We start from the raw sequence: 57671 nt of genomic DNA, 5'->3' as shown, positions 1-57671 counted from the left end.
TGGCGCCATAGGGATTGGTCAGCACACCGGGGGTGTAGCGCATGGCCTGGGACACGGTTTGCGAGCCCTGGTCGTCCATTTGCTCACGAGTGACCACGGACACGCTTTGCGAAGTTTCCAGCAGCGCGGTACTGGTTTTGGTGGCGATCTGACTGTGCGTCGCGTTATAGCCGTCCATGCTGCCCAGCGCGTTGCCGAGGGCGAAACCTTTGATATCGGTGGTTGGCAGGGCCAGTGCTTCGGATTCCGCGATGGAGCGCAAAACGTAGCTGCTGCCGTCCTGGCTGACCGCCTCCAGACCCGAGCCGCCGAGCAGATGACTCAACGCCTGATCGGTCGAATACTCGCCTTGCACGCCGGGTGATTGTTGGCCTTGAGTCTGCTGCGGGGTCATCGACAGGGTAATGCCGGCCTTGCGCGCAAACTGATTCAGCGCCTCGCCCAATGGCCCGGCGGCGATGTTGTAGCGGTGGCTGCTGACCTCACTGCCGCTCGCCGCGACGCTCAGGTTCGGCAGCAGGCCGACGCCCAGTGCCGTGGAGAACAACGCGGCCTGAATGGCGTGGCGCAGAAGTCCCGGTTCGGCAGTGAAATTCAGAGGGTTCTTACAGGTAACGCGCGCAGTCATTGTAGGTTTCCGTAGGAAGTCGCGAAGGCTGATTTGGAAGTGCTTACTGACTAAGCCGGACTTGCCACGAAAACCCGCCAAAAAAATTCAGACGGCTCGTTCCAGTGTTACCCACCAGCGGGTGCGATAGCGCAATTGCACCGGCAGCGTCTGCGGCAGGATCGCCAGCAATTTGTCGGTGTCATCGAGGCGGAACACGCCGGACAAACGCAGATCGGCGACTTGTGGAGCGCAACCCAAGAAGCCAGGACGATAGCGACCAACCTCTTTGAGGAAGTCACCCAGGCGCATGTTGCGCGTCACGATAAGTCCGTCGATCCAGGCGCCGGCATCCATATCCAGTGGCGGAGCGGGGCGTGCCTGATGGTGGTCGATCAAGTAACTCTGACCGGCAAGCACCTCGGTGGAAGCGCCATCACCAGACCGTGGAGAATGAATCGCGACCCTGCCACTGGTGACGCTCATGCGCGTGCAATCGGCTTCCTGACGCAGGATGAACCGCGCGCTGAAGGGCTCAAAAATGCCATGACGGCTTTGTACCCGCAGCGGTCGATCATTTGACGAACCTTCATCGACCCCGCCGCAGGTCACGATGATCTCGCCCCGAGTCAGTTTGATCAGTCGCTGTTGCGCCGTGTAATCGAGGTCCACGGCGCTGGCCGTGTTCAGTTCGATCCGCGTACCGTCGGGCAACTGGAATCCGCGGCGCTCGCCGGTGGCGGTAGCGTAATCGGCGTTCCACTGCTGCCAGGCTGACGTGTCTTTGGCCAGCCACGCGGCGGAGCCCATCAACAACGCGCCGGACAGCAGCTTCAACGCCTGACGGCGACCCAGGCTCTGCGCACTGTTTTCCAGTGTGTTGAATGCCACTTGCGCACCCGGAACGGCGCGCAGATTTTGGGTCAGCTCACTTTGCAACGACTGCACCCGCTGCCAGGCCAGTTCGTGATCGTGGTGTTCGGCGCGCCACTGTTCGCATTGGTGGTTCAGGCGCGGATTACCGTGGTTATTGCGCAGGCGCAGCAGCCAATGGATCGCCTGTTTGACCACTTTCTGTTGTGGCTCGGCGCTGCGGGCGATTGACAGGTTATCCACCGGCATCAGCTTTCGTACCGCAGCACGTAGCAGTGATACAGCGCATCGGCGACGTAGCGTTCCACCGAGCGCAAGGACAGGCCCATCTGCTCGGCGATCTGCTTGTGAGTCAAACCTTCGCACTGCGCCAGCAGAAATGCCTGACGCACTTTGGGCTTCAGTCCTTCAAGCATGCGGGCGATGCTTTCCAGCAGCTCAATCACCAGCGCGCGGGCTTCAGCGCTGGGTGTCTCGGCTTCGGGCAAATGGGCGATGGTTTCGAGATACGCGCGTTCGATTTCTTCGCGACGCCAATGGTCGATGACCAGACCGCGAGCTATGGTGCGCAGAAACGCGCGGGGTGCCTTGAGTTCGAGACGTTCGGTGCGTTGCAGCAGGCGCACGAAAGTGTCCTGCGCCAGATCCGCCGCATCGGCCGCATTGCCCAGTCGCGCGCGCAACCAGCTGTTGAGCCAGCCGTGATGACGACTGTAAAGCGCCTGTACTGCAAACTCAGGTGAGGACATGAACGCGACAGCCCGAACGTCACAAATGATAATTAGTCGCATTGTCATCAAGGGTTACAGAATTTGCAACCTGCGCTGCAAAACAGTCATCAAAAAATGACAGGCGAGCGCTCTGGCACGCCGTTCGGCGGGAAGCTGGCAGAAATGCCGTCCATTTCCTACAAAACGCTAAGTTTTCTCCGAGTCGTGCCGACAGACTGGTGAGACATGCGTGCACCAAAGTAGAGCAGCCATCAGAACGCTGCCTGCGCTGTACATGGAATGTTGCATCCGGAACGCATCCCCACTTTTGGCATAAGAAGTCCCATGAAATGAATCTCAAGTTCAGCCATAAAATCCTGTTGGCCGCCTCGGGCGTCGTGGTCCTGGCGTTCGCGCTGTTCACTTTGTACAACGACTATCTGCAGCGAAACACCATTCGCCAGAACCTGCAGTCCTCCGTCCAGCAGGCCGGCGACCTGACCGCCAGCAGTGTGCAGAACTGGATGAGCGGGCGGATTCTGGTGCTGGAAAACCTCGCGCAGAACGTCGCTCATCAGGGCAAGAACGCCGATTTCCCGGGGCTGGTCGATCAACCGGCCTTCACCTCGAACTTCCAGTTCACCTACGTCGGCCAGGCTAATGGCGTGTTCACCCAGCGCCCTGACGCGAAGATGCCGGACGGCTACGACCCGCGTCAGCGCCCGTGGTACAAGCAGGCCGTGGCCGCTGACCAGACCATGCTGACTCCGCCATACATGGCCGCCGTTGGCGGTCTGGTGGTGACCATCGCCATGCCGGTGAAAAAGAACGGCGAGCTGCTTGGTGTGGTGGGCGGTGACCTGAGCCTGGAAACCCTGGTGAAGATCATCAACTCGGTGGATTTCGGTGGCCTGGGCCACGCATTCCTGGTCAGCGGTGACGGTCAGGTGATCGTCAGCCCGGACAAAGACCAGGTGATGAAGAACCTCAAGGACATCTACCCGAACGCCGATGTGCGCATCCAGAAGGGCAACCAGAACGTGGTGCTCAACGGCCAGGAACGCATCCTGTCGTTCACCCCGGTCACCGGTCTGCCGAATGCCGAGTGGTACATCGGTTTGTCGATCGATCGCGATAAGGCCTACGCTGCACTCAGCCAATTCCGTACTTCGGCACTGATCGCGATGTTCGTCGCAGTGGGTGCGATTGCAGTATTCCTGAGCCTGTTGATCACCGTGCTGATGCGTCCGCTGATCACCATGGGCCGCGCGATGCAGGACATCGCCCAGGGCGAAGGTGACCTGACCCGTCGTCTGGTAGTGGAAAGCAAGGATGAGTTCGGTGAGCTGGGCAGTTCGTTCAACCAGTTCGTGGAACGGATTCACGCGTCCATTTCCGAAGTGTCTTCGGCGACTCGCCACGTACACGACCTGTCGCAACGGGTGATGGCATCGTCCAACGCCTCGATCATTGGCTCCGACGAGCAAAGCGCACGCACCAACAGCGTGGCTGCCGCGATCAATCAACTGGGCGCCGCCACTCAGGAAATCGCCCGCAACGCCGCCGACGCTTCGCAACACGCCAGCGGCGCGAGCGAGCAGGCCGATGACGGTCGTCAGGTGGTCGAGCAGACGATTCAGGCGATGACCGAGCTGTCGCAGAAGATCAGCCTGTCGTGCACCCAGATCGAAACCCTGAATGCGAGCACCGACAACATCGGCCACATTCTCGATGTGATCAAAGGCATCTCCCAGCAGACCAACCTGCTGGCGCTCAACGCGGCCATCGAAGCGGCCCGTGCCGGTGAAGCAGGACGTGGTTTTGCGGTGGTGGCGGACGAGGTGCGCAACCTCGCTCACCGCACCCAAGAGTCGGCGGAAGAAATCCACAAGATGATCACCTCGCTGCAGGTCGGTTCCCGTGAAGCGGTGACCACCATGAACGCCAGTCAGGCGTCCAGCGAAGAGAGCGTTGAAGTGGCGAACCAGGCGGGTTTGCGTCTGGTCAGCGTGACCCAGCGTATCGGCGAAATCGACGGCATGAACCAGTCGGTGGCCGCGGCTACCGAAGAGCAGACCGCCGTGGTGGAAACCCTCAACGTCGACGTCAACCAGATCAACCTGCTGAACCAGCAGAGCGTGGCCAACCTCAATGAAACGTTGAAGGATTGCGATGCGTTGTCACAGCAGGCCAACCGTTTGAAACAACTGGTCGACAGCTTCAAGATCTGATCGCTTGCGATAAAAAAAAGCCCGCTGCGGAGTGATCCGCAGCGGGCTTTTTCATGCCTTACACAAACAGCTTCAGCACATTGCCCATCGCATCATCGGCAAACCCCTGGACGAAGTCCTTGAACCCCGGCAGCGCCTCGGGGCCGCCGGAAGCCGGCTCGGCAATGATCGTCCAGGTCGCCCGCGACTTGCCCGCGCCCAGCGATTCCACATTCATCGCCGCCCACAGGTTGGCCACGCCCAGGGTGTTGTAGATCGTGGTCCAGGTCATGCTCAGCGCCTGGTCGTCCCGGGAGTTGAGTTGCTCGACCACCACGTTGCCATCCTTGAAGAATTTCTTGCGCAGCGAAGACACGCCTTCGCCGGTCATTTCGATGTGCGACAGCGCCGGAATGAAACGATCGAAGCCGTCGAATTGGCCGACCACCGCCCACACCTGTCTGGCGTCCACCGGCACTTCCACCGAAGATACGACGTGGCAGCCGTGAGGGTTCTTGATCAGGGTGTCGGGTTGTAGATTGCTCATGATGTTGCTCCTTGGTTGATGAGTCAGATGAAGTTGATTTCTTTCAGGTAGTCGCAGCCGCGACGCAGCAGCGCCGGGGATTTTTCCGGGTAATGCGCGCCCATCTGCTGCACGCCGGCCTGGGCGTTGGCGTGGCCGATCAGGGAGATATCGCCGATGTCTTCCTCAAAGCCGTTGAGGTAGAAACCGAGCACGCCGAACAGCGCGTTGTCGGCATCGACCCGGCCCAGTTGCTGTTGCCAGTCGGCGACGCTGACCAGCGCAAACTCGCTGCCGGTTTCACGGAACGAAGCGACGTAGGCATCCCAGCTCAGGGGCTCCGGGTTGTGCAGGTTGAACACCGCCCGTTCGGCCGAATAACGGCTGGCGTGGAAGGCGATGAAACGGGCGAGAAAATCCACCGGCATCAGGTCGAAATTCAGCGCGAAGGCCGGCACCTGCCCGAGCTGGATCGAGCCCTTGAGCATTAGCATCAAGCGGTTCTTGTGCGGTTGGCAGACACCGCTGAGGCTGTTGAAACTGATGTTGCCGGGCCGATACAGATTGACCCGCACCCCACGTTCCCGAGCCCGTTCGAGGATGCGTTCGCCGACCCACTTCGACAGGTTGTAGCCGTTGCGGATGTAGATCGGCGGTGTCGGGGCGGCGGGCAGTTCCAGCACCCGGCCTGCGTCGTCCACGGTGCTGGACGCCGACAGCGTCGAGACAAAATTGAACACCTTCTTGCTGCGCCCTTCACACAGACGCAGCAGTTCGAAAATCGGCTCGACGTTGTCCGCCGCCAGCGACTCGTAATCGAGAACGTGATTGACGTTCGCCGCGTTGTGCACCAGAGCGCCGAACTCGCGATCCAGTCGCTCGAAATCTTCATCGGCCAGGCCCAGTTGCGGCCGGGTGATGTCCGCCGAATAGACCCGCACCCGACTCAGATCCAGATGCTCCAGCCGGTTCTCTCGCAACGATTGGGCAAAACGCTGCGCCGCCGTTTGCCCGCCGCCATCGCGCACCAGACACGCCACCTCGCTGGCGCCCCATCCCAGCAACGCCTCGACGATGTGCACGCCGACAAAACTGTTGGCGCCGGTGACGATCACCTTGTGTACATCGCCCATGCGGCTGATCGGTAACGGCTCGATGTCCAGCGGTCGCTCGGCGTCGGCCATGGCCTGGGCGCTGAGCACCGCGCTGTCATCGTTGCCGCGCACCAGCGTGGCGAGCTTGGCGATGGTCGGCAGTTCGATGAAGCGGTTGATCGAGATGCTGCGACCGAACTCCTCCCGCAGACGCAGGAGCATGCGCGACAGCAGAATCGAGTGACCGCCGAGATTGAAGAAGCTTTCGTCGGTGGAAATGTCGCTGGTCGGCAGTTCCAGCAACTCGCCCCAGATCTCCAGCAGCAGCGCTTCATCGGCGTTGGCCGGCAGGCATTTGAGGCCGCTGTCCTGCACGCTGACCGGCAGCTCCAGCAAGGCCTTGCGGTCGACTTTGCCGTTGGCGGCGAACGGCATGTTCGGCAATTCCGTCCACGCTACCGGTTGCATGTAGTCGGGCAAGAACTGTTGCGCGTGAGCTCTTAAAGCCTCGCGGGCGGTGTCCGATTGCGGCTGGGCGAGGAACGCCAGAATCCGCCGCTGACTGTCGATCACCACGGCGATCTGCCGATACAGCTGGCTCTCGCGCAGGCACCGTTCGATTTCTTCCGGCTCGACCCGGAAGCCGCGGATTTTCACCTGATTGTCGCGGCGTCCGCACAGCTCGATGCCGTCCTCGCCCCACTTGGCCATGTCGCCGCTGCGGTAGGCGCGCAGACGCTGCCCGTCCGGCAGCGCCAGGTCCAGATAGCGCTCGGCGGTCTGCTGCGGATTGTTCAGGTAACCCAGGCACACACCGGGGCCGACGATGAACAGCTCGCCGACGGTTTGCTCCGGCACCGGTTGCAGATCGTCATCGAGGATCAGCACCTGACTGTTGGCAATCGGCCCGCCGAGGGTGCGATTGCTGTCGCCCGGTTGCAGTTGCCGCGCGGTAATCAGCACCGTGGCTTCGGTGGGGCCGTAGAGGTTGTGCAGCTTGCCCTGGCGCGTCAGTTGCTCGATCACGAACGGCTCGCAGACATCGCCGCCGGTCATGATCTGCCCGACGCTTTGCAGTTGCTCCAGCGGCAGGATGCTCAGCAGTGCTGGCGGCAGGAACGCGTGAGTCAACTGTCGGCGGCGGATCAACGCCACCAGTTGCAGCGGATCGCGGCGCTGGTTGTCATCGGGCACCACCAGTTCCGCGCCTTCGAGCAGGGTCGGGAAGATGTCGATCAGCGACGAGTCAAAACTCAGCGACGAGAACTGCAGCACCCGGCTCTCGGCGTGCAACTGCACGTAATCGGCGTACCAGGCTGTGAAGTGCGCGAGGTTCGCCTGACTCAGCAGCACACCCTTTGGATGCCCGGTAGTGCCGGAGGTGTAGAGCGCCATGCACGGTGCATCGAGCTCGGGCCGGTGAAGCATCAGCGGTAGCGCCGGATCGACTTCAGTGCGGTCGATGCGGCAGACATCCAGCCCCGGCATCGAACCGCTCAGCGGATGTTCGCCGTCGTGCAGCAGCAACACCGCTCCGGCGTTTTCCAGAATGTACTGCTGGCGCTGAAGCGGATGGCTTGGCTCCAGCGGCAGATACACCGCGCCGCTGCCGAGAATCGCCAGGATCGAAGCAAACAGCGCATCGCATTTCGGCAGGCAAATCCCCACCACCCACGGTTGCGGATGCGCCTCCAGCATTGCCAGCAACTGCTGCTGGATCGCCCGGCTGTGATCATGCAACTGGCGATAGCTGATCGACTGCTCGGCGAGGTGCAGCGCCGGGCGTTCGGCATGCTCGATCAGGCTTTCTTGCAGGCGCTCGATCACCGGAATCTGCGCCTGTTGCAGCAAGGCCGGACTGGCCGTGGCGTTGAAGCGATGCACATAGGCCAGGCTGTCGAGAAACAGCAGGTTTTCCACTTGCTCGAAGTCCGGCGCCCAGGCTGTCTCCGCGTGCTGAAAATATTCGGCATCACGGGAAAAACGGCTGACCAGCAGCGCCACTTCGTCCACCACCAGCGCGAGTGTTCGCTGGCGCAGGGCCTGACCGTTGCCGGAGGGTTCGTCGGCGATGGGCACGCGGCTCAGCAGTGTCGAGTCGCAGAGGCACAGCAGATCGAGCACCGGCAGTCCGCTGGCGCCCGTTGCACCGATGCCCAGACGCAAGGTCAGGTTCGGTGTCGTGCCGTAGTTTTGTGGCGCGAGACTGCCGTCGTCGATCACCAGATCCATCGACGGAGCCGCTTCCGACAGCAATGAATGACCGTGTTGTTCGAGCTCCAGCGCCAGGTCGGTCAAGGCCTGGCTGCGGCCCTTCAGCAAAATGTCGAGACGTCTCATGTCAGCCTCCGTGTCAAACCAGGTAGTCGCGCAGGGCGTGCTGTACGCACGGTGTGTCGAGCAGTGAGCTGCTGTGGAAAAAGCGCACGATGTTGCCCACCAGCGGGTGGTGGCGATTGATCGGGAAGGCCAGCCCGGCCATCTCGTCCTTCAGTGCGCGGCGGGTGGCATCGTTGACCGGCAAGGCATCGATCAGGCGCAGGTCGAACGACTTCTGGATGTCGTTGGTCAGGTAGTGGCCGATGAACACCGGCAGGATCTGCGCGATGCATTCGCGATCCGCATCGCTCGCGGTGTGCCAGTAGATGCGCACCATCCGCGCCCAGAAACTCGAATGGCGACCCTCGTCGAGCAAGTGATCGGCCATCAGGCCCTTGATCGATGGCTTGACCGTGTCGTCCCGGGCGAACGCCGCGACATCGCCAGTCACGGTGTTTTCGGCGATGGCCACGCAGATCAGCTCCACGGCGCTGCGCAGGTGTTCCGGGGCCAGTTCGACGGCGGCCGGAATCGCCCGGCTCAGTTCGATTTCATTCGGCAGCTCGATGGGCTCGATGCCGGTCATGGCCACGGTCTGCTGCATGAAATCCATCGCCACCAGCGCGTGGTAATCCTCGTCCACGACCACGGTCATGGCGTCGTAGCGACAGGCGAACGGAAACGCCACGGCGAAGCGATTCTTGGCGATGCTGCGGGCGGTCTTGTCGACGATCTCGGTCTCGAAAATCACCACGTCGTTGATGAACTTGTACAGCGTCTGCACCAGGGCAAAATCACGCTGATCCGGGCATTCGCGCAGGAAGGTTTCACTGAGCACCATGGGTTGGCGGCTGAGCGGATAGATCAGCCGCGTGTCGTCCTCCAGCACGCGGCGCGGCCGGGTGCGGATGGTGGCGCGGCTTTCCCAGGCGTCGGCGAAGGATTGGTAGTCGGCGGCGTTCATTCGGCCACCTCCGCCAGCGGCTCGCGCATGCTCAGGCGCAGGCCGTCCCACAGGGCGATGCGGCTTTCCACGGCGGCGATGGCGCTGGCATAGACCTCGGCCTCACGCTGCGGATCGCCATCGACCAGGCGCTCCAGCAGTTGCTCGGCAGCCGGGCCGTGGTCTTCGGAGTCGACTTCGATGTGTCGCTCCAGGTAGTAACGGAAGGTCGGCGCCTGTTCGACACCGATACCCCAGGCATCGAGCATGCGCTGGAACATGGTCGGGATCACGCTCTCGCGGCCATGCAGAAAGGCGGCGGCGACACTGTGCCCCGGTGCATGCAGCGCGGTGTGCAAGGTGTCGCGGACGAACTGCGCGGCGGCCGGGTCGACCTCGACACTTTGCAGCGCGACGTCATAGCTCACGCCCTCTTGTTGCAACGCAACAAAGCGCTCCACCGCCGTGGTGCTCGCACCGACTTCGCGCATCGCATCCAGGTACAACTCGAAATGACTGTAATGCCCGTGAGACAGCCGATCGTCCGACTCTTCGCCAAGCACGATTTCATTGATCAATCGTGCGGCATGGGGATCGCGCGGCGGCAGCCACGGCAGTCGGGTGCAGGTCAGTTCCTGTTGCAGCCGTTTGGTCAGCGACATGAAATCCCATACGGCAAATACATGGGATTCCATGAAGCGCCGCAACACCGACAGCGAATCGATTTCGGAGAAGATCGGGTGAACGCTGAGTTCGGCTTTCTTTTGGGCGAGTTGTTCTTTAGTTGGCATGATGCGAGCCTCTGGCTTATAGGGATATAGGGACTGCTCAATCAATGGCTAACAACGTTGGATATAGTTTCCAGGCGAGCGATAGCCTCATTCGTTTCGATGAAAGTTGAAGTTGTATGGAGAGGCCTGGTACATCGGAACGCCAGAAAAGACTGACGTGCAGCAGGCCATGTTGTTGGAGCTTGTCGGTTTTCGGTTCGGTACAAAACCCGGCGTAGAAAAACTAATACATCGCAAAACAACTTAACAAGTATATTTTTAATTAATTTAAGTTTGCTGTTTTTCAAGTATGAGCGAGGCTGATAAAACTTTTAATTTAAGTTTTATTTGGGCGTAGTTGCTCCTTTCGGCATTTAAAGGCCAAAATTGAATAACAAGAGTGAATGCCTCACTCAAAGCAACTTTTGAAGTAAGTAATTGAAATGATCTGAGGGGATGAAGTTGGCCTGATACGGCGGCGAATCTTCCTTTTCCCGTGACAAGGCTCCTTCCGTAGGTTCCTGTTGCGGAGACTGCTGCCGGGGCGGCGCGTCCCCGTTCTATTTGGGTTGGCGATTCAAGGGTGCGCGTAAATCGGCGCCGCGGCTATCGTCGAAAATGACTTCCTTGCGGTGCAATTTCCGGGCTGTCCAAAGCAGGGGGGAGGTTAGAGCGAAGGCGCCGAAGTGCCACGGCAATTGAGCGTGACTGGCGTGGGGATTTGTAAGCGGGTTATTCGCCGGGTGAGCGGGAGCTCACCCGGAAGGGGGGAATCAGCGGGCTGTCTTGCGGTTTTGTGCGGCGGGGCTGGCGAGGTAACGGGTGATGACCTCGACACCGCGGTTGAGGTGCTGCTCCAGCAACGCCACTGCGAGCGGGGTGTCCCGTTGCTGCACGGCTTGCAGCAGAGCGCGGTGATCGTCCTGGGAGATCTTGCCCAGGCCCATGGCCTCAAGGTTGAAGCGCAGGAAGCGTTCCTCTTCGTTCAAACCGTCCTCGACCAGCCGCAGCAATCGGCCGTTCGGGGATTTGCTGTAAAGCGTCATGTGGAACAGGCGGTTGAGCCGGCCGATTTCGGTGTAGTCGTGCTCGGTTTCCAGCTCTTCGATGTAGCCGGCGGCGCGCTCGTGATCGGCGCTGGTCAGCAGCGGGATCGATTGGCGCAGGGCTTCGGATTCCAGCAGGATGCGCAGCTCATAGGTTTCGGTCGCGTCGCCCTGGATCAGTGGCGCTACCACGGCGCCTTTGTGGGCAACCACGCTCAACAGGCCCTGGGCTTCGAGCTGACGCAATGCTTCGCGTACCGGCATGCGGCTGACGCCGAACAGGTCCGCCAGGTCTTGCTGGCGCACGGCGGTACCGCACGGCAGGCGCCCGTCGAGAATCGCCGAGCGCAGGGTTTCTTCAATGACCGAGCGCGCCAGATGCGCCGGAATCGGCCCTTCGACTTTGATGCTGTGGAGTGGCTTGGGCTTTTGGGTCACAACTGCACACCCTGTTGACTGCGGAATTTGGATCCAAAGGACACTAGTGATTGCTCTACAGGTTGTCAAACCGTGTAGAAGAACCCTGTCACATCTGAAGTTTAGCGCGCGGGCGATGATCTCAGGGTGCCATTGTTTTTTGCTCGGCTAACCTTCACCATCAAACGCCTTTCCTCCTGCCCTGGATGCCTTGCATTGGCGGTACGTTTCGCGATTCCCCGGATTGCGCGCTGGCTTGCCTGCGCGCTGCTGCTGGCCGGCGTCATGCTGGGCGGTCTGCATGCCGATTGGGATTTTTCCGCGATCAGCCGCAAGGCCACGGCATTGTACGGACCGCTGGGCGCCGGGCAACAACGGATCGATGCCTGGCAGAATCTGCTGGCCACCCAGAAGCAGGTCAGTGAAATGGAAAAGCTCAAAGTGGTGAACCTGTTTTTCAACAAACAGATGCGCTACGTCGAGGACATCGACCTGTGGGGCCAGGTCGATTATTGGGAGACCCCCATCGAAGCCTTGTGGAAAGGCGCCGGTGACTGCGAAGACTACGCGATCGCCAAGTATTTCAGCCTGCGCCACCTCGGCGTGGCCAGTGACAAGTTGCGCATCACCTACGTCAAGGCCCTGCGCCAGAACCGCGCGCACATGGTGTTGACCTACTATTCCAGTCCCGACGCCATGCCGCTGGTACTCGACAGCCTGATCGACCCGATCAAGCCGGCGTCCGAGCGAACCGATTTGCTGCCGGTCTACTCTTTCAATGCCGAAGGTCTGTACCTGCCGGGGGCCAAGGGCAACAAAAAGGTCGGCGACACCAAACGCCTGTCACGCTGGCAGGATGTGTTGAAAAAAATGCAGGCCGAAGGATTCCCGGTCGAGACGACTAACTAGGAGCACGCGCTCAGATGTCCTTGTTCAAACAGCTGTTGATCGCTATCTGTCTGTTCCTCGTGGTTGCTTTCACCGGCAGCTTCATGGTCAGCCTGGAGAGCTCGCGCACCCAGTACGTCAACCAGTTGCGCTCCCACGCCCAGGACGCCGCCACGGCGCTGGCGTTGTCGCTGACGCCGAATATCGACGACCCGGCGATGGTCGAGCTGCTGGTCAGTTCGATCTTCGACAGCGGTTATTACTCGAGCATCCGCGTGGTCGATCTGAAGACCGACCAGACCATCGTCGAGCGCAGTGGCATTCCCGCCGTCACCAACGTGCCGGACTGGTTCGTCAAACTGATCGGCCTGGAGCCGGCCGGCGGCGATGCACTGGTCAGCCGTGGCTGGGAACAGGCGGCGCGGGTCGAGGTGGTCAGCCACCCGATGTTCGCCCTGGCCAAACTCTGGCAGAGCGCACTCGGCAGCCTGGGCTGGTTGCTGGTCTGCGGTGCGGTGAGTGCGGTGCTGGGCGCGCTGCTGCTGCGTCGGCAACTGAGGCCGCTGGACTACATGGTCAAGCAATCCCACGCCATCGCCCGTCGCGAATTCCTCAGCCTGCCGGACCTGCCGCGCACGCCTGAACTGCGTCGCGTAGTGCTGGCCATGAACCAGATGGTCGAGAAGCTCAAGGCGCTGTTCCAGGAGCAGGCCGAGCGCAGTGAAAAACTGCGCACCGAGTCCTATCAGGACAACCTCACCGGGCTGGCCAACCGGCGCTACTTCGAGATGCAACTGAACGCCCGGGTGAGCAACCCGGAGCAGGCCAGCTCAGGTTACTTGCTGTTGCTTCGGGTCAAGGATCTGGCCGGGCTGAATCAGCGTCTCGGCGGTCAGCGCACCGATGAATTGTTGAAAGCGGTCGGCCAGCAACTCTCTCGCGAGTGCGCCAAATACCCGGAAACCCAGAACCTCGTGACCCGTATCCGTGGCGGTGAATTCGCCGTGCTGGCGCCGGGACTGACTCGCGAAGAAGCGCTGCAACTGGCGCAGAACCTCGACAGCGCCCTGGGCAGCCTGCATGCGACGGGCGCCACCGACGTGGCCGCCGTGGCCTCCATCGGCGTGGCACCGTTCGCCCACGGCGATTCCCCACAAGCGGTACTCAGCCTCGGCGATCAGGCCCTGGCTCAGGCCGAAGGTCAGGGCGAGCAGAACTGGGCGTGCCTCGACCAAAGCCTGGTGGCGGACGTTGGCGACGATCACCACGCCTGGCACCGCCTGCTCGATCAGGCGCTGAATCAGCGGCGTTTCGAGTTGTTCTTCCAGCCGGTAGTCGCAGCGCAGGACACGCAACTGGTGCTGCATTACAAAGTGCTGTCGCGCCTGCTCGACGAACAGGGCCAGACCATTCCCGCCGGGCGCTTCCTGCCGTGGCTGGAGCGCTTTGGCTGGACCGCACGGCTGGACCGGCTGATGCTCGAGCGGGTGCTGGAGCAAATGGCCGGCCATGAAGAATCCCTGGCGCTGAACCTGTCTTCGGCGACCCTGGCCGATCCGCAGGCGCTGAACAAAGTCTTCGAAATTCTGCGCTCGCATTCCAATCTGGGGCCGCGCCTGACCCTGGAAATCGGCGAGGAGCAACTGCCGGAACAAGCGGTGCTGGAACAGTTGACCCGACGTTTGCGCGAACTCGGTTTCTCCCTGAGCCTGCAACGCTTCGGTGGCCGTTTCAGCATGATCGGCAACCTGGCGCGGCTGGGGCTGGCGTACCTGAAGATCGATGGCAGCTACATCCGCGCGATCGACCAGGAGAGCGACAAGCGTCTGTTCATCGAGGCCATCCAGCGGGCCGCGCACAGCATCGATCTGCCGCTGATTGCCGAGCGGGTCGAAACGGAAGGGGAGTTGTCGGTGATTCGCGAGATGGGGTTGTATGGGGTTCAGGGGCAGCTGTTCGGCGAGCCGAAACCCTGGTGATGAATTGCCCGTTCGCACGCGCAGCGCGGGAACGGGCAAGACAAAAAGATCAGATCAACCCTGTCTCTTCATCATCGATCAACTGGCTCAAACCGCCCAACGCTTCCCGGACCTGGGTCCGGTCCATCAACTTGGCCTGGGCCGCCGGCGGCAGGTCGGTGACGCGGATCACGCCTTTCTGGGTCAGGACCTGAATCAGGTCGTCGAGTACCCGGATCATCTCCAGGTCGCTCTGCTTGAGCTGCTTGAGGCTGTTTTCCACGGCCGCGTTGGCAAACCAGGCCTGGATTTCATGGTGGTCGGCGGGCAGCGTTTCCGTGGCCTCGGCCCAGGCCGCAGCTTCCACGCGAACCAACTGACCCTGTGCATCGCGTTGCACGTAAAACATTGAGCATCCCTCGGAAATGGACCGGCGTCATGCTGTCAGCAGCATAGCCAACTGCACGGGAGTATGCGGTGCGGCGACGCAATCGTCACCGGGAAGAAAGACGCAAACGTGACGGCCGCCCCATTGGGGCGGCCGTTTTGTTCACGCATCAGCTGTTGTTGTGGTCGACCTTGATGGTCGGATCGCTGCCGGCAATCAGGTTGTGAATGTTGGCAGTGGACCAGTTGTTGCCTTCCAGCTTGATCGTCACGTCCGGTGTCGCGGCAGCCGCATCGGCGGAGTTGAACTTGCCCGCCGAGCTGACCTGCAGCGACGACACGCCGTCGACCGTGGTGATCTTCAGGAAGTTGTCGATGGTGCTGCCGGACTCGCCCTGCAGCAGGTCGCGCAGGTCGATGCGGTCACCTTCGCTGGCGTTGAAGTCCTTGATCACATCGTTGCCGGTGTCGCCTGCTTTCCAGACGAAGGTGTCGGCACCGGAACCGCCGATCAGGATGTCGTTGCCCGGGCCGCCGATCAGCGTGTCGTTGCCGGAGCCGCCGAGCAGGATGTCATTGCCCTTGCCGCCATCGAGCACGTCATTGCCGCCGCCACCGAACAGGATGTCATTGCCTGCGCCACCCAGCAGCGTGTCGTTGCCGTCATGGGCACCGGACACATCGAACGCCTGATAGTGCTCGGTGATGTACTGGTGCACGTTGCTGGTGGTGACTTTGCTGACATCCACGCCGGTCTGCTGCGCGACAAACGCCTGCATCGCCTGGTAACCCTCGCCGGCAATGCCGTTGAAGCTCACCAGATCACCGAACAGGATGTCGTTGCCGTCGCCACCGTTGACGGTGTCGTTGCCCGGCATCGTCGCTTCGGTGTGGCCGATGATCGAGTTGGCCAGGTCCTTCGGATCGATGTTGGTCTGCGGGTTGTGATCGGTGTCGTACGGTTTCAGGTCGTTGAGGCTGACACCGCTGTTGATCCCGATGGCTTCCACATTGGACAGGTTGCCCAGCAGTGCGAAGGCGCTGTTGGCGTTGTCGGTGGTGGTCTGGCTGGTGCTGCTGCCGGAGCCTGCCAGGCTCGACAGCTCGTAGGTGCCGTCGCCCTGGGCGTGGATGGTGCCCACGTTGCTCCAGTTCCAGCTGCCGTTCTTGTACGTCTGCAGGACCACGGCACCCGCCGTGCTGATGGTCAGATAGTGCGTGCTGTCGATGTAGGTGCTGAAACTGTCGCCCAGTTTGTAGTTGCTGGTCTTCACCACGTCGTCGAGCTTCACGTTGCCGTACAGCGTCGGGTTGGTCTGTTCGCCGCTCTGGTAGTAGGTCGGCTGGCCGTCGGTGATGAAGTACGTGAGGTTCTTCGCCCCGGTGTTGGCCACGGCTTCGGCGCTCTGGAAGAAGTTGGCCGTAGCCTTGAACACGTCTTCGTAGTTGGTGCCGCCGCCGGAGGTCATCGAGTCCAGCACTGCCTTGAGCTTGGTCAGCGCGTTCGGGTCGTTGAGGTTTACCGATACCGACTTGTTGACCTGGGTATCGAAGTCCACCAGGAAGATGTTCACCGTACCCGAGTTGTTGCCCATGCTCTGCTTGAGGGTGTTGAACACCGACGTCAGCGAGTCTTTGGCAGCGTTGATCGACGCGGTGCTCATGCTGCCCGAGCTGTCGACCATGAACGCGATGTTGTAGTTGGTGCCCGGCACCACGGTCAGGCCACCGATGTCAGCGACGATGATGTCGTTGCCGTCGGTGCCGGTGACGGTGTCGTCGGCCGAAGTGGCGACAATCGAGTTGTAGACCGCCGGCACCACGGTGACCGGAATGGTCGCGGTGGTGCTGGCCGAGCCGCCCAGAGCCTCGGTGGAGGTCGAGGTCACGGTCAGGTTGAACTGGCCGTTGTAGTAGGCCGGCGGGGTCACGGTCAGGCTGCCTAGGTTCCAGCCGGTGACGTTGGCGTCGCCGCTGGTGGCGGTCACGGTGAAGCTGTGGCCCGCGCCGTCGCTGAGCACCGAGCCGACCGGTGCGCCGCTGATCTTGATGCTCAGGGTTTCCGAACCGTCGGTGTCGGTCAGCGCGGTGCTGATCGACGACAGTTTCACGGTGGTGCCTTCGGCGCCGGTGTTGAGCTTGTAGCCGTCGTAATAGCCTTCGCCGTTGGTGCCGTGCAGGTCGGAGACGGTTACACCGGAGTTCACCAGGTCCTGTACGCCGGTGTAGATCGGCACGCCGGCACTGCTCAGGTCGATCGCCGTGCCGCCGTTGACCGACAGGTTGACGTCGTAGCTGCCCGGGCCGCTCTGGTTGTGGTGGTAGATCTCCAGGGTGTAGTAACCGCTGGTGGTCGGGGTGAACGAACCGTTGAGGTTGCCGCCCGCGCCCCAGGTCGTGGAGGCCACGTTCTTGCCGCCGATGTTCACCAGCAGGCTGTCATCGCCGGTGCCGGTGAAGGTGTAGGTCTTGCCGGCTTCGAGGTAGATCAGGCCGGACGTCTTCGACGCGGTGCCGGCGGCTACGCTGCCGTCGGACTGCACATTGGTCACGGTGCCGCTGGTGTTCGGTTTGCCTGCGCCGTCGATCACGTTTTTCAGGGTGGTCGAGTTGGCGCCGCTGCCGTCGGTGCCCAGGCCCGACAGACCGGTCCATACGTCCTTGACCAGCCCGGTGGACTTCACGCTGTTGTCGGCCACCGACAGGGTCGGCGCATCCGCCACCGGCGTGATGTCGATCTTGATCGTGCCGGTGTTGCCCAGCAGTTGGCCGTCGGTTGGCTGGAACTTGATCTGCGCGTAGTCAGCCTGGTTGTTGCCCAGACCGGTGCCGCCATAACCGTTCACACCCGATTCGTTGGCATCCGGCAGGAAGCGCAGCTTGCCGGCGTCGATGTCGGCCTTGCTGAAGGTCTGGTTGGTGGCGACGTCTTTCCAGGTCGAACCGTCCAGGTACTGCAGTTTGCCTTCGCCCGGCAGCTGGGTGATTTTCACGCCCAGGCTCGATGCCGGGCTGTCCACGTCGCTGACGCCGAAGGTCGACCAGCCGAGGATCAGCGGGGTGTCTTCGGTGCCGGTGACGTTGACCGGTGCTGCGACCGGCGCGTCGTTGACCGCCACCACGTTGACCGTGGTGGTGGCGACGTTGGAGTAGTTGCCGCCATCGGTCACCGTCACGGTGATGATCCGTGGCACGGTGCTCGGGTCTTCACTGCTGTTGGTGAAGGTGATGTTCTTGATCGCCTGCATGTAGTCGGCGAGCGTCGCGTTGCCCGACAGCGTCAGCGTAATGGTGCCGTTGGTGCTGTTGGCATTGATGGTGATGCCGTTGACGCTGTTGCCCAGGTTCAGCGCATCGCCGTCCTGACGGTTGGTCAGCACGATGGTCGCGCCGGTCAGCATGGTGCTGTCCGGGTCGGTGATCTTGATATCGGTGTCGGCGATCGACACACCCGCGCCCGGGGTGTTCTCGGTGAAGGTCACTTTGTAGTCGGCCCCGGTGGCGCCGCTGGAGTTGTTGGCGTCGAGGTCGATGACCGGTGGCGCATCGTTGTCGATGATCGAGGTGCTGACGCTGCCGTTGGTGCTGCTGACCGCCAGGTTCTCGAAGTTGCCGCCGGTGGCCGAGTCGATCTTGACCACGAAGTTCTCGGTGCCCTCGGTGATCTTGTCGTCGATGGTCGCAACGTTGAACTGCGCGCTGCTGGCGCCCGCCGGGATCTTCACGGTGTAGACGCCGGTGAAGTCCGAACCGTCGGCGGCGGTGCCGCTGTAGACGATTTTCAGGGTCACTTCGGTTTGCGCCGGGTGGGTCAGGCTGACGGTGTAGGTCGCGGTCTGGCCTTCGGTCACCGAGGTGCTGCCGGTGATGCTGACGGTGGTGGTGTCGATGGTGTCGGTGACGTTGGTCACCGCTGGCGTGTTGCTGGTCACCAGGTTTTCGAAGTTGCCACCGGTGGCGTTGGTGATGGTTGCCTGCACGGTGCCGGCGTCTTTGTAGACGTCGTCGGCCGGTGCCGGAACGGTCACGGTGCCAGTGGTTTTGCCGGCCTCGATGGTGATCACCGAGCCGTTGCTCAGGGTCACGGTCACCGGGGTGCCTGCCGCGTTGGTCAGGGTCGCGGTGTAGGTGATCGAGCCACCTTCGGCCACGGTACCGGTCGCGGTCAGCGACAGGTTGGTGGTGTCGATGGTGTCGGTCACGGTGGTGCTGACCGGGGTCTTGTCGGCGACCAGGTTCTCGTAGTTGCCGCCGCTTACGTTGGTGATCGAGTTGGTCAGTGGAGCATGACCATTCAACACGTCGTTCGGTGCAGTCGTGGTGACGGTGCCGGTGGTCTTGCCGATGTCGATCGTGATGGTCTGGCCGTTGGACAGGGTCACGGTCACTGGCGAACCGGTCACCGGTGCGCCGACAGTTGCGGTGTAGACCACGTTGCCACCCTCGGCCGCTGTCGCGGTCGCGGTCAGCTTCACGGTGGTGGTGTCGATGGTGTCGGTGACGTTGGTCACCGCTGGCGTGTTGCTGGTCACCAGGTTTTCGAAGTTGCCACCGGTGGCCGACTTGATCGTGGCCTGAACGGTGCCGGCGTCTTTGTAAACGTCATCGGCTGGCGCAGGAACAGTCACGGTGCCGGTGGTTTTGCCGGCATCGATGGTGATCACGGCGCCGTTGCTCAGAGTCACGGTCACCGGAGTGCCCGCAGCGTTGGTCAACGTTGCGGTGTAGACGATCGAACCGCCTTCAGCCACGGTGCCGGTCGCGGTCAGCGACAGGTTGGTGGTGTCGATGGTGTCGGTGACGGTGGTGCTGACCGGAGTCTTGTCGGCCACGAGGTTTTCGTAGTTGCCGCCGCTGACATTGGTGATGGCGTTGGTCAGCGGTGCGTGGCCGTTCAACGCATCGTTCGGCGCGGTGGTGGTCACGGTGCCGGTGGTCTTGCCGACTTCGATGGTGATGGTCTGGCCGTTGGACAGGGTCACGGTCACTGGCGAACCGGTCACTGGCGCGCCGACAGTCGCGGTGTAGACAACATTGCCGCCCTCGGCCGCTGTTGCGGTCGCGGTCAGCTTCACGGTGGTGGTGTCGATGGTGTCGGTGACGTTGGTCACGGCCGGTGTGTTGCTGGTCACCAGATTTTCGAAGTTGCCACCGGTGGCGTTGGTGATCGTTGCCTGAACAGTGCCGGCATCCTTGTAGACGTCATCGGCCGGCGCAGGAACGGTCACGGTGCCAGTGGTTTTACCAGCGTCGATGGTGATCACGGCGCCGTTGCTCAAGGTCACGGTCACCGGGGTGCCCGCAGCGTTGGTCAGTGTGGCGGTGTAGATGATCGAACCGCCCTCGGCGACCGAATTGGTGGCGCTCAAGGACAGGTTGGTGGTGTCGATGGTGTCGGTGACGGTGGTGCTGACCGGAGTCTTGTCGGCGACCAGATTCTCATAGTTGCCGCCGCTTACACCGGTGATTGCGTTAGTCAGTGGCGCATGACCATTCAACACGTCGTTCGGCGCGGTGGTGGTGACGGTGCCGGTGGTCTTGCCGACTTCGATGGTGATCGACTGACCGTTCGACAGGGTCACGGTCACTGGCGAGCCGGTGACAGGTGCACCCACGGTGGCGGTGTAGGTGACGGTGCCACCCTCGGCTGCCGTCGCGGTCGCGGTCAGCTTCACGGTGGTGGTGTCGATGGTATCGGTGACGCTGGTCACCGCTGGCGTGGTGCTGGTCACCAGGTTTTCGAAGTTGCCACCGGTGGCGGACTTGATCGTGGCCTGTACGTTGCCGGCGTCCTTGTAGACGTCATCGGCCGGCGCAGGAACGGTCACGGTGCCGGTGGTCTTGCCGGCGTCGATGGTGATGACAGCACCGTTCGACAAGGTCACGGTGACTGGCGAGCCAGCGGCGTTGGTCAGGGTTGCGGTGTAGGTGATCTGGCCACCTTCGGCCACGGTGCCGGTTGCGGTCAGCGACAGGTTGGTGGTGTCGATGGTGTCGGTCACAGTGGTGCTGACCGGTGTTTTGTCGGCGACCAGGTTTTCGTAGTTGCCGCCGGAAACGTTGGTGATGGCATTGGTCAACGGCGCGTGGCCGGTCAGCACATCGTTTGGCGCCGTCGTGGTGACGGTGCCGGTGGTTTTACCGACTTCGATGGTGATGGTCTGGCCGTTCGACAGTGTCACGGTCACTGGCGAGCCGGTCACTGGTGCACCCACGGTCGCGGTGTAGGTGACGGTGCCACCTTCGGCAGCGGTTTCGGTCGCGGTCAGTTTGACCGTGGTGGTGTCGATGGTGTCGGTGACGCTGGTCACCGCTGGCGTGGTGCTGGTCACCAGATTTTCGAAGTTACCACCGGTGGCGGATTTGATCGTGGCCTGTACGGTGCCGGCGTCCTTGTAGACGTCATCAGCTGGAGCCGGAACAGTGACGGTGCCAGAGGTTTTGCCGGCGTCGATGGTGATCACCGCGCCGTTCGACAACGTCACGGTCACTGGCGAGCCAGCGGCGTTGGTCAGGGTCGCGGTGTAGGTGATCTGGCCACCCTCGGCCACGGTGCCGGTCGCGGTCAGCGACAGGTTGGTGGTGTCGATGGTGTCGGTCACAGTGGTGCTGACTGGAGTCTTGTCGGCGACCAGATTTTCGTAGTTGCCACCGCTCACGTTGGTGATGGCGTTGGTCAGCGGCGCGTGGCCAGTCAGCGCATCGTTCGGCGCGGTGGTGGTCACGGTGCCGGTGGTTTTGCCCACTTCGATGGTGATGGTCTGGCCGTTGGACAGGGTCACGGTCACTGGCGAGCCGGTGACAGGTGCACCCACGGTCGCGGTGTACGTAACGGTCCCGCCTTCAGCCGCCGACTCGGTCGCGGTGAGTTTCACCGTGGTGGTGTCGATGGTGTCAGTGACCTGGGTCACCGCAGGAACCGTGCTGGTCACCAGATTTTCGAAGTTGCCACCCGTGGCGGACTTGATCGTCGCTTCCACGGTGCCGGCGTCCTTGTAGACGTCATCGGCCGGTGCCGGAACCGTCACGGTGCCCGTAGTTTTACCGGCCTCGATGGTGATCACCGCGCCGTTGCTCAAGGTCACGGTTACCGGAGTGCCCGCAGCGTTGGTCAGTGTGGCGGTGTAGATGATCGAACCGCCCTCGGCGACCGAATTGGTGGCGCTGAGGGTCAGGTTGGTGGTGTCGACAGTGTCGGTGACCGTGGTCGAAACCGGGGTCTTGTCGGCGACCAGATTCTCGTAGTTGCCACCGGAAACGTTGGTGATCGCGTTGGTCAGCGGCGCGTGGCCGGTCAACGCATCGTTCGGCGCGGTGGTGGTCACGGTGCCGGTGGTTTTACCGACTTCGATGGTGATCGACTGACCGTTGGACAGGGTTACGGTCACCGGGGAACCGGTTACCGGAGCGCCAACAGTCGCGGTGTAAGTAACGGTGCCGCCTTCAGCCGCCGACTCGGTCGCGGTCAGTTTGACCGTGGTGGTGTCGATGGTGTCGGTGACATTGGTTACGGCTGGCGTAGTGCTGGTCACCAGGTTTTCGAAGTTGCCACCGGTGGCGGACTTGATTGTCGCTTCCACGGTGCCGGCGTCCTTGTAGACGTCATCGGCTGGCGCCGGAACGGTTACGGTGCCAGTGGTCTTGCCGGCTTCGATGGTGATCACCGCGCCGTTCGACAGGGTCACGGTCACCGGAGTACCTGCCGGATTGGTCAGGGTCGCGGTGTAGACGATCGAGCCGCCTTCGGCCACGGTGCCGGTCGCGGTGAGCGACAGGTTGGTGGTGTCGATGGTGTCGGTCACGGTGGTGCTGACCGGAGTTTTATCAGCAACCAGATTCTCGTAGTTGCCACCGCTCACGTTGGTGATCGCGTTGGTCAGCGGCGCGTGGCCGTTCAGCACATCGTTCGGTGCCGTGGTGGTCACGGTGCCGGTGGTTTTACCCACTTCGATGGTGATCTGCTGACCGTTGGCCAGGGTCACGGTCACTGGCGAGCCAGTCACCGGCGCGCCCACGGTCGCAGTGTAAGTAACGGTGCCACCTTCGGCGGCGGTTTCGGAAGCGGTGAGCTTCACGGTCGTCGTGTCGATGGTGTCGGTGACTTCCGTTACGGCTGGAACGGTGCTCGGAACGAGGTTCTCGAAGTTGCCACCGGTTGCATCCTTGATGGTGACTTCGACTTTGCCGGCATCCTTGTAGACATCATCGGCCGGGGCCGGAACGGTTACGGTGCCGGTGGTTTTACCCGCTTCGATGGTGATCACGGCGCCGTTGCTCAACGTCACGGTGACCGGCGTGCCGGCCGGGTTGGTCAGGGTCGCGGTGTAGACGATCGAACCACCTTCGGCCACGGTCCCGGTCGCAGTCAGCGACAGGTTGGTGGTGTCGATGGTGTCGGTCACGGTGGTGCTGACCGGGGTTTTGTCGGCGACCAGGTTCTCGTAGTTGCCGCCGCTGACGTCGGTAATCGCGTTGGTCAGCGGTGCATGGCCGTTCAACGCATCGTTTGGCGCGGTGGTGGTCACGGTGCCGGTGGTCTTGCCGACTTCGATGGTGATTTGCTGACCGTTCGACAGGGTCACAGTCACCGGGGAACCGGTTACCGGAGCGCCAACAGTCGCGGTGTAAGTAACGGTGCCGCCTTCAGCCGCCGACTCGGTCGCGGTCAGTTTGACCGTGGTGGTGTCGATGGTGTCAGTGACCTGAGTCACGGCGGGAACGGTGCTTGGCACCAGGTTCTCGAAGTTGCCACCGGTGGCCGTCGAAATGGTGGCTTCGACTTTGCCCGCGTCCTTGTAAACGTCATCGGCCGGAGCCGGAACGCTTACGGTGCCGGTGGTCTTACCGGCTTCGATGGTGATGACAGCGCCGTTGGACAGGGTCACGGTGACTGGCGTGCCGGCCGGGTTGGTCAGGGTCGCGGTATAGACGATCGAACCGCCTTCGGCCACGGAGCCGGTAGCGCTCAGGGTCAGGTTGGTGGTGTCGACGGTGTCGGTCACGGTGGTGCTGACCGGAGTTTTGTCAGCCACCAGATTCTCGTAGTTGCCACCGCTCACGCCGGTGATCGAGTTGGTCAGCGGCTCGTGACCGTTCAGCGCGTCATTTGGCGCGGTGGTGGTCACGGTGCCGGTGGTTTTGCCGACCTCGATGGTGATTTGCTGCCCATTGGCCAAGGTCACGGTAACCGGAGAACCCGTCACCGGAGCACCAACAGTCGCGGTGTAGGTGACGGTGCCACCTTCAGCAGCGGTTTCGGTCGCGGTGAGTTTCACCGTTGTGGTGTCGATGGTATCGGTGACGTTGGTCACGGCCGGAACGGTGCTCGGTACCAGGTTCTCGAAACCGCCGCCGGTGACGGTCGAAATAGTTGCTTCGACCTTGCCCGCATCTTTGTAAACGTCATCGGCTGGCGCCGGGACAGTCACGGTGCCCGTAGTCTTGCCGGCTTCGATGGTGATCACCGCGCCGTTCGACAGGGTCACGGTTACCGGGGTGCCGGCCGGGTTGGTCAGGGTCGCGGTGTAGACAATCGAACCACCCTCGGCTACCGAGTCGGTGGCGGTCAGGTTCAGGTTGGTGGTGTCGACCGTGTCCGAAACCGAAGTGTTGGCCGGTTTGCTGTCGACCGCCAGGTTCTCGTAGTTGCCACCGGTGGCCTTGTCGATGGTCACGCTCAGCGAGCTGCCGCCCGCCAGCGGGCTGTTCGGCGCGACGAAGTTCACGGTGCCGGTGGTCTCGCCCACGGCGATGGTGATGGTCTGGCCGTTGGACAGGGTCACCACGACCGGCGAGCCGGTCACTGGCGCAGTCACGGTCGCGGTGTAGACCACGGTTTCGCCTTCGGCGACGTTGGCGGTAGCGGTCAGCGACACGGTGGACGTGTCGATAGTGTCGTGAACGGTGGTGACCGCCGGGGCCGTGCTGGTGACCAGGTTTTCAAAGTTGCCGCCAGTGGCGCCCTTGATGGTCGTTTCAACGGTGCCGGCGTCCTTGTAGACGTCGTCGGCTGGCGCAGGAACGGTCACGGTGCCGGTGGTTTTGCCGGCCTCGATGGTGATCACGGCGCCGTTGCTCAACGTCACGGTCACCGGGGTGCCGGCGGCGTTGGTCAGGGTCGCGGTGTAGGTGATCTGGCCACCTTCGTTGACTTCAGGCGTCGCGCTCAGCGTCAGGTTGGTGGTGTCGACGGTGTCGGTCACGGTGGTGCTGACCGGGGTTTTGTCGGCTACGAGGTTCTCGTAGTTGCCGCCGCTTACGCCGGTGATCGAATTGGTCAGCGGTTCGTGACCGTTGAGTGCGTCGTTCGGTGCAGTGGTGGTCACGGTGCCGGTGGTTTTGCCGACTTCGATGGTGATCGACTGACCGTTGGCCAGGGTCACGGTCACCGGGGAACCGGTCACTGGCGCGCCAACGGTAGCGGTATAAGTGACAGTGCCACCTTCTGCTGCCGACTCGGTCGCGGTGAGTTTCACCGTGGTGGTGTCGATGGTGTCGGTGACTTCGGTAACCGCTGGAACAGTGCTTGGCACCAGGTTTTCGAAGTTGCCACCGGACGTGTCCTTGATCGTGACTTCGACCTTGCCGGCGTCTTTGTAGACGTCATCGGCCGGGGCTGGAACGCTCACGGTGCCGGTGGTTTTACCGGCTTCGATGGTGATCACGGCACCGTTCGACAGGGTCACGGTGACCGGCGTGCCGGCCGGATTGGTCAGGGTCGCGGTGTAGACGATCGAGCCGCCCTCGGCCACGGAGCCAGTGGCACTCAGGGTCAGGTTGGTGGTGTCGACGGTATCGGTCACCGTGGTCGAAACCGGAGTCTTGTCGGCTACCAGATTCTCGTAGTTGCCGCCGCTCACGTCGGTAATCGAGTTGGTCAGCGGTGCATGGCCGTTCAACGCATCGTTTGGTGCGGTGGTGGTCACGGTGCCAGTGGTTTTACCCACTTCGATGGTGATCGACTGACCGTTGGACAGGGTTACGGTGACTGGCGAACCGGTCACAGGTGCGCCAACAGTCGCGGTGTAGGTGACGGTGCCACCTTCGGCAGCGGTTTCGGAAGCGGTGAGCTTCACGGTCGTCGTGTCGATGGTGTCGGTGACCTGAGTCACGGCGGGAACGGTGCTTGGCACCAGGTTCTCGAAGTTGCCGCCAGTAGCCGTCGAAATGGTCGCTTCGACCTTGCCCGCATCCTTGTAAACGTCATCGGCCGGAGCCGGAACGCTTACGGTGCCAGTGGTTTTACCGGCTTCGATGGTGATCACCGCGCCGTTCGACAGGGTCACGGTGACCGGCGTGCCCGCCGGGTTGGTCAATGTGGCGGTGTAAACGATCGAACCGCCTTCGGCGACAGAACCAGTGGCGCTCAGGGTCAGGTTGGTGGTGTCGACGGTGTCGGTCACGGAGGTGCTGACCGGAGTTTTGTCAGCCACCAGATTCTCGTAGTTGCCACCGCTCACGCCAGTGATCGAGTTGGTCAGCGGTTCATGACCGTTCAACGCATCGTTCGGCGCTGTGGTGGTGACGGTGCCGGTGGTTTTACCGACTTCGATGGTGATCTGCTGACCATTGGCCAGGGTCACGGTCACTGGCGAGCCGGTCACAGGGGCACCAACGGTGGCGGTGTAGGTGACAGTGCCACCTTCAACTGCGGATTCGGTCGCAGTCAGTTTGACCGTGGTGGTGTCGATGGTATCGGTGACTTCGGTGACGGCCGGAACGGTGCTCGGCACCAGGTTTTCGAAGTTGCCACCGGACGCGTCCTTGATGGTCACTTCGACCTTGCCGGCATCCTTGTAGACATCGTCGGCAGGCGCCGGAACGGTCACGGTGCCAGTGGTTTTGCCCGCTTCAATGGTGATGACGGAGCCGTTGCTCAAGGTCACGGTCACCGGGGTGCCGGCAGGGTTGGTCAGGGTGGCGGTGTAAACAATCGAACCGCCCTCGGCCACGGTGCCGGTCGCGGTCAGCGACAGGTTGGTGGTGTCGACGGTGTCGGTCACGGTGGTGCTGACCGGGGTTTTGTCAGCCACGAGGTTTTCGTAGTTGCCGCCACTCACGCCGGTGATCGAGTTGCTCAACGGTTCATGACCGTTCAACGCATCGTTCGGTGCGGTGGTGGTGACGGTTCCGGTGGTCTTGCCGACTTCGATGGTGATGGTCTGGCCGTTGGCCAAAGTGACAGTCACTGGCGAACCGGTCACAGGCGCACTGACCGTCGCGGTGTAGGTGACGGTTCCGCCCTCGGCCACCGAGGTATCGGCGCTCAGCTTCACCGTCGAGGTATCGATGGTGTCAGTCACTTCAGTGACAGCCGGGACGGTGCTTGGAACAAGGTTTTCGAAGTTGCCGCCGGACGCATCCTTGATGGTGACTTCGACCTTGCCGGCGTCCTTGTAGACGTCATCGGCCGGCGCAGGAACAGTCACGGTGCCAGTGGTTTTGCCCGCTTCAATGGTAATGACCGAGCCATTGCTCAAGGTTACGGTCACCGGCGTACCGGCCGGGTTGGTCAGCGTGGCGGTGTAGACGATCGAACCGCCCTCGGCCACGGTACCGGTAGCACTCAGTGTCAGGTTGGTGGTGTCGATGGTGTCGGTGACGGTGGTGGAGACTGGAGTTTTATCAGCAACCAGATTCTCGTAGTTGCCACCGGTCACATCGGTGATCGAGTTGGTCAGTGGTTCATGACCGTTCAACGCATCGTTCGGTGCAGTGGTGGTCACGGTGCCGGTGGTCTTGCCGACTTCGATGGTGATTTGCTGACCATTGGCCAGGGTCACGGTCACCGGCGATCCGGTCACTGGCGCGCCAACGGTAGCGGTATAAGTGACAGTGCCACCTTCTGCTGCCGACTCGGTCGCGGTGAGTTTCACCGTGGTGGTGTCGATGGTATCGGTGACTTCGGTGACGGCCGGAACGGTGCTCGGCACCAGGTTTTCGAAGTTGCCACCGGACGCATCCTTGATGGTCACTTCGACTTTGCCGGCGTCTTTGTAGACGTCATCGGCCGGAGCCGGAACGGTCACGGTGCCGGTGGTTTTGCCCGCTTCAATGGTGATGACGGAGCCGTTGCTCAACGTCACGGTTACCGGCGTGCCCGCAGGATTGGTCAGAGTCGCGGTGTAAACGATCGAACCGCCTTCGGCCACGGAGCCAGTCGCGGTCAGCGTCAGATTAGTGGTGTCTACGGTGTCGGTGACGGTAGTCGAAACCGGGGTCTTGTCGGCAACGAGGTTTTCGTAATTGCCGCCGCTCACGTCAGTGATCGAGTTGGTCAGTGGTTCGTGACCGTTCAACGCATCGTTCGGCGCGGTGGTGGTGACGGTGCCGGTAGTCTTGCCGACTTCGATGGTGATCTGCTGACCATTGGCCAGGGTCACGGTCACTGGCGAGCCGGTCACAGGTGCGCCGACGGTAGCGGTGTAGGTGACAGTGCCACCTTCAGCTGCGGATTCGGTCGCGGTCAGTTTGACCGTGGTGGTGTCGATGGTGTCAGTCACTTCAGTGACGGCCGGAACAGTGCTTGGCACCAGGTTCTCGAAGCTGCCGCCAGCGGTATTGGTGATAGTGACTTCAACCTTGCCGGCGTCCTTGTAGACGTCATCGGCAGGAGCCGGAACAGTCACGGTACCAGTGGTTTTGCCAGCCTCGATGATGATGACCGAGCCGTTGCTCAAGGTCACTGTCACCGGAGTGCCCGCCGGGTTGGTCAGCGTGGCGGTGTAGACGATCGAGCCGCCTTCAGCCACGGAGCCGGTCGCACTCAGCGTCAGATTGGTGGTGTCGACGGTGTCGGTGACCGTGGTCGAAACCGGAGTCTTGTCGGCCACGAGGTTTTCGTAATTGCCGCCGCTCACGTCAGTGATCGAGTTGGTCAGCGGCGCGTGGCCGTTGAGCACATCGTTCGGTGCGGTGGTGGTCACGCTGCCGGTGGTCTTGCCGACTTCGATGGTGATGGTCTGACCGTTGGCCAGGGTCACGGTGACCGGGGAGCCAGTGACCGGTGCGCCAACAGTGGCGGTGTAAGTAACGGTGCCGCCTTCAGCGACCGAGGTGTCAGCGGTCAGTTTGACGGTCGAAGTGTCGATGGTATCGGTCACTTCGGTAACCGCCGGGACAGTGCTCGGAACAAGGTTTTCGAAGTTGCCGCCGGACGCATCCTTGATGGTGACTTCGACCTTGCCGGCGTCCTTGTAGACGTCATCGGCCGGCGCAGGAACAGTCACGGTGCCAGTGGTTTTGCCCGCTTCGATGGTGATCACCGCGCCATTGGACAGGGTCACGGTGACTGGCGAGCCGGCGGCATTGGTCAGGGTCGCGGTGTAGACGATCGAACCGCCCTCGGCCACGGAGCCAGTGGCGCTCAGGGTCAGGTTGGTGGTGTCGACGGTATCGGTGACCGTAGTCGAAACCGGGGTTTTATCGGCTACGAGGTTTTCGTAGTTGCCGCCGCTCACGCCAGTGATCGAGTTGGTCAGGGCCGGATTGCCGGTCAACGCATCGTTCGGCGCGGTGGTGGTCACGGTACCGGTGGTCTTGCCGACTTCGATGGTGATTTGTTGACCATTGGCCAGGGTCACGGTCACAGGCGAACCGGTCACCGGCGCGCCAACGGTGGCGGTGTAGGTAACGGTGCCGCCTTCGGCTGCAGTTTCGGTCGCGGTGAGTTTGACCGTGGTGGTGTCGATGGTGTCAGTGACTTCGGTCACGGCCGGAACGGTGCTCGGCACCAGGTTCTCGAAATTGCCGCCGGTGGTGCCGGTAATGCTGACTTCGACTTTACCGGCGTCCTTGTAAACGTCATCGGCCGGTGCCGGAACGGTCACGGTGCCGGTGGTCTTGCCCGCTTCAATGGTGATGACGGAGCCGTTGCTCAACGTCACGGTCACCGGCGTGCCGGCCGGGTTGGTCAGGGTCGCGGTGTAAACGATCGAGCCACCTTCAGCCACGGAACCGGTCGCGGACAGCGACAGATTGGTGGTGTCGATGGAGTCGGTGACGGTGGTGGTCGCCGGCGTGGTGTTCGGCACCAGATTCTCGAAGTTGCCGCCGGTCGCACCGGTAATGGTGGTGCTGACGGTGCCGCCGTTGTTGTAGACGTCATTCGGTGCGGTCGGCACGTTGACGCTGCCGCTGGTCTTGCCGGCTTCGATGGTGATGGTCGAGCCGTTCGACAGGGTGACGGTCACCGGGGTCTGCGCCGGGTTGGTCAACGTCGCGGTGTAGGTGATCTGGCCACCCTCGACCACGGTGCCGGTCGCGGTCAGGGTCAGGTTGGTGGTGTCGACCGAATCGACGATATTGGTGACGGCTGGCGTCGGGTTCGGCACCAGATTCTCGAAGTTGCCGCCCGTGGCACCGGTGATCGTGGTGGTGACGGTGCTGCCGTTGTTATAGACATCATTCGGCGCGGTCGGAACGTTGACGGTGCCAGTGGTCTGGCCGGCGCCGATGGTGATGGTCGATCCGTTGGACAGGGTAACGGTGACCGGCGTCTGCGCCGGGTTGGTCAGGGTCGCGGTGTAGGTGATCTGGCCACCTTCAGTGACGCTGCTGCCCGCCGTCAGGGTGACGGTGGTGGTGTCGATGGTGTCGGTGACCTGGGTCACGGCCGGAGTGGTCGGCACGGTGACAGTAATGCCGTTGCCGCCGGTGGTGCCGGTGACGGTCACGTTGATCTGGGTCGGGTCGTTGTAGACCGTGTCATTCGGGGCCAGCGGCACATTGACGGTGCCAGTGGTGGAACCGGCCGGAATCACGATCACCGCGCCATTGGACAGGGTGACGGTCAGGTCGGTCAGCGGCGCCTGGGTCAGGGTCGCGGTGTACACCAGCACGCCGCCGGCTTCGGTGATGGTCGGCGTGGCGCTGAGGCTCAGGGTCGAATCGCGCAAGGCGTTGGTGGTGGTGTCGGTGGTCTGGCCGCCGGTGATGTTCTGGGCGGCTTGACCGCCGGAGTTGATACCCGCCGTCGGGAAGCCGATGGTCGGGTCGACACGGCCAGCGGTGGCATCGAGCATCACGAAGCTGTGACCACCTCCAGCAGCACCGCCAGTGCCTGCGGCGGTCGCGCCGGCAGCCGTGGCCTCGAGGTCGGTGGTCGGGTCGGCACCGGCGGCAATGGCTTGTTGCAGTTCTTCAACGGACGGCGCGGCCTGCGCAGTGGCCTCGGCCAGGTCGGTGGTGGAGTCCGGCGTGTCGGCGCTCCATTGAGTGTCACGACCCAGATCGAGGGTGCGGCCATCAGCCAGCTCCAGGGACACCGCGCCAGAGACGCCGGTATCGACCTGATCGCCGGCGAACAGACGGTCGCCTTCAACGAGTACGCGACGGACGCCCTCTGGGGACACCACGAAAACCTGACCGACAATGCTTTTGACGATGGCCACAACACTGCTCATTGAAGACTCTCCGGGTGTCACGTTCAGTTGACTTCCATAGACCTGATGGCTTTTCTGCGCCGATTCAGTCTGGACGTACTTTTAAAAAAATGTGAATCAAGTTTGACGCTGATCTTCGTCAATATTTTGGCTAGAATCTTTCGCTATTAACTTTATGCCAAACTATTGACCTTATGGATGCCATCCTAAACAATCGCCCCACTAATGTCACATTGATATTTACGCGGCGACTTGCCCTTGAGCATGTGATCCAGTTCCGGTTTTAAACTTTCCGACATACGGTCATTCCGGTTGCCATCATCCGACGCAGCACCCTTATTTGCTGTGATTCACGACAAGAAGTTTTGGGAATTCCTTACCATGCGTTCGCCCCTGTTCAAGGCTCTACCTTTCGCTCTCGCCGCGTCTTTTGCTCAAGCACAATCCTTACCGGAAGCCATGCAACAGGCACTGGATGTCCATCCGGAAATCCAGGCTGGGGTCAACAGTCGATTGGCCGCGGATTATCAGTTAAAGGCCGCCAAAGGTGGATACCTGCCCAAGGTCGATCTGCTCGGCGGTTATGGCCGTGAAGGCACCGACAGCGTCACCACCCGTGCCAACGGCGGCGGCAATCACTGGGAAACCCTGAACCGTGGCGAGTCGAGTGTGCGATTGTCGCAAATGGTTTTTGACGGTTTTGCGACGTCCAGTGAAGTCGGGCGTCAACAAGCCACCGTCAACTCCCGCGCCTACGCTTTGCTTGGCACCTCCGAGCGCACCGCGCTGACCGTGGCCCAGGTTTATCTGGATGTACTGACCCGCCGCGAATTCGTGCGCCTGGCCGAGGAAAACCTCAAGAGCCACCAGCGCATCTACGATCAGATCCAGTTGCGCACTCAGCGCGGCGTCGGCAGCGGTGCCGACCTCGATCAGGCTGAAGCGCGGATGGCCCAGGCCCGCAACAATCTGATCACCGAGCAGACCAACCTCGCCGACTCGGAAACCAACTTCCTCAGCGCCGTCGGCCAGATGCCCGATCAACTGGAGCGTCCGGCGCCGTTCATGGCGATGATGCCGGCCAACCTCAATGAGGCCCGCGCGCAGATGCTGGAGAACAGCCCGATCCTGCGTTCGGCCGAGTCCGACATCGCCGCTGCCGAGAAGCAGTACGAAACCGCCAAGTCGACCTTCTACCCGCGTTTCGACGCCGAGCTGGGCCGCACCGCCGACAACGATCTCGATGGCCAGAATGGTCACAACAATGAATGGCAGGCGATGCTGCGCATGCGCTTCAACCTGTATTCCGGCGGCAGCAACAAGGCTGACCTGGAATCCAAGTCCTACCTGTCGAACCAGGCGCTGGACATCCGCAACAACGCCCTGCGCCAGTTGAACGAAGAACTGGGCCTGGCCTGGAACGCCCTGAACAATGCCAACGCCCAGGTGCCGATCGCTCAGCAGTACGTTGACCACAGCACCGCAGTGCGTACCGCTTACCAGCGTCAGTTCAGCCTTGGCGAACGAACCCTGCTGGATTTGCTCGACAGTGAAAACGAACTGTTCACCGCTTCGCGCCGTCTGGCCGAGATCAAGAACATTCAGTTATTTACTCAATACCGAATCAAGGCGACCATGGGCGAGTTGCTCAAGAGCCAGGGAGTGGTCGCACCGATGGCATCCGTTGTGCAGAACGACGTGAAGCCCAAGGTTCAACTGCCCGGGATGAATTGAGTTGTCCCTTTTCAACTGTTAAAGAGTGTCGAGCGTGGAATCAGAAGTCAGTCGAGTTCATCTCAGTCATGATCCACGCGCGTTGCACGACGATCCGTTACTGGATGGTCTGCTCGCCCTTTGCATGCTGCACCAGAAACCCGCCAGCGCGGCGATGCTGACCACCGGTCTGCCGCTGCCCAAGCAACGCCTGAGTGTCGAACTGCTGCCTCGTGCAGCGGCACGCGCCGGCCTGCAGGGGCGGGTGTTGCAACGCAAGCTGGAAGAAATTCCGGCCATCGCCATGCCGGCGCTGTTGCTGCTCAAGGATGGCCGCAGTGCCGTCCTGCTCGGCTGGCAGGGTGAGAACGAAGCCCGGGTGCTGCTCAGCGAAACCGATGGCGGCGAATCTCTCGTCAACCGTGAGCTGCTGGCCGACGACTACCTCGGCAAAGTGTTCTTCGCCCAGCCCCAGCACAAATTCGACGTCAACCACGGAACGCTGATCCCGCGTGCACGCTCGTGGTTCCGCGACACCCTCAAGCGTTCGCGCTGGCTGTATGCCGACGCCATCGCCGCCAGTTTCCTGATCAACATCATCGCCATGGCAGCCCCGCTGTTCGTGATGAACGTCTATGACCGCGTGGTGCCGAACCAGGCCGAAGCGACCCTGTGGGTGCTTGCACTGGGCATCACCGGTGCCTACCTGTTCGACCTGATCCTCAAGAGCCTGCGCAGCCTGTGCCTGGATCTGGCCGGCAAGAAAACCGACCTGATCATCTCCGCCACGCTGTTCGAGCGGATCGTCGGCATGGCCATGAAGTACCGCCCGGCGCGGGTCGGCAGCTTTGCCCAGAACATCCATGAGTTCCAGAGCCTACGCGACTTTCTCGCCTCGCTGACCCTGACCAGCCTGATCGACCTGCCGTTCACCATCCTGATCTTCATCGTCATCGCCATTCTCGGCGGGCATCTGGTGTGGATTCCGGTGCTGGCCTTCCCGATTGCCCTGCTGATCGGCTACGCCTTGCAGAAGCCGCTGGTGGCCACCATGGAGCGCACCATGGCGCTGGGCGCCGAGCGTCAGTCGAGCCTGATCGAAACCCTCGCCGGCCTCGATGCGGTGAAGGTCAACAACGCCGAAAGCGAACGCCAATACCAGTGGGAGCAGACCATCGGCACCCTCAGCCGCCTCGAGCTGCGGGTGAAAATGCTCTCGGGTCTGGCGATGAACATCACCCTGCTGATCCAGCAACTGGCCGGGGTGATCATGATCGTCTTCGGCGTGTACCAGATCATCGCCGGCAATCTGAGCATGGGCGGCCTGATCGCCTGCTACATGCTCAGTGGCCGCGCACTGAGCCCGCTGGCGTCGCTGTCCGGTCTGCTGACCCGATACCAGCAGGCGCGGGTGACCATGACCTCGGTCGACCAGATGATGGAGCTGCCGCAGGAGCGCAATTTCGAAGAGCGCCCGCTGAGCCGCAAGGTGCTGCAAGGTGCGATCGAATGCCGTCAGCTCAACTTCACCTACCCCGATCAACAGAACCCGGCGCTGAAAAACATCAACCTGGTGATCCGTCCCGGCGAGAAGATCGGCATCATCGGCCGCAGCGGCTCGGGCAAGAGCTCGCTGGCCAAGCTGCTGGTGGGCCTGTATCAGCCGGATGACGGCGCGTTGCTGGTCGATGGCGTCGACATCCGCCAGATCGACGTCAGCGAGCTGCGCTACAACATCGGCTACGTGCCCCAGGATATCCAGCTGCTGGCCGGCACCCTGCGCGACAACCTGATTTCCGGCGCCCGTTACGTCGAGGACGAGCTGGTGCTGCAAGCCGCCGAACTGGCTGGCGTGCATGAATTCGCCCGCCTGCACCCGCAGGGTTATGAACTGCAAGTCGGCGAGCGCGGGCAGAACCTGTCCGGCGGCCAGCGCCAGAACGTCGCCCTGGCCCGGGCGCTGCTGCTCAATCCGCCGATCCTGCTGCTCGACGAGCCGACCAGCGCCATGGACAACACCGGCGAAGAACGCCTCAAGCAACGCCTGGCTGCAGTCGTTGAAAACAAGACCGTGGTGCTGGTGACGCACCGGGCATCACTGCTGTCGCTGGTGGATCGCCTGCTGGTGGTCGACCGTGGACAGATTCTCGCCGATGGCCCGAAAGCCGCCGTGATGGAAGCGTTGAAGAAGGGGCAGATCAGTGTTGCTTAAGTCGGGTTTCAAGGATTCGATCCGTCGCTACTTCAAGGGCTCTGCCTCGTTGCACGGCCAGCCGCTGCCGGAGGTCAACAAGGCCTTGATCGAGGACGCGCCGCGTGTGGTGCGGCTGACGATCTGGGCGATCATCGGTTTCTTCGTGTTCCTGATGCTGTGGGCCAACTTCGCCGTGATCGACGAAGTGACCAAGGGCGACGGCAAGGCGATTCCCTCGTCGAAGATCCAGAAAATCCAGAACCTCGAGGGCGGTATCGTCTCCGAGCTGTTCGTCAAGGAAGGCCAGATCGTCGAGGCCGGCGCACCGCTGGTTCGTCTGGACGACACGCGCTTCGCCTCAAACGTCGGCGAGACCGAAGCCGATCGTCTGTCGATGCTGCTGCGGGTCGAGCGTCTGAGTGCCGAGGTCGATGACCGGCCGCTGAATTTCCCCGAGGACGTGCTCAAGGCCGTGCCGGGTCAGGCCAAGAGTGAAGAGTCGCTGTACGTCAGCCGTCGCCAGCAACTGCACGATGAAGTCGGCGGCTTGCAGGAGCAGTTGATCCAGCGCCAGCAAGAGCTGCGCGAGTTCACCTCGAAGCAGGCGCAGTACCGCCAGCAACTCGGCCTGCAACGCCAGGAAATCAACATGTCCGAGCCGCTGGTGGCCCAGGGTGCGGTGTCGCCGGTGGAAGTGCTGCGGCTCAAGCGTGCCGAAGTGGAAACCCGTGGCCAGCTCGACGCCACTACCCTGGCGATCCCGCGCGCCGAATCGGCGATCAAGGAAGTCCAGCGCAAGATCGACGAGACTCGCGGCAAGTTCCGCAGCGACGCCCTGACCCAGCTCAACGAAGCCCGCACCGACCTGAACAAGGCCCAGGCCACCGGCAAGGCGCTGGAAGACCGGGTCAGTCGTACGCTCGTTACCTCGCCGGTGCGGGGCATCGTCAACAAGATGCTGGTCAACACCATCGGCGGCGTGATCCAGCCGGGCAGCGATCTGCTGGAAATCGTGCCGCTGGACGACACCCTGTTGGTCGAAGCGAAGATCCGCCCACAGGACATCGCGTTCCTGCACCCGGGGCAGGATGCCACGGTGAAATTCACCGCCTATGACTACACCATCTATGGCGGCCTGAAGGCGAAACTCGAGCAGATCGGCGCCGACACCATCACCGACGAAGACAAGAAAACCACCTACTACATCATCAAGCTGCGCACCGAGCGCAGCCACCTCGGCACTGACGAGAAGCCGCTGCTGATCATCCCGGGGATGGTGGCATCGGTGGACATCATCACCGGCAAGAAGACCGTGCTGAGCTACCTGCTCAAGCCGATCATCCGGGCTCGCGCCGAGGCGTTGCACGAACGTTGATTGGCCCCTTTCGCGAGCAAGCTCGCTCCCACAGAACTTTGTTGGCACATGGATATGTGTTTACCGAAGTCCCTTGTGGGAGCGAGCTTGGTCCGGGCGGCGATCCGACGAAGGGCGTCTGTCGGAACAACGCATTCCGCCCAGAAGTGACGCAAATGGTCACTCACCATCCAGTCCATTCCGAAGCAATCGCCATATCGTTATTCGCTAACGGTATTTAAATTAAACTTCTTATAGCTATAAAGTCAGCCTCCTGCGTACCTGCCGACCAATCGGCGCGCCGCACGACACGAACCCACACGCAATCCAGCGTGAGTTTCTGATCGACGCGCGCGCCCTTGAGCGCGCCGTGCGTGGGAGATTGATTGATGTCCGCAGCTACTGCTACCCCAAGCGCCGCGACTGCCGCGCCGCAAACCTTCGAAATCCGCCCGTTCAGCGGTGCCGTCGGCGCCGAAATCAGCGGCCTCGACCTGACCCGCCCGGTCAGCGACGAGGACTTCGCCCGCATTCACCGCGCGCACCTCGATCACCACGTCGTGGTGTTCCGCGACCAGCGCATCACCCCGCAACAACAGATCGACTTCAGCCGCCGTTTCGGCGTGTTGCAGATCCATGTGCTCAAGCAGTTCCTGCTGGCGAACCACCCGGAAATCCTCATCGTTTCCAACATCGTCGAGAACGGCCAGAACATCGGCCTCGGTGACGCGGGCAAGTTCTGGCACTCGGACCTTTCCTATAAAGAGCTGCCGAGCCTCGGCTCGATGCTGCACGCCCAGGAGCTGCCGTCCGAAGGCGGCGACACCCTGTTCGCCGACATGCACAAAGCCTGGGACAGCCTGCCCGAGGCGCTGCGCAAAGCGGTCGAAGGCCGCTCGGCTGCGCATTCCTACACCGCGCGCTACAGCGAAACCAAATTCGAAGGCAACTGGCGCCCGACCCTGACCCCGGAGCAATTGGCTCAGGTTGCCGAGGTCGTGCACCCGGTGGTTCGTACCCACCCGGAAAACGGCCGCAAGGCATTGTTCGTCAGCGAAGGTTTCACCACCCGCATCGTCGGCCTGCCGGAGGACGAGAGCAAACAACTGCTCGAAGAGCTCTACGCCCACAGCGTGCTGCCGCAGAACATCTATCGCCATCAATGGCAGCCCCACGATCTGGTGTTCTGGGACAACCGTTCGCTGATCCACCTTGCCGCCGGTTGCCCTGCGCACCTGCGCCGCAAGTTGTATCGCACGACCATCCAGGGCGACGCGCCTTTCTGATTTGCCGGAGATCCGATCATGTCCAAACGTCTTCCATTCGCACCGCTGGCGGCGGCCATCGGCCTCGGTTTCAGTTTGATCGCCGGCAGCCTGGTGGCGCCGACCGTGGCCCACGCCGAAGGTGAAATCCGCATCGCCGAGCAGTTCGGCATTGTCTATTTATTGCTCAATGTGGTGCGCGATCAGGGACTGATCGAGAAGTACGGCAAGCAGGAAGGGCTCGACATCAAGGTCGACTGGACCCAGTTGTCGGGCGGTGCGGCGGTCAACGATGCGCTGCTCTCCGGTTCCATCGACATTGCCGGTGCCGGCGTCGGGCCGCTGCTGACGATCTGGGATCGCACCCATGGCAAGCAGAACGTCAAGGCCGTGGCCTCGCTGGGCAACTTCCCGTACTACCTCGTCAGCAACAATCCCAAGGTCAAAACCATCGCCGATTTCACCGAGAAGGACCGCATCGCGGTGCCGGCGGTCGGTGTTTCCGTGCAGTCGCGCTTCCTGCAATACGCAGCGGCCAAGCAGTGGGGCGACAAGGAATTCAATCGCCTCGACAAGTACACCATCGCCGTCCCGCATCCGGACGCCACGGCTGCACTGATTGCTGGCGGCACCGAGCTGACCGGGCATTTCTCCAACCCGCCGTTCCAGGATCAGGCGCTGCAGAACCCGAACGTGCACGTGGTGCTCAACTCCTATGATGTGCTCGGCCCGAATTCGCCGACCGTGTTGTTCGCCACCGAGAAATTCCGCAACGAGAACCCCAAGACCTACAAGGCATTCGTCGAAGCCCTGACCGAAGCCGCGCAGTTTGCACAGAACGATAAAGGCGCAGCGGCGGACACCTATATCCGTGTGACCAAGGCCAAGATCGACCGCGCCGAGCTGCTGAAAATCATCGACAACCCGCAGTTCGAATTCAGCGTCACGCCGAAAAACACCTACCCGCTCGCCGAATTCCTCTACCGCGTCGGCGCGATCAAGAACAAGCCTGAATCGTGGAAGGATTACTTCTTCCAGGACGCCAAGCCGCTGCAAGGGAGCTGATCGAGATGAACGCCCCTTTGCAAGGCCACGCGGCCAGCAACCCAATCGCCACGGCGCAGGCGCTGCTGGCGGTCGATCAGGTCAGCCTCGAATACCGCACACCGCAACGTGTCGTGCGCGCCACCCATCAGGTCAGTTTCGAAGTCGATCAACAGGATCGTTTCGTGCTGCTCGGCCCGTCCGGTTGCGGTAAATCCACCTTGCTCAAAGCCGTCGCCGGATTCATTGCGCCGTGCGAGGGCGAGATCCGTCTGCAAGGTCAGCGCGTCGACGCGCCGGGGCCGGACCGGATCGTGGTGTTTCAGGAGTTCGATCAACTGCCACCGTGGAAAACCGTCAAACAGAACGTGATGTTTCCGCTGCTGGCTTCGCGCACGTTGAAGAAAAAGGAGGCCGAAGAGCGTGCGCTGCATTACCTGGAAAAGGTCGGTCTGGCGGCGTTCGCCGATGCCTATCCGCACACTTTGTCCGGCGGCATGAAGGCGCGGGTGGCGATTGCCCGGGCGCTGGCGATGCAGCCGAAAATCCTGCTGATGGACGAGCCGTTCGCCGCGCTGGACGCCCTGACCCGGCGCAAGATGCAGGAGGAGTTGCTGCTGCTCTGGGAGGAGGTGCGTTTCACCTTGCTGTTCGTCACCCACTCGATTGAAGAAGCGCTGGTGGTGGGCAATCGCATCCTGTTGCTGTCGCCGCATCCGGGCCGGGTGAGGGCGGAAGTGCACAGTCATCAATACGATCTGCAAAGCCTCGGTGGCGTGGCGTTTCAGGAATCGGCGCGACGCATTCACCGCTTGCTGTTCGATGAAGGGCAGTCGCCGGAAACCGAGCGCGAGCACGATTTCAACGACATTCGCATCGCTTATTGAGCCACCCGGAGGATCGCCCGATGAGCCATTCATCATCCGTACGTCAAGAATTCGAAAACGATCTGCAACCGCTGACCAGCGTGCCGGTGGAGCGCGAACTGCCGCTGGGCCAGCGCCTGTGGCAACAGGGTTGGTTGCGTAAAAGCGTGATCCTGATTCTGCTCGCAGTGCTCTGGGAAGTGGTCGCCCGGGTACAGAACAACGACCTGCTGCTGCCGAGCTTTTTGCAGACCAGTCATGCGCTTTACGACGGCCTGCTTAGCGGTGAACTGCTGGGCAAGGTGTGGATTTCGCTGTTGGTGTTGCTCAAGGGCTATCTGATCGGCATCGTCCTGGCCTTCGCCCTGACCACGCTGGCGGTCTCGACCCAGTTTGGCCGGGACTTGTTGAGTACGCTGACCTCGATGTTCAACCCGCTGCCGGCGATTGCGTTGTTGCCGCTGGCGTTGCTGTGGTTCGGACTGGGCCAGAACAGCCTGATTTTCGTGCTGGTGCATTCGGTGCTTTGGGCGCTGGCGCTGAACACGTATGCCGGGTTTCTCGGCGTCTCGGAAACCCTGCGCATGGCCGGGCGCAATTACGGCTTGAAGGGTATGCGCTTCGTGCTGTTCATCCTGATTCCGGCGGCGCTGCCGTCGATCCTCGCCGGGCTGAAAATCGGCTGGGCTTTCGCCTGGCGCACCCTGATCGCCGCCGAACTGGTGTTCGGTGCCACCAGCGGCAAGGGTGGCCTAGGCTGGTATATCTTCCAGAACCGCAATGAGCTGTACACCGACAAGGTGTTTGCCGGTCTGGCGGTGGTGATTCTCATCGGTCTGCTGGTGGAGAACCTGGTGTTCGACACGCTGGAGCGGGTGACGGTGAAACGCTGGGGCATGCAGCGCTGATTATTTGATCTGCTAGCATTGCGTACGAATCAATCCTTATCGGTCACGAGTGCTCAGCATGCAACTTCCGGACATGAACCTGTTGGTCGCCCTCGACGCCTTGCTCGACGAGGGCAGCGTGGTCGGCGCCGCGCGGCGGATGAGCCTCAGCCCGGCGGCCATGAGCCGCACACTGACACGGATCCGCGAAGCCATTGGCGATCCGATTCTGGTACGTGCCGGCCGGGGACTGGTGCCGACGCCCAAGGCGCTGGAGCTGCGCGAACAGGTGCGCGATGTGGTCGAGCAGGCGGCGTTGCTGTTTCGCTCGGCGGATGCGGTTGAACTGGGCACATTGCGCCGACGCTTCAGCATTCGCGCCAACGACTTTTTCGTCGGCGTGTACGGCGGCAAGCTGTTCGACACCCTGGATCAACTGGCACCGCACTGTGAGTTGCGCTTCGTTCCCGAGGGTGACGGCGACGATGAAGCGCTGCGCGAAGGGCGGATCGACCTGAGTGTCAGCAACACGCGTCCGGTGACGCCGGAAGTCAAAATACAGAACCTGTTTTCCACCCACTTCGTCGGTCTGGTGCGCGAGGACCATCCGCTGCTGGATGGCGAGATCACCGCCGAACGCTATGCCGGGTTTTCCCATATCAGCATGTCTCGCCGGGGCATCGCCCGTGGGCCTATCGATACTGCGCTGAATGCACTGGGCCTAGAGCGGCGGGTGGCCGTAATCGCGCCGAGCTTCCACGCCGCGATGTTCGCCCTGCCGGACTCCGACCTGATCCTGCCGGTGCCCAAGGAAGCGCTGCTCAGTGTGCGACGGCTGGGTTTGAAACTGCGCTCGTTCGACCTGCCGATCCCGCTGCCGACGCTGATGCTGACCCAGGCCTGGCACCCGCGATTCGACAAGGACCCGGCCCACCGCTGGTTGCGGGAAACCCTCAAGACCTGCTGCGATGAAACCTGGCTGGCAGCGCAGCCCTGACGATTGCGTCTGATGCACTTATAAACTGCCAAGAAGTCAATTTTCGTCAGCACTAAGCCCTACTACCATGCTCCGGTATTTTTCCCTCCGGAGTTTGCCTGCATGACATCCCTGACGGTCACGGCGCCGATGGCCGCTGCCGCTCCGATGGCCGCCACGCCACCGGTGTTCGGGGCGCGGATCATCATCGGCCTGGTCGGTGTGCTGCTGGCGGTGCTGGTGTCGGGTCTCAACGAGATGGTGACCAAGGTCGCCCTGGCCGACATTCGCGGCGCCCTGAGCATCGGTTACGACGAAGGCACCTGGCTGGTCGCGAGTTACACCGCGACCTCAGTGGCGGCCATGGCGTTTGCGCCGTGGTGCTCGGTGACCTTTTCCCTGCGCCGCTTCACCCTGTGCGCCATCGGCGTGTTCACCCTGCTCGGGGTGCTCTGCCCTTTCGCCCCGAACTACGAAAGCCTGCTGCTGATGCGCATCCTGCAAGGCCTGGCCGGCGGTGCGCTGCCGCCGATGCTGATGACTGTTGCGCTGCGGTTTCTGCCGCCCAACTTCAAGCTTTACGGCCTCGCCGGTTACGCCCTGACCGCCACGTTTGGCCCGGGCCTCGGAACACCGCTGGCCGGGTTGTGGACCGAATACGTCGGCTGGCAATGGACGTTCTGGCAAATCATCGTGCCGTGCCTGATCGCCATGGCGATGGTGGCGTACGGCATCCCTCAGGATCCGCTGCGCCTGGAGCGTCTCAAGACCTTCAACTGGAAAGGCCTGCTGCTGGGATTTCCGGCGATCTGCATGCTGGTGATCGGTCTGTTGCAGGGCAATCGTCTGGACTGGTTCGAATCAAATCTGATTTGCGCGCTGCTCGGTGCCGGTTCGCTGCTGCTGGTGGCGTTCCTGATCCATGAGTGGTCGCAGCCGATTCCGTTTTTCAAATTGCAGATGCTCGGCATTCGCAACCTGTCGTTCGCCCTGATGACCCTGGCCGGCGTGCTGGTGGTGCTGCTGGCGGTGGTGTTGATTCCGTCGAGTTATCTGGCTCAGGTGCAGGGTTACCGGCCGGTGCAGACCGCGCCGATCATGCTGCTGGCGGCGTTGCCGCAACTGATCGCGCTGCCGCTGGTGGCGGCGTTGTGCAACCTGCGTTGGGTCGATTGCCGGTGGGTGCTCGGGATCGGGTTGAGCATGCTGGTGCTGTCCTGCCTGGGCGGGTCGCAGCTGACCTCGGTGTGGATTCGCGACAATTTCTACGTCCTGCAATGGCTGCAGATTTTCGGCCAGCCGATGGCGGTGCTGCCGTTGCTGATGCTGTCGACCGGCAGCATCCAGCCCCAGGATGGGCCGTTCGCTTCGGCCTGGTTCAACACCGTGAAAGGCCTGGCGGCTGTGGTCGCCACCGGGGTCATCGAGGCGCTGACCACCGCGCGCCTGCATTTTCACTCGACGATGCTGGTCGATCGCCTCGGCAACTCGCCGCTGGCCGCCAGCAACGATCCCGGTCTCGCCCATCGCCTGCACGAACAGGCGGTGGTGCTGACTTCTTCGGATCTTTATCTGTGCATGGCCGGCGTCGCGGTGGCGCTGATCCTGCTGATTTTCTGGCTGCCGACGCGGATCTATCCGCCTCGCGCACCGACCTGACTGGAACAGAAGGTTTTTTATGACGACTCAAGCAAAGCAAAAACTCGCGGTGGCCGTAGCGGCCGCGCTGGCAGTCGGCGTGCTGGTGTATCTGGCGATGCCCGGCCTGTTCGGCAAGCGTACTCAGCAGAACACCAACGATGCGTTCGTCTCCGCCGATTTCACTCTGGTGGTGCCGCGTGTGGCAGGGTTCATTAAGGAAGTGCTGGTGGAAGACAACCAGCAGGTCAAGGCCGGGCAATTGCTGGCGCTGATCGATGATCGCGACCTGCGCGCCGCCGCCGAAGCCGCTGATGCGCACACCGTGGTTGCCCGGGCTCAATTGCAAAACGCCAAGGCCACCCTGGAGCGGCAGACCTCGGTGATCGCTCAGGCGCAGGCGTCGGTAGTCTCGGCCAAGGCTGAAATGGCCTTCGCCCAACAGGAATTGAACCGCTACAACCACTTGGCCGGCGTCGGTGCCGGCACCGTGCAGAACGCGCAACAGGCACGTACTCGCATCGATCAGGCGACTGCGCGGCTGGACACCGCCACGGCAAAACTGGCTGCGGAACGCAAACAGGTCGAGATTCTGACGGCGCAGCGCGATGCCGCCGAAGGCAGCTTGAAACAGGCGCAGGCGGCACTGGAAATCGCCAGTTTCGAGCTGTCCTACACGCGCATCACTGCGCCTCAGGACGGCATGATCGGCGAGCGCGCCGTGCGGGTCGGTGCTTATGTGACGCCGGGCAGTAAACTGCTGGCGGTGGTGCCGTTGAAACAGGCTTATGTGGTCGCCAACTTCCAGGAAACCCAGCTCACCGACGTGCAGCCGGGGCAGGACGTTGTCGTGCGGGTCGACAGTCTTGGTGGTGAGGCCTTGAGTGGTCGCGTCGAAAGCATCGCCCCGGCCACTGGCGTCACCTTCGCCGCCGTCAAACCGGACAACGCCACCGGCAACTTCACCAAAGTCGTGCAGCGGATTCCGGTGAAAATCCTGCTGGAACCGGGCCAGCCACTGGCCGAGCGCCTGCGGGTGGGCATGTCGGTGGAGGCGAGCATTGATACCAAAAGCTCCGCGACATCGGTGCGTGAGGTGACGCAGCGATGAAGCGCATTCAATCTCTGACGGTTGTCCTGAGCCTTTCGGCGCTGGCGGCCTGCACCGTCGGCCCGGACTTCCAGAAGCCCGAAGCCACGCAGATTGCCGAGTGGGCCAAACCCGGCAAATCCGCACCCAGCCAGGCCGTCAGCGAACCCCTGAACGAGCGCTGGTGGGAAGTCTTCCACGACGCGCAACTTTCCGCCCTGACCCAGCGCGCCGTGAGCAGCAACCTCGACCTGAGACTGGCGAGCAGCCGTCTGCAACAAAGCCGCGCCGCACGTCAGGTGATCACCGCCGACCGTTATCCGACAACTGCTGCAACCGGCAGTTATGCCCGCAAACGCAACAGCGGCGAAGGCTTGAACGACCCGTCCGGGCACAACGGCGATTCCGCCTTCAACCTGTGGGACGCCGGTTTCTCCGCCTCCTGGGAACTGGACTTCTGGGGCCGGGTGCGCCGGGAAACCGAAGCCGCCGATGCCAACCTCGAAGTGGCGGAAAACGACCGTCGCGGTGTCTTGCTGGCGGTACTCGCGGACACCGCGCAGAACTACATCCAGTTGCGCGGGGTGCAGAACACCCGCGCGGTCACCGAGCAGAACCTCGATGTCGCGCGGCACAGCCTGAAGCTCTCGCAACTGCGCCTCAACGACGGCGTGGCCACCGATCTCGACGTGGCCGAAGCCGCCGCGCAAGTGGCGGCCATCGAATCGCGACTGCCGGCGCTGGAGCAACGTCAGGCGCAACTGATCAACGCCATCAGCCTGTTGATGGGCGAGCCGCCGCAGGCGCTGGCCAAAGAATTATCAACAGACGCGCCGGTGCCGCAGTCGCCGCCGCAAGTCGCCATCGGCCTGCCGTCGCAACTGGCCGAGCGCCGCCCGGACATTCGCCAGGCCGAAGCCCGATTGCACGCCGCCACCGCCAACATCGGCGTGGCCAAGGGCGATTTCTATCCGCGCATCACCCTGTCCGGCAACCTTGGCTCGCAAGCCATGCAGCTCAGTGATTTCGGTTCCTGGGGCTCACGCGCCTTCGGCATCGGCCCGCAATTCAGCCTGCCGTTGTTCGACGGCGGCCGCCTGCGCGGCATGCTGCAACTGCGCGAAGCCCAGCAGCAGGAAGCGGCCATCGGTTATCAACAGACCGTGCTGCGCGCCTGGCACGAAATCGACGACCAACTGACCGCCTACAACGCCAGCCAGCGCCGCCGCGACAGCCTCGCCGAAGCCGTACGCCAGAACCAGATCGCCCTGCGCACCGCGCAGCAGCAATACGTCGAAGGCGTGGCCGACTTCGTCAACGTCCTCACCGTGCAAAGCGCACTGCTCGCCACCCAGGAACAATGGGTGGAAAGCTCCACCGGCGTTTCACTGGCGATGGTCGGGTTGTACCGGGCGTTGGGCGGGGGATGGGAGTCGGTGTATCCGGTGGGGGAGATGGTGCAGCGTTGACGCTCGCGCGGAAAACAAAAAAGCAGGTTGTGCAGCGTTTTGGCTGCTCAACCTGCAAAGTTTTCGATTTTGATTTGCCCATCAGGAAATGTAGCGATGATTTCAAGTTCGCCGCCCATCGCGCGGATGTAATTGCGCAGCGTGCTGATGTACATATCGGTGCGTCGTTCCATCTTCGAGATCGCCGCCTGGTTAATGTGCAGGGTCTCGGCAAGTGTCGCCTGACTCAAAGCCTTGGCCTGTCGCAATTCGTTTAGCGGCATTTCCTTGATGTGTTGTTCGTAGATCGAATCGGCATGTGCCCGGGCTTCGGGTGTCATACGCGCTTCGAGTTCGGCAAATTTCTTAGCCATCTTTGTAACCCTCTTTGCGCAATGTATCGAGGTGCTCATCGTACAGTTGATCGGCGAGCGGGACATTGACTTCATACCAGCGATCCTGACCGGTTTTGTCTCCACCGATCAATAGCAGCGCACATCGTCTCGAATCAAATGCATAAAGTATGCGGTACGGTCGTCCGGCATGTTGAACCCTCAGTTCTCGCAGGTGGCCATGTCGCGCACCGTTGATCGCGCTGCTGTGTGGAAAGCGCAGGCCAGGTCCGAATTGCCCTAGCAATTTGACGCTCGCAGCCACCGAGCTCTGCTCGTTTTCAGTCAGATCTTCCCACCAGTTGCCGAACTCGTCTGTGTATTCGATATCCCAATTCATGGGGGGCGAATATGAATGTTATGGAATATTCCATCAAGGTTATATTTTCGATGAATTGATCTTAGTCGTTACACAGAGTTTCGCCAGCCCCTTGGATGAGTGATGGCCTTTCGCTTGACGCTAAACCCCGCTGTCGTAGACTCCGCTCATCCGTCAGGGAGTAACGGTTATGCGGCGTTTTCGTGGTTGGGTTGTCGGATTGACCTTTGTAACGTGTGCAGTTCAGGCGCAAACGCCTGTGCCAGACGATCCGCTGCAGGATAGCGCTGGGGCCGCCAATGCCTCGGCCAGCAGCGAAGCGCGGGGTGTGTTGCGGGCTCGGGACCAGGCGACGCTGGCCAGCGAGTTGTCCGGGCGGATTGTCGAGTTGCCGTTCAGCGAAGGCGAGTCGTTCAAGAAGGGCGATACCCTGGCGAAATTCGACTGTTCGGCCTATCAGGCCCAGTTGAACGCCGCGCAGGCCGCCAGCCGTGGCGCCGGCGAAGAGCTGGCGCACAACCGGCAACTGGCGGCGCTCAATTCTGTCGGGCGTTTCGAAGTGGCCCGGGCCGAGGCCAAGGTCAGCGAGACCCAGGCGCAATCCCAGGTTTATCAAGTCCAGGTCAAACGCTGCAGTGTGGTCGCGCCGTTCGACGGGCAAGTGGTCGAGCGCAAGGTGCAACGCTACGAAAGCGTGTCGGCCGGGGCGCCGCTGCTCGATGTGGTCGACAACCGTACGCTGGAAATCCATTTGCTGGTGCCGTCGCGCTGGATGGCCAGGCTCAAGCCCGGCCAGACCTTCAGTTTCGTTCCCGATGAAACCGGCCAGCCCATCGACGCCACGGTCAAACGTCTTGGCGCGCGGATCGATGAGGGCAGCCAGACGCTGTTGCTGGTCGCCACACTCCCTGAAGCCAAAGGCCTGCTCGCCGGCATGAGCGGAACCGCGCGTTTTCCGGAGCTTAAATGAACGCCCCGGTGAGCGGCGGCGCCGAGCAGGTGTTCGCGCGGTTTCTCGATCTCGAACGGCAGACCCGCGCCGCCCGTGATGCTTCGCAACTGGCCTACAGCCTAGTCAATGACGGGCAGCCGCTGTTCGGCTATCGCCATGCGGCGCTACTGATCGCCGGAAAGGTGCAGGCCGTGACCGGTGTCAGCGCAGTGGAGCCGAATGCGCCGTTCGTGGCGTTCGTCGAGCAGGCGGTGGCGCAGTTGTTCAAGCAGGATGTGCTGAAGGTGGCGCGGGTAATTTCGCCGGAGATGGTCAGCGAGTCGGTCCAGAGCGACTGGCGCAGCCTGTCGGCGCTGCAGGTGTTCTGGCTGCCGCTGATCGACCGCGATGGCCAAGTGTTCGGCGGATTGTGGCTGGCCCGCGACGTGCCGTGGAACCCTTCCGAACAAGTGCTGTTGTCGCAACTGGGCGATACCTACAGCCACGCCTGGCTGGCCCTGCAACCGCGCAAGCCGTGGCGGCTGCGCTGGACCCGCAAACGCCAGGTGGCGCTGGTCGCTGTGTTGCTGCTCGGTTTGTTGATTCCGGTGCGCCAGTCGGTGCTGGCCCCGGCCGAAGTGGTGCCCTTGGGTGGGCGTGTGGTGGCGGCGCCGCTGGACGGGGTGATCGCCGAGTTTCTGGTCAAACCCAATCAGAACGTGAAAACCGGCGATCTGCTGCTGCGTTTCGAAAGCACCACCCTCAAGGCCCAGGCCGATGTCGCCGAGCGTGCGCTCGGTGTGGCCGAAGCCGAACTCAAAGCCAACTCCCAACGCGCATTCGCCGACGCCGAATCCAGTTCACGGGTGGATTTGCTGGCTGCCCGCGTCGAGCAGAAACGCGCCGAACGGGATTACGCCCGGGAACTGCTCAACCGCAGCGAAGTGCGCGCCGAGCGCGACGGCATTGCGGTGTTCGCCGACGCCGAGCGTTGGACCGGCAAACCGGTGCAGACCGGCGAACGGCTGATGGAAATCGCCGACCCGAACCAGGCCGAATTGCGTATCGAGCTGGCGGTGGGCGACGCGATTTCGCTGGAGCCGGGCGCCGACATTGCATTGTTCCTCGACAGCGATCCCTTGCAACGCCATGTCGCCCGACTTGAGCGTTCGGCCTATGAAGCGCAGCCCACCGCCGGCGGCCAACTGGCCTATCGGCTGGATGCGAATTTTACCGACACACCGCCGCGTATCGGCCTGCGTGGCACGGCGAAGATCTTCGGTGATCGCGCGCCGCTGGCGCTGTATCTGCTGCGCCGCCCATTGGCCGGTTTGCGTCAGAGCGTGGGCCTGTAAATGAATCTGCCGAGCCTGCGTGCCGACCTGCAATTGTCGCCCGCGGCGCCGGCACTGGACGGCTCGCCGCGCTGGACCCTGGCCGACCCGGTGCGCGGTCGCTATTTCAAACTCGGCACGGCGGCGATGCGCCTGTTGCGCCACTGGTCGCTGGGCGATCCGGAGCAAGTGCTGCGCGCCGCTAACCGCGAACCGGGCTTGCCGCTGGATGGCGTCGAACTGGAGCAACTGCTGACGTTTCTGCGCGGACATGACCTGATCAGCGCCCTCGACGATCAGCAACGCGCCAGCTATCAACTCAAGGCCCTCGCGCAACGCCAGAGCCTGTGGAAAATCCTGCTGCATCAATATCTGTTCTTTCGTATTCCATTGTGGCGCCCGGACGCGTTTCTCAATCGGGCGTGGCCGTGGCTGCAGCGCTTCGGGCCAAGGATTTTGCGCTACGGCTTTCCGGCGACCCTGGGGCTCGGGGTGTTTCTGGTGTCGCGGGACTGGCAGCGCTTCGTCGGCACCTTTCCGCACCTGTTCAGCCTCGGCGGGGCGATTTCGTTCGGTGTGGCGCTGTTCTTTGCCAAGCTCTGCCACGAGTTCGGCCATGCGTTCATGGCCAAGCGCGCCGGGTGTCGGGTGCAGAGCATGGGCGTGGCGTTCATGGTCTTGCTGCCGATGTTCTACACCGACGTCAGCGATGCCTGGCGGGTCAACGACCGGCGTGCGCGGCTGCTGATCGGTGCCGGCGGGGTGCTGGCGGAATTGCTGCTGGCCTGCATTGCGTTGCTGGTCTGGTCGTTGCTGCCGGACGGCCCGGCACGCACGGCGGCGTTCATGCTCGCCAGTGCGACCTGGATCACCTCGCTGGTGGTCAATCTCAACCCGTTCATGCGTTTTGATGGCTACTTTCTGCTCAGCGATCTGTGGGAGGTCGACAACCTTCAGGGTCGGGCCTTTGCCTTTTGCCGCTGGCGCCTGCGTGAGTTTTTGTTTGGCTATGGCGCACCGGCGCCGGAGCCTTGGTCGCCGGCGATGCAGCGGCGTTTGCTGATCTGGGGGTATGGCTCGTGGTTATGGCGTGCGGCGTTGTTTTTCGGGATCGCGCTGGCGGTCTATCACTTGTTCTTCAAGGTGTTGGGGATTTTCCTGATGCTGGTGGAACTGGTGTGGTTCATCTTTCTGCCGATCATGAGTGAGTGGCGCCAGTGGTGGAGCCGCCGTGAACAGGCTCACGGTCCGCGCGTGCTGCTCAGCAGCCTGGCGGTGATCGGCCTGTTGCTGGTGCTGATCGTGCCGTGGCGCAGCGCCGTCGAACTGCCGACGATGCTCGAGGGCGGTCGGGCCAGTGCGTTGCATGCGCCGGTGGCGGCGCGGGTCAAAACGGTGAAGGTTGCGGACGGCCAGAAGGTCGCTCAGGGCGATGTGCTGATCGAACTGGAGTCGCCGGACCTGGATTCGCGGCAGGCCATCGTCCGCCGGGAAATCCAGATTCAACAATTGCTGATGCGCCGTCAGGCCGGCCGCAGCGAAACCGCCGCCGACGCCGGCATCGTCGAACAACGCCTCGCCGAAGCCGTGGCGGAGTACCGAGGCCTGAGCGCCCGCCGCGAACGCCTGCTGCTGCGGGCGCCCCACGCCGGGACTGTGCGCGACTTGTTGCCGAACCTGACGCCGGGTCGCTGGCTATCGACCAAGGATGCGCTGGCCCGGGTGGTCGAGGACGGCTCGCGCCTGCGTGGTTATGTGGCCGAAGCCGAACTGTGGCGGGTCAAACCGGGGGCCACCGGGCGGTTTATCGCCGACGATCCGATGCACCCGGCGATCACCGTGAAGCTCGATGAAATCGATACCAATGGCGTGGCCTATGTCGATCAGGAAGCCCTGACGTCCGACCATCACGGGCCGATTGCCGTACGCCGCGATCAACAGCAACGGGCGGAACCGGTACAGGCGCAATACGGCGCGCGATTGACTACGCTGGATCAGCCACCGACGCCGGTACAGCCGTTGCGTGGCGTGGTGGTTCTGCAGGGCAGCGGCGAATCGGTGCTCGGCGTGGCCTGGCGTCGGCTGGCGGCGCTGGGGGTCAGGGAAAGCGGTTTCTAGGGAGCATGAAGATGACGGAAAACCTGGCAGCGGACGGATTGGTGGTGCGGCCTTCACGGGCGACTGACGGCCCCTTTCTGCAAAGCCTGTATCAATCGGCGCGGCCGGATCTGCAATGGGTCGACGGCGAGCAGGAACAGGTGCAGCAAATCGTTGCCCAGCAGTTTCAGGTGCAGGAGCAGGGCATGGGTGAAAACCATCCCAATGCCATGCACTACGTCGTGGAAAAACTCGGCACGGCCATTGGCGCGCTGAGCACCGATTTCGGCCCCAATGAAATCCGCGTGTTGTACATCGCCTTCATCCCTCAGGCCCGGGGCAAGGGCTACGGACGAACCGTGCTGCAAGGCGTACAAAAGGCCGCGCAGCAAGTGCGCTGCCCGGTGGCGACGGTGGTGTGGGCCAATAATCGCCATGCGCGCCAGCATTACCTGGCGCTGGGATTCGCGGTGGAAGAGCGCAATCCGGCGGCGGAGCGTCTGGTGTGGTATCCGCAGGGTTGAGTCAGATGATTGAGTTGATATCGAAGGTGTGCGGCGCGCCGATCTTGTGGCCGTAGAGCGTCGCCAGCAGCGGGTCGTCTTCGGCAGCGTCCGGCGCCATGGCGAGCTGTTCGGCTGCAGTGTTTTCCGGGTGCAGTTGCCAGCGCGGCAGGCTTTCGGCCAGTCGTTCCGGTTGTTCTGCCAGTTGCCCGTAAACGTCCTGAGTCGTGATGCGCCGATGGCGAAGGATTGCCAGGCGCTCGCGTGTCACGCGGATTTTCTCCACTTCACGATTAAGCGCCTCAAGGGTGCCGGACTGAGTGCGCACGTAACTGTCCGGGCGTCCCGGCAGGTTGTTGCGCCGGGTGCGCAATTGGTGGGTGATGCGTTCCAGGGCCGACTCCACGACAGCAAACTCCCGTTCGGTGACCAGCGAACGGCTTGATTCCTGGGCCTCCTGCCAACGCCGCAACACCGCCCAGCACGCCGGAATGTACGCCCCGGTCATTGAGTGATGCCCGGCGTCGAAAATCTGTTTGAGCAACGTCGGTCGATCCGGCAAACCGTGCCGCTGCCGGATCGCTACATCGCATGCGGCGTGCTGGGTAATGGTGTCGCAACCCGGCTCCCACAGGATCGAAGACACCTGCTGACGCCCGAACTCCACCGGCATGGCGTGTCGCAGGCTGCCATGGTGGTCGTAGGCCTCTCCGGTCCAGTTGGTGATGCCGGCGACGAACACCGACAGCCCCACCGGCACATTGACGAACGTCAACGCCGCCCCGGTGCCGTAGATGTCGGCCTTGGTGTTCATCCAGCTGCCGGGCACGCTGGGCACCGGGTCGTTATGGTTGACCATGCGGTGATGCACGAGATCGGCTGCGCCCTTCACGAAATCCGCGTCGCCGGCGCGGGGGGCGCCGTAGGTGTAGAGCTGGATGTTGTAGCCCTCGGGCCGGCGGCGGAGCATTTCGGACAGCAGCAATGTGATCGCACCGCCGAGGCTGTGGCCGCAGATCAGGAGGGTTTGGCCGGTGTAGAACTTTTCGAGGTATTTGACGGTGAAGTCGTAGGCTTTCTGCGCTGCTTCATAAAATCCCCGGTGTACCTGGCCGTCGCCTTCCTCGAACGGCACTTGAAGGGCGTCGGCATCACGTAGACCGTCGGCGATTATCTCGGCGGTACCGCGAACGGCGACCAGGATCAGTTCGTCGTTGTGGGTGATGAAGGCTTGGGTGTCTGTACTTTCTTTATTACCGATGTCGTCGAGGAAGTGGACGCTGGCCGGGTGTTCCGGATCTCGTTCAGGGCTGTGCCTGTTAACTGCATAGAGGTTCGGGTCAAACGGGATGATTTCCAACCTTGCGGAATACGGAACATCCTCGTATAGCGGGTAATAGGCTTTGGTCTGAGCGTTGTCGACTTTCCACAGTTCCTCTCCCTTGGCCAGTGCATCGCCGAACCAGTTGCCGACGCTGGGTTGCAGCGGAAACTTAACGGATCTGGTTTCGGCGGAAGGGACTTTGGGTTCCTGGCCGAAAGGGCAGTAACTCAGGGTCGCCATCAATGCGAGCTGGTACAGGTTGAGTGCACAGAATGCCGGAGCTGTGGATAACATCGGCCGCAAGGCGCGTAGCGGGCGCACTTCAAGAACGGTGCGACGTTGCGGCATCAGCGCTACGCCAAGTTTTCCATGTTCGCGCATGATTGCAGCGCACCCGGAATCGAGGGGGTAATCGCGATAAACCTCGGGCGGCAGGTGCGAGGTATACCTCACCAGATGACGGACTTCGACTTGAAAGTAGTCTGCGCCGTCTGCGATCTCGGGTCGTTCCCGTGTGCGGGTGGCATTCAGGTTCAGATAATGAGTTTTTTCGGCGCGTACCTGAAGGTCTGTGATTGGGAGAGGGTAGTGAATTCTTGTCTGCAAATCCTTGTAGAGTTTCTCTGTTCCTTCATATTCCTGGCTGAATAAAAGGGCAATCGGCCCCGCAAAATGGCTTTCTACTTTGCCGATGCCTGCAGCATCCAGATGCCCGGTGTATCTCATACCTTCTGAATCAGTTGCGATATACGCGAGCCCGGCATACGGCGCTCCTGAGCCAGACTCATCGATCAGCTGAAAACTGGTCCATCTTCCGCTTTCCGGGCAAGACAGCATGCGGCTACCCAGTGAAGATTGAAGTTCTTTCTCGAGTGATGACACGTTGAACGCTCCTTATTCTGTGCAGGCGGGGTAAATGCTGCAGATGCGGCCATCAGGCATTTTGAATGTGCTGAAGTCGGTGTAATTGCCGTTGCAATAGGCATGCGGATCGTCATATCCATCACCCAGGCATCGCTTCCAGCCATTCGGCACCTTCACCCACGTGTCCCTCCATCCTGGCCGCTCTTCCTTCACCAGCCTGATCTTCATTCTCACGGTTTTGCCCGGAAGTTGATCGTGGGTGTATGCCGCAAACGGGCGACCCGGCTCCGGTGTGCCCAAGGCATCGGTTTCTTTGCAGTCGAGTATTTTTCGCAGGATTCTCGGCTTGCCCGAGGTGCGAAACAGCCACTGGCATTGGCCATGGAAGGTGCTTTCGCCCCGGCTGTCGAAGCTGCTTTTGTAGCGTTCCTCGATATCAGGAAGAACGGCGACTACGGCACTGTCTGCACTGAAGTCGCCGCGAGATTTTCCATAGACCGAATTGATATCGAGGCTGATTCTGCGTATCGCCATCGGGCAGCCACTGATCGTCCGGCGAATAGGGATTTCAAAGATTGGTTCATACCGTTCACGCCACTTTTGATTGTGTGCTGAGACTGTCTTTCTGCGGTCCGGCACGCTGCACGTTTCGTCCTTGGCGGGTGTGTATTCGACAAAAGCCTGATAGGTAAAACCCGGTGGCAAATCGGCTGTGAAAGTGAATGAATTTGACGGTGCGGTTTTGCAGCCTGCGATGAGGGCAACGCAACCGATCAAAGTCACATTTCGTATCGCGAGTCTGATCGTCGTGGGGGGCAGTGTTGGAGGTTGCAGATCCTTTTCAAATAATTCCATGGCGTGCCCTCCTTACTCCGTGCAACTTGGATAAATAGTGCAGACGCGGCCATCAGGCATTTTGAATGTGCTGAAGTCGGTGTAATTGCCGTTGCAATAGGCATGCGGATCGTCATATCCATCACCCAGGCATCGCTTCCAGCCATTCGGAACTTTCACCCACGTATCCCCCCATCCGGGTTTCTCTTCCTCTGCCAAAGTAATCTTCATCTTCACTGTTTTGCCCGGCAGTTGATCAGCGCTAAAAGCCCCGAAGGTCTTGCCATAAGCTCGTGATCCCGAGGCATCGACTGTTCTGCAATCAAGGATCTTTCTGAGAATTCGCGGTTTACCCGAGGTGCGAAACCACCACTCACACTGACCATGGAACGTGCTTTCACCGGCTTCGTTGAAAACACCTTTGAACTGCTCCTCCAGATCATCGCGGATGAAAACCTTGGCTTCGTCTCCACCGAAATCGCCCCGTGTTTTGCCATAGCTCGAATTGATCTCCAGCTCGATTCGCCTCACGACCAACGGACACCCCTTAACCGTCTTGCGAATCGTGATTTCGGCATCCGGTTTGTAGTCCGTGCGCCACTTGCTGTTGAACACCGGCGCAAGGTTGTCGCGTCTGTCGAGGGTGCAGGTCTGGCCTTTTTCGGGTACGTAATAAACCGCCGCGACGTAGGCAAACCCCGGCGGCAAATCGGCAGTGAATTTGAAGGTGTTGGGCGGTTCGGTCCTGCAGCCTCCCAGTGCCGCGAAACAGCCGATCAGACCGAGGCTTTTGAGCGGAATTTTCATGAGGGCGTCTCCCCGTTCCAGTGCTTCGATAGCTGGTAAACCCGATCAAAGTGTTCATCCGGTGTTTCGTCCGGTCGGGCTTGCAAATGGGGTGCGAGATTCGGTGTTTGCAGGCTATGGATCAGCAAAAACTCCAGCCGCTCCGGTGCCAGCCAGCCCCAGGCTTGGGCCTGGGTCAGTCGTTCACGGAGCCAGATTTGCGGATCCTGTACGCCCGCCAGCGCGGAATAAGCCTGCACATGCCCGGCCAGCAGAAAGCGGTGGGCATTGGCCAGGCGAATCTCCATGGCTTGCTCGTCAGGCATCGGCAGTTGCAGCCACGGCGGCGTGTCCGGCACGGGGTAGCTGCCCGGCGCGGGGTTGTCGGTCATCTGCCAGTGCGAGCCCTGCCAATGGCAAACGCTGATCGCCGGCCCGAGATACGCCGGCAAAGCCTCCACCGGCAGATGTTCCAGCGCACGGGACAGCACCCGGTTGTCGTGAAAGCGGTACAGCGCCTGATGCGGACGGATGCCGATGATCAACCGCTCCTGCCAGTGCCTGACCCAGGCCTTCAGCTCGCCTTTGCCCAGGCTGGCCAACCATCCCCAATGGCTGTCCGGTCTGTCGAGCAGGGCGTCGAGACGGCGGTCATCGGGCTGGTCGAAGGTGAAGAGGAACGGGCCGGTGTCGGCCAGTTCGGCGACTGCGGTTTCGCCGTAGACGCTGGCGTATTGCTCGTAACGGCTGCTCTTCAGCCAGCGCTGGCGCATGTCGCGTTCGTTCTGCGAGTCGAGGACCAGGCACAGGCGGCAACCGGCTCGGTGTTGTTCGATCAGCCAGCGTCGTACAAGGGGGGCGGTCATGCGGCGGCCTCCGGGATCGGGCACAGACCCGCACGGCAGGCTTCGCAGATCGGGCAGAAATCCGCGCCCAGGTTTTTGCTGGCGGCCATCAGTGCCTGTTGCGAAGGGGCTACCAATGGCGGCAAAGGCGCAGGCGCCGACAGGTCTTCAATACCGTCGGGCTGCAACAGCGGGGCGCGCAGGAAGGGCGCGGGCACGCCGCCGATCAGCAGGTCGCTGCTGCCGAAAAGGCCGCTGTGATCGAGGACAAAATGCTCGCCACCGACTTTCAGACTGATGCTTTTTCCCGCCTCCAGTACCAGATGTTCGCCCGCGCTGAGGCACAGCTGTCCGGCGGCTTCGGTGGTCAGTGATTGACCGACCCGGGTGTGGCTGCTGTCGCCGACGTGCAGGTAGTCGCTGGCCTTGAGATGGGTCTTGCGATGACCGGTGACGAGGCGGTGTTCTTCCGCGTGCAGCGCGCTGAAACTGTTGCCCCTGATGGTTTCCCGGCGTTGGTTGCCGATGTCCAGATGACTGTCGTTCTCGACCTTCTGTCGCAGGTCGCGCTGGGCGCGCAGGTAAATCTGCTCCTGGCCCGCGCGGTCTTCGATCATCAACTCGTTGAAGCCCGTGCTGCCCGGCGAACTGCGGGAGCGAAACACGCTGCGGGTCTTGTGCGTCGGCAACTCGTAGGGCACCGGGTTGGCGCTGTTCGCCAGGCAACCGCTGATCACCGGACGGTCGGGGTCGCCGTGGAGAAAAGTCACCAGTACTTCCATGCCCACGCGCGGGATGATCACGCTGCCGTGGGCATTGCCGGCCCAACCCGAGGCCACGCGCAGCCAGCAACTGCTCTTGTCGTTGTGGCGGCCTTCGCGATCCCAGAAGAACTGCACCTTGACCCGGCCGTACGGGTCGCAATGGATGTCTTCGCCTTCCGGGCCGGTGACCACGGCGGTCTGGGTCGAGCCGATGCGGGGTTTGCGAAAGCGTAACGGCGGTCGATGGATCGCCTCCCAGGGCGTTGCCGTGAAGTGGTTGCGGTAGCCCTGGATGAAGTCCTTCTCAGGATCGGCTGACGCATGGTCAGCGGTTTCCTCCAGCACTTGCGGTTGTTTGCCTTCATGGCGGATTTCGGTCAGCAGCCACAAGTCGTTCAATGCCGGATCGGGATGTTCGGTCAGTGACAGAAAATGCCCCGACACCAGCGCCGGTTCATTGCTGCCACCTTCGCCCAGGCAGGCATCGGCACGGTGACGTTCCAGCGCTCGCTGGGCCAGCCGCTTGCCGTGCTCGCGATCGAGGTAGCGTCCCGGATATTCGTAAACCCCGGGATCGGGCTGGAGGTGCCGATCGGGATTGCGGGCATCCGCTTCCAGCAACATTCGTGCTTTTTTAAAGTCGTAGGCGCGGCTGGAGACGTGGTTGGGCCGGGTTTCGAGCCGATAGTCGAATCGCTGAATCACCGGCCTGTCAGCCACCATGGCGTTGTGCGGTTTAAAGCGTGTTGGCCGTGAGAGGCGGGGAAACACGGTCTGGTCGTCGCCAAAGACCAGCAGGTGTCGGTCGCGGCTGTGCCGGAAGTGGTAATGCAAGCCGTCTTCCTGGCACAGGCGCTGAATGAAGTGCAGGTCGGACTCGTTGTACTGCACGCAATATTCACGATCCGGCAACGGGTGGCCGAGCTGGAACCGGTAGCGATCGGCGTGGATGCAATGTTCTTCGAGAATCTGCGCGATGATTCGCGCAACGCTCAGGTTCTGGAAAATCCGCTGATTGACGCGATGGCGCAGATTGGCCAGGCAAGGGGCGAGGGTCAGGCTGTATCGCGTCA

Annotated in this window: 35 protein-coding genes (2 of these 35 only partly in view); 18 read left to right on the top strand and 17 right to left on the bottom strand. The window is 62.0% G+C overall.

Annotated features, from left to right (window positions below):
- From ACKLNA_RS23500 to ACKLNA_RS23490, 3 genes are all read right to left on the bottom strand, one after another.
- Positions 1-628: the beginning of a TonB-dependent siderophore receptor gene (locus ACKLNA_RS23500; RefSeq protein WP_408987248.1), read on the bottom strand. The gene continues 1874 nt to the left of window position 1, outside the view; 628 of the gene's 2502 nt are visible here — the first part of the coding sequence; its start codon is at positions 626-628; its stop codon lies off the left edge, out of view.
- Between the two features lie 87 nt (positions 629-715).
- Positions 716-1729 carry a FecR domain-containing protein gene (locus tag ACKLNA_RS23495; RefSeq protein ID WP_408987247.1) on the bottom strand — a complete coding sequence of 338 codons (1014 nt, stop codon included), beginning with the start codon at positions 1727-1729 and terminating at the stop codon, positions 716-718.
- On the bottom strand, positions 1729-2229 hold the full coding sequence (locus ACKLNA_RS23490) for a sigma-70 family RNA polymerase sigma factor (protein WP_408987246.1): 501 nt from the start codon (positions 2227-2229) through the stop codon (positions 1729-1731). The genes ACKLNA_RS23495 and ACKLNA_RS23490 overlap by 1 nt, the downstream gene beginning before the upstream one ends.
- A 311-nt stretch (positions 2230-2540) precedes the next feature.
- Here ACKLNA_RS23490 and ACKLNA_RS23485 point away from each other — a divergent pair, with 311 nt between their 5' ends.
- A complete protein-coding gene (locus ACKLNA_RS23485; protein WP_085712595.1) occupies positions 2541-4421 on the top strand; it encodes a methyl-accepting chemotaxis protein in 1881 nt (626 codons plus the stop codon).
- A gap of 58 nt (positions 4422-4479) precedes the next feature.
- Here ACKLNA_RS23485 and ACKLNA_RS23480 read toward each other — a convergent pair whose 3' ends face one another.
- The 5 genes from ACKLNA_RS23480 to ACKLNA_RS23460 all read right to left on the bottom strand — a co-directional run bounded on the left by ACKLNA_RS23480 (position 4480) and on the right by ACKLNA_RS23460 (position 11536).
- Positions 4480-4947, bottom strand: a complete 468-nt coding sequence (locus ACKLNA_RS23480) for an SRPBCC family protein (RefSeq protein WP_169428301.1) — start codon at positions 4945-4947, stop codon at positions 4480-4482.
- Between the two features lie 23 nt (positions 4948-4970).
- The gene (locus ACKLNA_RS23475) at positions 4971-8360 is read right to left on the bottom strand and encodes an amino acid adenylation domain-containing protein (RefSeq protein ID WP_408987245.1); all 3390 of its coding nucleotides are present in this window, start codon (positions 8358-8360) and stop codon (positions 4971-4973) included.
- Between the two features lie 13 nt (positions 8361-8373).
- Positions 8374-9303 (bottom strand): diiron oxygenase, encoded by a 930-nt coding sequence (locus ACKLNA_RS23470; RefSeq protein ID WP_408987244.1) that lies wholly within the window; start codon positions 9301-9303, stop codon positions 8374-8376.
- Complete coding sequence (locus tag ACKLNA_RS23465) at positions 9300-10073, bottom strand: DUF3050 domain-containing protein (protein ID WP_408987243.1); 774 nt, start codon at positions 10071-10073, stop codon at positions 9300-9302. Before ACKLNA_RS23465 ends, ACKLNA_RS23470 begins: the two co-directional genes overlap by 4 nt.
- 752 nt (positions 10074-10825) lie before the next feature.
- Entirely contained in the window at positions 10826-11536 is a 711-nt protein-coding gene (locus tag ACKLNA_RS23460) for a GntR family transcriptional regulator (RefSeq protein WP_134828692.1), read from the bottom strand.
- A 195-nt stretch (positions 11537-11731) separates the two neighbouring features.
- Between ACKLNA_RS23460 and lapG the strand changes: the two genes are divergently transcribed.
- Together lapG and lapD are read left to right on the top strand one after the other, a co-directional pair.
- Positions 11732-12424: a cysteine protease LapG gene (gene lapG, locus ACKLNA_RS23455; protein WP_119428526.1), complete on the top strand. Its 693-nt coding sequence runs from the start codon at positions 11732-11734 to the stop codon at positions 12422-12424.
- Positions 12425-12438: 14 nt separating this feature from the next.
- Positions 12439-14382, top strand: a complete 1944-nt coding sequence (gene lapD, locus ACKLNA_RS23450; RefSeq protein ID WP_085712602.1) for a cyclic di-GMP receptor LapD — start codon at positions 12439-12441, stop codon at positions 14380-14382.
- Positions 14383-14431: 49 nt separating this feature from the next.
- Here lapD and ACKLNA_RS23445 read toward each other — a convergent pair whose 3' ends face one another.
- Positions 14432-14770 (bottom strand): tryptophan synthase subunit beta, encoded by a 339-nt coding sequence (locus ACKLNA_RS23445; RefSeq protein WP_408987242.1) that lies wholly within the window; start codon positions 14768-14770, stop codon positions 14432-14434.
- 148 nt (positions 14771-14918) lie between these two features.
- Positions 14919-31151, bottom strand: a complete 16233-nt coding sequence (locus ACKLNA_RS23440) for an immunoglobulin-like domain-containing protein (protein ID WP_408987241.1) — start codon at positions 31149-31151, stop codon at positions 14919-14921.
- Between the two features lie 360 nt (positions 31152-31511).
- On the opposite strand from ACKLNA_RS23440, the gene ACKLNA_RS23435 reads away from it, so the two are divergent.
- The 11 genes from ACKLNA_RS23435 to ACKLNA_RS23385 all read left to right on the top strand — a co-directional run bounded on the left by ACKLNA_RS23435 (position 31512) and on the right by ACKLNA_RS23385 (position 45626).
- Positions 31512-32864, top strand: coding sequence for a TolC family outer membrane protein (locus ACKLNA_RS23435; RefSeq protein WP_085712605.1), 1353 nt, complete (start codon positions 31512-31514; stop codon positions 32862-32864).
- Between the two features lie 34 nt (positions 32865-32898).
- On the top strand, positions 32899-35055 hold the full coding sequence (locus ACKLNA_RS23430; protein ID WP_085712606.1) for a type I secretion system permease/ATPase: 2157 nt from the start codon (positions 32899-32901) through the stop codon (positions 35053-35055).
- Positions 35045-36412 (top strand): HlyD family type I secretion periplasmic adaptor subunit, encoded by a 1368-nt coding sequence (locus tag ACKLNA_RS23425; protein ID WP_408987240.1) that lies wholly within the window; start codon positions 35045-35047, stop codon positions 36410-36412. The genes ACKLNA_RS23430 and ACKLNA_RS23425 overlap by 11 nt, the downstream gene beginning before the upstream one ends.
- A 368-nt stretch (positions 36413-36780) precedes the next feature.
- Complete coding sequence (locus ACKLNA_RS23420) at positions 36781-37677, top strand: TauD/TfdA dioxygenase family protein (RefSeq protein WP_408987239.1); 897 nt, start codon at positions 36781-36783, stop codon at positions 37675-37677.
- Between the two features lie 18 nt (positions 37678-37695).
- The gene (locus ACKLNA_RS23415; protein ID WP_134825062.1) at positions 37696-38721 is read left to right on the top strand and encodes an ABC transporter substrate-binding protein; all 1026 of its coding nucleotides are present in this window, start codon (positions 37696-37698) and stop codon (positions 38719-38721) included.
- Between the two features lie 5 nt (positions 38722-38726).
- Positions 38727-39587, top strand: a complete 861-nt coding sequence (locus ACKLNA_RS23410) for an ABC transporter ATP-binding protein (protein ID WP_085712610.1) — start codon at positions 38727-38729, stop codon at positions 39585-39587.
- A gap of 20 nt (positions 39588-39607) precedes the next feature.
- Complete coding sequence (locus tag ACKLNA_RS23405) at positions 39608-40474, top strand: ABC transporter permease (protein WP_408987238.1); 867 nt, start codon at positions 39608-39610, stop codon at positions 40472-40474.
- Between the two features lie 58 nt (positions 40475-40532).
- Positions 40533-41450: a LysR family transcriptional regulator gene (locus tag ACKLNA_RS23400; RefSeq protein ID WP_408987237.1), complete on the top strand. Its 918-nt coding sequence runs from the start codon at positions 40533-40535 to the stop codon at positions 41448-41450.
- Positions 41451-41552: 102 nt separating this feature from the next.
- A complete protein-coding gene (locus tag ACKLNA_RS23395; RefSeq protein WP_408987236.1) occupies positions 41553-43088 on the top strand; it encodes an MFS transporter in 1536 nt (511 codons plus the stop codon).
- 19 nt (positions 43089-43107) lie between these two features.
- Positions 43108-44178, top strand: a complete 1071-nt coding sequence (locus ACKLNA_RS23390) for an HlyD family secretion protein (protein WP_085733425.1) — start codon at positions 43108-43110, stop codon at positions 44176-44178.
- Positions 44175-45626, top strand: coding sequence for an efflux transporter outer membrane subunit (locus ACKLNA_RS23385; protein WP_408987235.1), 1452 nt, complete (start codon positions 44175-44177; stop codon positions 45624-45626). The genes ACKLNA_RS23390 and ACKLNA_RS23385 overlap by 4 nt, the downstream gene beginning before the upstream one ends.
- A 47-nt stretch (positions 45627-45673) precedes the next feature.
- On the opposite strand, the gene ACKLNA_RS23380 is transcribed toward ACKLNA_RS23385, so the two are convergent.
- Together ACKLNA_RS23380 and ACKLNA_RS23375 are read right to left on the bottom strand one after the other, a co-directional pair.
- A complete protein-coding gene (locus ACKLNA_RS23380) occupies positions 45674-45979 on the bottom strand; it encodes an XRE family transcriptional regulator (RefSeq protein ID WP_064382656.1) in 306 nt (101 codons plus the stop codon).
- Positions 45972-46337 carry a type II toxin-antitoxin system RelE/ParE family toxin gene (locus ACKLNA_RS23375; protein ID WP_408987234.1) on the bottom strand — a complete coding sequence of 122 codons (366 nt, stop codon included), beginning with the start codon at positions 46335-46337 and terminating at the stop codon, positions 45972-45974. The genes ACKLNA_RS23380 and ACKLNA_RS23375 overlap by 8 nt, the downstream gene beginning before the upstream one ends.
- A gap of 169 nt (positions 46338-46506) precedes the next feature.
- Here ACKLNA_RS23375 and ACKLNA_RS23370 point away from each other — a divergent pair, with 169 nt between their 5' ends.
- Genes ACKLNA_RS23370 through ACKLNA_RS23355 form a run of 4 tightly spaced genes read left to right on the top strand, consistent with a single transcriptional unit; the run spans position 46507 to position 51202 of the window.
- The gene (locus ACKLNA_RS23370; protein ID WP_408987233.1) at positions 46507-47286 is read left to right on the top strand and encodes an efflux RND transporter periplasmic adaptor subunit; all 780 of its coding nucleotides are present in this window, start codon (positions 46507-46509) and stop codon (positions 47284-47286) included.
- Positions 47283-48602: an efflux RND transporter periplasmic adaptor subunit gene (locus ACKLNA_RS23365; RefSeq protein ID WP_408987232.1), complete on the top strand. Its 1320-nt coding sequence runs from the start codon at positions 47283-47285 to the stop codon at positions 48600-48602. The genes ACKLNA_RS23370 and ACKLNA_RS23365 overlap by 4 nt, the downstream gene beginning before the upstream one ends.
- Complete coding sequence (locus ACKLNA_RS23360) at positions 48603-50699, top strand: biotin/lipoyl-binding protein (RefSeq protein ID WP_408987231.1); 2097 nt, start codon at positions 48603-48605, stop codon at positions 50697-50699.
- A gap of 11 nt (positions 50700-50710) precedes the next feature.
- Positions 50711-51202, top strand: coding sequence for a GNAT family N-acetyltransferase (locus ACKLNA_RS23355; RefSeq protein ID WP_408987230.1), 492 nt, complete (start codon positions 50711-50713; stop codon positions 51200-51202).
- 1 nt (position 51203) lies between these two features.
- Here ACKLNA_RS23355 and ACKLNA_RS23350 read toward each other — a convergent pair whose 3' ends face one another.
- The 5 genes in view from ACKLNA_RS23350 to ACKLNA_RS23330 are tightly spaced (at most 12 nt apart) and all read right to left on the bottom strand, a layout consistent with a single transcriptional unit that may run on beyond the window.
- The gene (locus tag ACKLNA_RS23350) at positions 51204-53387 is read right to left on the bottom strand and encodes a lipase family protein (RefSeq protein WP_408987229.1); all 2184 of its coding nucleotides are present in this window, start codon (positions 53385-53387) and stop codon (positions 51204-51206) included.
- 12 nt (positions 53388-53399) lie between these two features.
- Positions 53400-54224 carry a hypothetical protein gene (locus tag ACKLNA_RS23345; RefSeq protein WP_408987228.1) on the bottom strand — a complete coding sequence of 275 codons (825 nt, stop codon included), beginning with the start codon at positions 54222-54224 and terminating at the stop codon, positions 53400-53402.
- Between the two features lie 12 nt (positions 54225-54236).
- Complete coding sequence (locus ACKLNA_RS23340; protein WP_408987227.1) at positions 54237-55010, bottom strand: hypothetical protein; 774 nt, start codon at positions 55008-55010, stop codon at positions 54237-54239.
- Positions 55007-55855 carry a DUF4123 domain-containing protein gene (locus ACKLNA_RS23335; protein ID WP_408987226.1) on the bottom strand — a complete coding sequence of 283 codons (849 nt, stop codon included), beginning with the start codon at positions 55853-55855 and terminating at the stop codon, positions 55007-55009. The genes ACKLNA_RS23340 and ACKLNA_RS23335 overlap by 4 nt, the downstream gene beginning before the upstream one ends.
- Positions 55852-57671, bottom strand: the 3' portion of a protein-coding gene (locus tag ACKLNA_RS23330) for a type VI secretion system tip protein VgrG (RefSeq protein WP_408987225.1). The gene runs 250 nt beyond the window's last position; only the last 1820 of its 2070 coding nucleotides appear in the window; the start codon falls outside the window, past its right edge — the gene reads right to left on this strand; its stop codon occupies positions 55852-55854. Before ACKLNA_RS23330 ends, ACKLNA_RS23335 begins: the two co-directional genes overlap by 4 nt.

This window comes from Pseudomonas sp. UV AK001 (assembly GCF_046097675.1).
GTDB lineage: Bacteria > Pseudomonadota > Gammaproteobacteria > Pseudomonadales > Pseudomonadaceae > Aquipseudomonas > Aquipseudomonas kribbensis.
The sequence above is the reverse complement of the archived record's forward strand: the minus strand, read 5'-3'. Positions and strand labels throughout refer to the sequence as shown.

Coding starts and splice junctions, on each gene's coding strand:
- ACKLNA_RS23420 (WP_408987239.1), top strand. CDS start 36,781: ATGTCCGCAGCTACTGCTACCCCAAGCGCCGCGACTGCCGCGCCGCAA.
- ACKLNA_RS23340 (WP_408987227.1), bottom strand. CDS start 55,010: ATGAAAATTCCGCTCAAAAGCCTCGGTCTGATCGGCTGTTTCGCGGCA.
- ACKLNA_RS23470 (WP_408987244.1), bottom strand. CDS start 9,303: ATGAACGCCGCCGACTACCAATCCTTCGCCGACGCCTGGGAAAGCCGC.
- ACKLNA_RS23360 (WP_408987231.1), top strand. CDS start 48,603: ATGAATCTGCCGAGCCTGCGTGCCGACCTGCAATTGTCGCCCGCGGCG.
- ACKLNA_RS23390 (WP_085733425.1), top strand. CDS start 43,108: ATGACGACTCAAGCAAAGCAAAAACTCGCGGTGGCCGTAGCGGCCGCG.
- ACKLNA_RS23465 (WP_408987243.1), bottom strand. CDS start 10,073: ATGCCAACTAAAGAACAACTCGCCCAAAAGAAAGCCGAACTCAGCGTT.
- ACKLNA_RS23435 (WP_085712605.1), top strand. CDS start 31,512: ATGCGTTCGCCCCTGTTCAAGGCTCTACCTTTCGCTCTCGCCGCGTCT.
- ACKLNA_RS23475 (WP_408987245.1), bottom strand. CDS start 8,360: ATGAGACGTCTCGACATTTTGCTGAAGGGCCGCAGCCAGGCCTTGACC.
- ACKLNA_RS23370 (WP_408987233.1), top strand. CDS start 46,507: ATGCGGCGTTTTCGTGGTTGGGTTGTCGGATTGACCTTTGTAACGTGT.
- ACKLNA_RS23395 (WP_408987236.1), top strand. CDS start 41,553: ATGACATCCCTGACGGTCACGGCGCCGATGGCCGCTGCCGCTCCGATG.
- ACKLNA_RS23355 (WP_408987230.1), top strand. CDS start 50,711: ATGACGGAAAACCTGGCAGCGGACGGATTGGTGGTGCGGCCTTCACGG.
- lapD (WP_085712602.1), top strand. CDS start 12,439: ATGTCCTTGTTCAAACAGCTGTTGATCGCTATCTGTCTGTTCCTCGTG.
- ACKLNA_RS23345 (WP_408987228.1), bottom strand. CDS start 54,224: ATGGAATTATTTGAAAAGGATCTGCAACCTCCAACACTGCCCCCCACG.
- ACKLNA_RS23485 (WP_085712595.1), top strand. CDS start 2,541: ATGAATCTCAAGTTCAGCCATAAAATCCTGTTGGCCGCCTCGGGCGTC.
- ACKLNA_RS23380 (WP_064382656.1), bottom strand. CDS start 45,979: ATGGCTAAGAAATTTGCCGAACTCGAAGCGCGTATGACACCCGAAGCC.
- ACKLNA_RS23405 (WP_408987238.1), top strand. CDS start 39,608: ATGAGCCATTCATCATCCGTACGTCAAGAATTCGAAAACGATCTGCAA.
- ACKLNA_RS23445 (WP_408987242.1), bottom strand. CDS start 14,770: ATGTTTTACGTGCAACGCGATGCACAGGGTCAGTTGGTTCGCGTGGAA.
- ACKLNA_RS23385 (WP_408987235.1), top strand. CDS start 44,175: ATGAAGCGCATTCAATCTCTGACGGTTGTCCTGAGCCTTTCGGCGCTG.
- ACKLNA_RS23415 (WP_134825062.1), top strand. CDS start 37,696: ATGTCCAAACGTCTTCCATTCGCACCGCTGGCGGCGGCCATCGGCCTC.
- ACKLNA_RS23410 (WP_085712610.1), top strand. CDS start 38,727: ATGAACGCCCCTTTGCAAGGCCACGCGGCCAGCAACCCAATCGCCACG.
- ACKLNA_RS23440 (WP_408987241.1), bottom strand. CDS start 31,151: ATGAGCAGTGTTGTGGCCATCGTCAAAAGCATTGTCGGTCAGGTTTTC.
- ACKLNA_RS23400 (WP_408987237.1), top strand. CDS start 40,533: ATGCAACTTCCGGACATGAACCTGTTGGTCGCCCTCGACGCCTTGCTC.
- ACKLNA_RS23365 (WP_408987232.1), top strand. CDS start 47,283: ATGAACGCCCCGGTGAGCGGCGGCGCCGAGCAGGTGTTCGCGCGGTTT.
- ACKLNA_RS23335 (WP_408987226.1), bottom strand. CDS start 55,855: ATGACCGCCCCCCTTGTACGACGCTGGCTGATCGAACAACACCGAGCC.
- ACKLNA_RS23495 (WP_408987247.1), bottom strand. CDS start 1,729: ATGCCGGTGGATAACCTGTCAATCGCCCGCAGCGCCGAGCCACAACAG.
- ACKLNA_RS23490 (WP_408987246.1), bottom strand. CDS start 2,229: ATGTCCTCACCTGAGTTTGCAGTACAGGCGCTTTACAGTCGTCATCAC.
- ACKLNA_RS23480 (WP_169428301.1), bottom strand. CDS start 4,947: ATGAGCAATCTACAACCCGACACCCTGATCAAGAACCCTCACGGCTGC.
- ACKLNA_RS23375 (WP_408987234.1), bottom strand. CDS start 46,337: ATGAATTGGGATATCGAATACACAGACGAGTTCGGCAACTGGTGGGAA.